This is a genomic window from Streptomyces sp. NBC_00442, assembly GCF_036014195.1.
Taxonomy (GTDB): Bacteria; Actinomycetota; Actinomycetes; order Streptomycetales; family Streptomycetaceae; genus Streptomyces.
Window position 1 is genome coordinate 2,284,283 of sequence record NZ_CP107918.1, and the last position, 55,087, is coordinate 2,339,369.

Consider the following 55,087-nt stretch of genomic DNA (forward strand, 5'->3'; position numbering starts at 1 on the left):
CTTGGCCCGGTCGGCTCCGCAGCGCTCCTGCCAGCGCCGGGCATGGGTGTTGCCGGGGGTGATCAGCTCGGCCCGCGCGTACACCTCGGCGGCGAGGCGACGCTGGAATCCTGCCTCCAACGCCCGTACGGAGGCGGAGAGTTGTGCGTTGGCGAGGTACTGGGCGCGCAGCTGGACCCCGTACTCGGTGACCAGGAGCGGGACTCCGCAGAAGCGTTTGGCCAGGAGGCCGGGAAGCGCCGCCCGGCCGCCGGACACGGCATGGCTGAGGTCGACCGAGGCGAGGGCGTCGTCGCCGTACCAGTCGAGCGAGAGGGGGCGCAGGGTGCGGTCCAGGAGGGCCGCGAAGGCGAGGTGGTCGGGCACCCGGGCGGCCCGTACGGCCCGGTTCGCGCCGGGCGCGCGGCAGGCGGCCTCCAGGATGCGGACGGCCGTCTCGGAGCGCAGTTCACCGCCGAGCCCGCCGTGCTCGCGGGCGAGGGCGGCGAGCCCGTAGAGCCCCTCGGCGAAGCCGTCGGCGCCTTCGGCGGACCCCGTGCCGCCCGCGCCGTCGGCCCCGTCGGTACACAGGGCGGTGGCGAGGCGCCCGAACTGGGCCGCGAATTCACGGCGTTCGCGCCGCCCGTAGCCGCGCTCGGCGCGCCTGCGGCCGGCGCGGGTCTCGGGCGCGGCCCACAGTGGGGCGGTCCGCACCCGGCGCACGTGGGGCGGCAGCGCGACCAGGCCGCGCGCCTCCTGTTCACGGCTCCGACTCAGCGCGAATATGTCGAACTCGTGCCGCGCGAGCCCGCGCACGAGCCGGTCGCACCACAGTCCGGACTCGCCGGCCGTGTACGGATATCCGCCGTCCGTGAGCAGTCCGATCCGCATGTGCGCACCCCCGATCTCCTTTGTGGGCGGCCACCGTTGACCACGGCGACTCGCAGCGGGAAGAACGTATGCGGATATGCCGATGGCGCGACGGACGGTTGTCCATCGCGCCACCAGAAGGGGTGAATGCACGTAACTTTCCCGACCCGGTGGCGTTCGGTGGCGCTACGGGTCGTGCCGGTCACTCTGGGCTACGCCACGGGCGCACCCTCGCGCAGCGGGGCGCGGCGCGCGGCGCGCCGGGCCGCGGCCTCTGCGGGGTCCAGCGAGGGCACGGCCGCGAGCAGCTGCCGGGTGTAGGGGTCCCGCGGCGCCCCGTACACCACGTCGGCCTCGCCCTCCTCCACGATCCGGCCCCGGTGCATGACCGCCACCCGGTCGCTGACCTGCCGCACCACGGCGAGGTCGTGCGCGACGAAGACCAGCGCGAGGCCCAGCTCGCGCTGCAACTCCGCCAGCAGCGCGGTGACTTGGGCCTGGGTGGTGACGTCGAGGGCCGATACGGGTTCGTCGCACACGATCAGCTGCGGCCGGGCGGCCAGGGCCCGTGCGATGCCGATGCGTTGGCGCTGTCCGCCGCTGAACTCGTGCGGGTATCCGTCGTACCGGTCCGGGTCGAGTCCGACGCGGGTCAGGAGCTCGGCGACGCGGGTGCGGATCCGGGAGCCGTCACGTTCGCCCGCGGCGCGCAGCGGGTCGGCCACGGATTCGCCGATGGAGCGCCGGGGGTTGAGGGAGGAGACGGGGTCCTGGAAGACCATCTGCACGGAGCCGGTGCGGGTGATGTGCCCGGCGGTCGGCTCCAGGAGGCCCACCAGCATGCGGCCCAGGGTGGTCTTGCCGCTTCCGCTCTCCCCGACGATCCCCAGGGTTTCGCCCCGCCGGACCTGGAGCGAGACCCCGTCCACGGCGGTGAACGCGGCGCGCCCCCGCCCGAAGGCCTTGCGCAGCCCGACGGCCTCGACGACGAGGTCTCTTCCTCCGGCGGAGGTGCCCCCCGCACCGCCCCTTCCCGAAGCCCTCAAGGGGGACGGAACGGCTGCGGACCGGGCCCGCTCCGCGCGCGGTTCCCCGCGCCCCTTACGGGGCTCGGCCCCAGGAGGGGCGAGTCTCGGGACCGCGGACAGGAGGGTCTTCGTGTAGGGCTCTCCCGGGGAGGTCAGGACCGTGCCCACCGGGCCCCGCTCCACCTCCCTGCCCCGCCGCATCACCAGCACCTCGTCCACGCTCTCCGCCGCGACCCCCACGTCATGGGTGACCAGGAGCAGGCCGAGGCCCGTCTCGCGGCGCAGGTCGTGCAGGAGGTCCAGGATCTGCGCCTGGACGGTCACGTCGAGCGCCGTCGTCGGCTCGTCCGCGATCAGCAGGCGCGGCTCGCACGCCAGCGCCATCGCGATCAGGGCCCGCTGCCGCATTCCGCCGCTGAACTCGTGCGGACGGGACCGGGACTTGCGGGCCGCGTCCGGGATGCCGACCCGGTCGAGGACGGAGACCGCCCGCGCCCGCGCGGCCCGCCGCGAGCCGCCCTTGTGCACCCGGTACACCTCGGCGATCTGGTCCCCGATCGTGTAGTACGGGTCGAGGGAGGACAGCGGGTCCTGGAAGACCATCGCCGCCGAACCGCCCCGAAGGGCGCGGAGTTCGGCGTCGGAGGCCGCCAGTACGTCCACTCCGGCGACCCGGACCGAGCCGGTGACCCGCGCCCCCGTGCCCCGGTGGAGACCGAGCAGCGCGTACGCCGACGCGCTCTTGCCCGAGCCGGATTCGCCGACGACGCCGAGCGCCGCGCCCGGCCGGAGTGTGAAGGAGAGCCCGTCCACGGCCCGTACGTCGCCGAAGGAGATGCCGAGGTCGGCCACTTCCACCAGGGGCTCGGTCATGACAGCACCACCCGTCGGTCCGCCATCGCGTACAGGACGTCCGCGACCGCATTGGCAAGCACCACGAAGAATCCGGTGGTCAGGACCACGCCGACCACCACGGGCAGGTCGACCGTGCGCACCGACTCCACCAGCTGGCGCCCGATGCCGGGGATGCCGAACAGCGTTTCGGTGAGCACCGCGCTGCCGAACATCGTGCCCACGTCGAGCGCGCTGAGCGCGATGACCGGGGCGACGGCGCCGCGCAGCGCGTGGCGTCCGACGATCGCCCGCTCGGTCAGCCCGTACGCCCGGAACGTCCGTACATGGTCCTCGGCGAGCGTCTCCAGCATGGAACTACGCGTCAGGCGGGCGTACTTGGCCGATTCGATGAGGGCGAGCGAGAACCAGGGAAGGAGCAGGCCCCAGAACCACTGCTCGGGGTTGTCGGTGAACGGCACGTACTGCGGGAACGGCAGCCACTGCAAGGTGGAGCAGAGGACGATGATCAGCAGCAGGCCGATGACGAAGACAGGAGTGGAGGTGCCGGCCAGGGTGAGCCAGGTGAGGATCCGCTCGACGGCTCCCCCGCGCTTCCACGCGGAGAGGACACCCGTGCCGACCCCGATGAGCAGCCACAGCGCGAACGCGCCGACCACGAGCGAGCCGGTGACCGGCAGCTTGGCGAGGAGGAGGTGGGTGACCTGATCGTCGGTCCGGTAGGACTGGCCGAGGCAGGGCGCGGAGCAGTGCACCACTCCCGTGCCGGAGGAGAAGTCGCGGCCGGCGACGATGCCCCGGACGAAGTGGGCGTACTGGAGGTACAGCGGATCGTCGAGCCCCAGCTTGTCGTGGACCAAGGCCACTTGCTGCGGTGAGCAGCGTTCGCCGCAGACGATCTGGGCGACGTTGCCGGGAGCCACGTAGAAGACCGCGTACACGATGACCGAGAGGGCCAGGAGCACGAAGACGGCCCCCGCGATCCGCTTGAGGAGGAAGACGGTGAATCCGGTGGAGTTCCTCAACTCACCTTCTCCTTCCGGGCTTTGGCCGTGCCGACGCGCAGGCGCGACGCCGCTCTGGGGTCCAGGGCCGTGCGCACTCCCTCACCGATCATCGTCAGGGAGAGGACGGTGACGAAGAGGAGCCCGGCCGGCAGGAGCAGATAGGTCGGGGCCGCCTGGTACCAGGTGTTGGCATCGGTGAGCATCTGCCCCCAGGACGGGGTGGGCGGCTTGATGCCGACGCCGAGGAAGGACAGGGCCGCCTCGGTCACCACATTGGTGGGGACGAGGAGGACCGCGTACGTGATCACGGGTGCGGCGAGCGCGGGAAGCAGCTCGCGGCGGGCGATCGCCCAGGTGCCCCAGCCGCTGAGCCGGGCCGCCGAGACGTGGTCCAGGGTCTTGAGCGACAGGGCTCCGGCCCGCACGATCTTCGAGGTGCCGAACCAGCCGAGCCCGGCGATGATCAGCGTGATCAGGACCGGACGCGGGACCGAGGCGGGCGCCACCGCGAGCAGGCCGAGGGTGATGACGAGCATGGGCAGGGCGGCCGCGACATCGGTGACGCGGCTGACGATCTGATCGGCCCAGCGGCCGCCGAGCGCGGCGAACAGGCCGAGCCCGACGCCGAGCGCGACCTGGATGAGGGTCGCGACGAAGGCGACGCCGAGCGAGACGCGGGCGCCGTAGACGATCCGGGCGAACAGGTCGCGGCCGGTCTGCGGTTCGACACCGAGCCAGTGCGATCCGCTGATCCCGCCGAACGAGCCGATGGGCACACCGCCGCTCGCGGAGTCGACGAGGGCGGGGTGGTAGGCGTTGGGGTCCTGGCCTTCGAGCGCGGTGAGCAGCGGGGCCGCGATCGCGACGAGGACGAGCAGGGCGAAGACGGCCACGGCGGCGGTGACCGCGCGCTGGGCGCGCAGCCGCCGCCAGAAGAGACGGCCGCCGGGGGCGGGCGCGACGACGCCCGCCCCGGTGGTCAACAGGGCTTCGGACATGGCTACTTGACCGCGACCTGCGCGATGTCGAGCACGCCGGTCCAGTCGCTGATGACGACGTTCTTGACGTCCTTGCCGACGAGCCGCTTGTAGACGGGGTGGAACAGCGGCACGACCACGGCCTGCTCGCCGATCTTCTTGTCGAGCGCGCCCCAGCGCGGGGCGGCGGCGGTCAGGTCGGTCAGCTTGTTGATCTCGTCGATCTCGCTGTTGACGGAAGGGTCGTTCAGGAAGCCGGTGTTGAAGTTGGCGCCGTCCTGGACGATCTGGCGGCCGTCGAAGATCGGCGCGAGGAACGGGCCGCCCGAGGGCCAGTCCGCTCCCCAGCCGCGCAGGAAGAACCCGGGCTCCTTCTTGGCGCTGGCGACGGTGTCGTTGTAGTCGTTGCCTTCGAGACCCTGGAGCTTGACGGTGATGCCCGCCTTCTTCAGGGCGTCCTGGAGGGCGGTGGCGACCTCGGGCCCCTTGGGGCCGCCCTTGGCGTTGGAGTGGGTGAGCGTGACGGTCAGACCGTCGGCGTAGCCCGCCTCCTTCAGGAGCTCCCTGGCCTTGTCGGCGTTGCCGGACGCGCCCGCCGGGAACGGGTCGTACGGGGTGTACCCGAAGGCCTTCTGGTTCGGCAGGAAGGTGGTGGCGGGCTCGGCGAGCGAGGAACCGCCCACGGCGTTGACGGCCGAGGTGCGGTCGACGGCGTACGCGATGGCCTGGCGGACCTTGGGGTTGTCGAACGGCTTCACGTTCGGGTTGAACGCGATGTAGTTGGTGTAGCCGAAGTGCCCGGTGCCGACGCGCGCGGCGAGCTGCTTGTCGCTGCTGACCTTGGCCAGCTCGGCCGGGCCCAGGTTGGTGTCGGTGGTGACGGCGGCGGCGTCCGGGCCCTGTGACGCGGAGAGCCGCTGGTTGATGACGGCCTGGTCGAGCCCGGAGCGTACGTCGATGGTGTCCGGATAGGCCTTGCGCTCGCTGTCGGTGGCTTCGGACCAGTGGGGGTTGCGCGCCAGGACGAGGTGCTCGCCGTCGTTCTCGTTCTTGACGACCTTGTACGGGCCCGAGGAGACGGGGTGCTCCTCGTACTTGGTGCCGTTGTCCTTGGCCTTGGGGACGGGCGCGAACTGCGTCTGGGTCGCCAGGAAGGGGAACTCGCCCTCGGGCTTGTTCAGGTGGAACACGATGGTCTTCGCGTCGGGCGTCTCGATCGAGTCGAGCCCCTTGCCGCCGTCCTTGTACGGGCCCGCGTACTTCGCCCCGCCGACCAGCCAGTCCCTCAAGTACGGTGCGCCGCCGGAGAGTTCGGCCGCGAAGGAGCGCTCGATGCCGTACTTGATGTCGGCGGTGGTGATCGGACTGCCGTCCTCGTACGTGAGGCCGTCCTTGAGGGTGTACGTCCACACGGTGGCGTCCGCGTTGGGCCGGCCGGTGTCGGTGGCGAGGTCGGGCACGACCTTGGTGCCCTCGGCGCCGCTCGCGCGCTTGCGGGTGGTCAGGGTGCGGAAGACGAGCGAGGGGACGTTGCCGCCGCCGGAGGTGTAGAGCCGGGCGGGGTCGAAGTCGGTCTGCGCCTCGTTGTTGAGGACGCTGAGCGCGCCGCCCTTGTGGGGCGTGCCGGAGGCGGCGGACCCGGCGCTCTTGGCACCGCCGTCCTCGGGGCCGCAGGCGACGGCGCCCACGGCCAGAACCACGGCTATGGCGGCCGCTCTTGCGACGTTCCTCGACGAAATGGACGTGTGACGCATCGGAAGGAGACCTCTCGGTGACTGCTGGGCAGGCGGCGCACACGGCGCCCGCAGCACCGGCCCCGTACCGGATGAGGAATCCGTACCGGAGGGGGAGGGAGTGGCTGCGCCCGTGTGCGGAGGCCGTGCGGAAGCACGGCGATACCCGGGCGCAAAAGGGAAAAGGGAAGAGTCGAACGCGCTCGGGACTGCGTCAGCTACAGAGAACGTCGGCCACGCTGTGCCCGGTCACGCCGATGAGCGCCAGCTCGATGGCGGCGCGTTCGGTGGTGGCGTGACGGTGCGACATGCCGAGAAATATGAACGAACGGCTGTCCACTGTCAATCGAGAACGAGACGGCCGTCCCACATGGCGGGACGGTCGCATCGCGTCGGCGTCAACTCTGGGGATACACCCAGGGGTTGGGCCGGCACTGGATCCCGTCGATGTCGAGGGACTTGGTCTGCTGCTGCATCACCGGCGCGAGCGCACCGGGAGTGCGGCAGCTCACATGGTTGTGCCCGAGGCGGTGGCCGACCTCGTGATTGATGAGCATCTGCCGGTAGGTGAGCATCGCCTTGCCCCAGCCGAACGTCACCGAGCCCTGCGCCCAGCGGAACGCGTTGATCATCACGCGGTCGGTGGCGGCGGAGTCGCAGGAGACGTTGTCCTCCGTGGTGTCGAGGCCCGACTTGGCGCACCACACGCCGGTGGTCCCGGGGCTGGCCAGAGTGATCACGAAGTCCGGCTTGCCCGACGAGACCCGCTCGAAGGTCATCGCCCCGCCGTGCGCCCAGCTCCGGTCGTCGTTGAGCGTCTTCTGCACGGCCTCGGCGAACAGATCGCCGTCCAGGCCGAGGCCCTTCTCCAGGTCGACCCGGTAGCGGTACTTGTGCCCCTTGCCGGGCGCGGCGGCCGCGCCCGGCACCGTCTCGAAGTCGCCGGAGCCCTTGAGCTTGGCGTCGAGCGGGAACTGCTGGGCCATCTTCTGGTCGTACGTCAGGACCGCGGGGGCGATCTGCGGGGTGGAGCGCCCGCTGCCCCGCGACGCGGAACCGTCCTCGTCCCGCGCCTTGTCGGCCGCCGATTTGCCGGCGGCGTCGTGCTTGGCGCCGTCCGATGTGACCTGTCCGGCGACGACGACCGCGAGCACGGTCGTCACCGCGGCGGCCGCGATCCCGGTGAACGTCCGCCCCTTGGAGGCCTTGGAGGCCTTGGGACTCCGAGAACCCTTGGGGTCCTTGAGGTCCTTGGGGTCCTTGGGGTCCTTGGGGTCCTTCGGGTCCTTGGGGTCCCGGGAACCTTTGGGGCCCTTGGGGTCCTTCGCCTTCTTGTTCTTGTTCGTGCTGTTCGTTGCGTCGGGGCCGGTCGTCCCGTCGCGCAGCGGCACGGGGACCGTGTGCGAGGTCGCCGTGGACCGGGTGTCGGGCCCGTCGAAGGCCTCGGTGTAGGAGCGGCGCGGGCCCGGGATGCGCGGGGCGCCGCCGTCGCGCGGGGCGCGCTCGGCCGGCCGCGGCCTGCCCTGCCGGTCGCCGTAACGGGCCGGGCCGTCCTCGTGGTGCTGGGGATGGCCGCCGCGCACTCGCGGGGTGCCGGAGGCCGGGGTGCCCGCGGACTCGTGGTGTCCTCCGTGGGCGGCGTCCCTGCCCTGCCGTCTGCGCCGGCCGCTGCCGGAGGCGACGGTCGGCTCGGCCTCGGGGGCCGGGGGCGCCTGGGGTATCGGCGCCGCGTCGCCGGATTCCTCGGGTCGGCTGTGTCGTCCCACGCCCCGGATCAGCTCCTGTTTCCTCGGTCGTCGCGGCGTCCGCCGCCGCTGTTGTCGTCGATCAGCTCCCGCACGGCCCGTGCGACCGCCTCGGGGTACTCCATCATCGCCACGTGCCCGGCGTCGGGCAGGGTCAGCAGCCGCGAGTCACGGAAGGCGGCCGCCGCGCGGCGCGCCATCCGGTACGAGACGAGCTGGTCACGCGCCCCGTACACGAGCAGCGTCGGCGCGAGCACCCGCTCCGCCTGCCGCCACAGGCCGTGCTGGCCGCCCAGGGTGTACGCGTCCACGATGCCACGGGCCGAGCGCGCCATCGCGTCCCAGAAGTACGGCAGTTGGAGGCGCCGCTCCATCTCCCTGACGGCCGCGTCGAACCCCTCGGGGCTCACCCTGCCCGGGTCGCCGTAACAGAGGGCCAGCACCCCGCGGGTGCGGTCCTCGGCGGTCCAGTCCCGGCTCAGCTTCGCGAACAGGGAGGCCACTCCGGGCAGCGCCACCAGAACCGTCGGCCAGGCGGTGCGCTGGACGCGGAGCTCCGGCAGCGCGGGCGAGACGAGCGTCAGGGTGCGCACCAGGTCGGGCCGGACGGCCGCGACGCGGGTGGAGACGGCGCCGCCGAGCGAGTTGCCGATCAGATGGACGGGCCCGCGGCCGGAGGATTCGAGCAGACGGATCACGGTGCGGGCATGGGCGGAGAGCGAGTAGTCACCGTTGTCCGGCGGCGGGGAGTCCCCGAAGCCGGGCAGATCCACGGCCTCGCCGTCGAGCCGGTCCGCGAGCAGCGGCATCAGCGCCGACCAGTTCTGCGAGGAGCCGCCGAGCCCGTGGACGTACAGCGCGGGTTCGCGGCCGGCGCCGGTGCCGGGCCGTGAGCGGACGGTCAGCGTGAGGCCGGACAGGCTCACGGAGCGCAGCTCCTCGCCCTCGGCGACCCCGACCGCGCTCACCCGTGGCGCCAGGGCGGCAGCGGCGGGGGTTTCCGGCAGCTCGGTCGAAGACATGCGGGCAATGTTACGAGACGATCACACCGTGGTTCGTGTGTTCGCGGTCACAAGCCGTATAGCGATGCGTCCGGGGAACTCCTAGGCTCGTAAGGAAGCCCCCGAATCACTCGAAGTGGACGAAAAGGGAGCAGTCATGTCCGTCGATCCCAGCGATCCGGAAACCTTCCGGGAAGAAGCCGACGACACCGCGGAGCTCTCCGAGGAGACTCCGGAGGCGGACGCCGCCGAGCAGCACACGGACGTACGGCAGAGCCACGACGACCCGCCGACCCGCCTCGACGCCGATGCCGCCAATGAGGCGGACGCGGTCGAACAGGCGCGCGTGGTCGCCCTCGACGAGGACGACTACCGGTGATATCGCCGGGTTCCTCCCGTTACCTCCGGCTACCCAGTGCGTCCGGTCCGTGAAATTCTGCGTTCGCACCGCGCACAGCCGGGTTACCCAAAAGTACGATGGCGGCGCGCGTGCATCGCGCAGCAGCAACAACTTTGGGAGGCGGCGTGACAGCCATCGAGCAGACCGAGGCGGCGCGCCCGCGAGGCACGCGCCTGCCGCGCCGGGCCCGCCGCAATCAGCTCCTGGGCGCGGCCCAGGAAGTCTTCGTCGCGCAGGGTTACCACGCGGCCGCCATGGATGACATCGCGGAGCGCGCCGGCGTCTCCAAGCCGGTGCTCTACCAGCACTTCCCGGGCAAGCTGGAGCTGTACCTGGCCCTCCTCGACCAGCACTGCGAGTCGCTGCTCCACGCGGTGCGCACCGCCCTCGCGTCGACCTCGGACAACAAGCTCCGTGTCGCCGCGACGATGGACGCCTACTTCGCGTACGTGGAGGACGAGGGCGGCGCCTTCCGGCTGGTCTTCGAGTCGGACCTGACCAACGAACCGGCCGTGCGCGAGCGCGTGGACCGGGTCAGCCTCCAGTGCGCGGAGGCCATCTCCGACGTCATCGCCGAGGACACCGGCCTCTCCAAGGACGAGTCGATGCTGCTCGCCGTGGGCCTGGGCGGCGTCTCCCAGGTGGTGGCGCGCTACTGGCTCTCCAGCGAGTCGACGATCCCCCGCGACAAGGCGGTCACGCTCCTCACCTCGCTCGCCTGGCGCGGTATCGCGGGCTTCCCGCTGCACGGCACCGAGGGCCACTGAACCGGCCGCGGCGCGATCATTCCTGAAGTGTGTTCGCTCCTGGCGTTCAGGGGCGGGCCATTTCAGGACCCGTCGCCGGGCTAATGTGTGCAGCGTACGGCGCGGCTGACCGCGCACCGCACGAGGTCGGAGGGACATAGCCGTGGAGGTCAAGATCGGCGTGCAGCACGCACCCCGGGAGATCGTTCTGGAGAGCGGGCAGTCCGCCGAAGAGGTCGAGAGCGCGGTTGCCGACGCCCTCGCCGGCAAGGCGCAGCTGCTCAGCCTCGCGGACGACAAGGGCCGCAGGGTCCTGGTGCCTGCCGACAAGATCGCTTACGTGGAGATCGGCGAGCCGGCGGTCCGCCGGGTGGGCTTCGGCGCGCTGTAGTACACACCGGACACCACGGAAGGGGTGCCGTCGGTCGAGGAGACCAGCGGCACCCCTTTCGCATGCGCGCGCGAGGCCACCGGCGCCGCTTCCTCCCGTGGCCTCCTCCGTCGCTCCCCCGTCGCTCCCCGTTGCTCCCCGTTGCTTCCTCCCGGTGAGGGGAGGGTTGCGTTCCGCGAGCGTCGGGTAGGACGGGTGTGACCGGTTCCGCCCTGGCCACCCCTGGGAGGCGACGCACATGCTTCTGGAAGCTCTCGGCTCCGCACTGCTGGGATTCGCACTCGCGTGGGCCGCCGCGGCCCGCCTCGCCCACCGGCTGCCCGACCGCCGCACGGTCCTGGGCGTCGGCCCGCTCGCCGGTCTCTTCGGCGCCTTCCTGACCCACTCCGCGATCGGACCCGGCCACGCGGTGACCACCGTGCTCGGTGCCGTCTTCGTCGCGGCCGTCCTGCTGTCGCTCCTGCTGCGCCCCACGCGCCGCCTGCGCCGCTCGGCGGCGTAGGCGGCCCCGCGGCCCCGCCGGACGAACCGACGGGGCGTCAACGCCCCCTAGGCGGCGAGCCCCAGGGCCGCCATCCGCTTGGTGTGGGCCTTGGTGATCCGCGTGAACATCTCGCCCACCGCCGCGAGGTCGAAGCCCGCGGCCACCCCGTCCACGCCGCCGACCAGCATCGTGGAGAGCGCGTCACGTTCGGCCACCACCCGCTGGGCCTGCGAAAGCGCCTCGCCCATCAGGCGGCGCGCCCACAGCGCGAGCCGGCCGCCGACCCTCGGGTCCGCCTCGATCGCGGCCCGCACCTTCTCCACGGCGAAGTTGCCGTGCCCGGTGTCGTCGAGCACCGCGAGCACCAGGGAGCGGGTGTCGGAGTCCAGGTGGTTGGCGACCTCGCGGTAGAAGTCGCTCGCGATCGAGTCGCCCACGTACGCCTTGACCAGACCCTCCAGCCAGTCCGACGGGGCGGTCTGCTGGTGGAAGTCGTCGAGCGCCTTGGCGAAGGGCTCCATCGCCGCCGTCGGCTCCGCGTCGATCTGCGCGAGACGGTTCCGCAGCCGCTCGAAGTGGAGGAATTCGGCGGAGGCCATCTTCGCCAGCTCCGCCTTGTCCGCGAGGGAGGGGGCCAGCTTCGCGTCGTCGGCGAGCCGCTCGAAGGCGGCGAGCTCGCCGTACGCGAGGGCGCCCAGGAGGTCCACGACCGCCGCCCGGTACTGGGGAAGCGCGGAGGCCGTCGTCCAGTCCTGGGCGGCGATCCCGGTGCGCTCGGGTTCCGGGGTGGTTTCTTCGGCTGCAGTGGCGTTGTCAGACGTCTCCATGAACCGCACAATAGCCCGCCCGGGGCACCCCGTAGGGGCCTACTCGATCACACCCGTCGCACCCGCCTCGCGAATTCTCCCAACACACATGCGCGAATCCGGGGTACAGTGGTAATGCGCCTGCCGAGTATGTCGACGGGCTGCATGAATGAGGATGCCCGGTCGGTTGCTCCGGTCGGCTCCGACCCGACAGCCCTCCACGGGGCACGTTTCCCCACGTGCGACCGAAGAGGGATCCCTCAGCGGCACGAGCGCTTGAGCGACGGCAGTGGTCCCACGCCCCCCGGCATTTCGATCGAATCTGATCCTGTCGGACGACATGGGCACGGTACGACCCGCCGCGTTCGCCTCCGTACCGCGTCTCACAGAAGAGGCAGCACCCTGACTACGTTCCGAGAGCTCGGGATCCTCCCCGAGACCGCCGAAGCCCTTGAAGCCGTCGGCATCGTGTCCCCGTTCCCCATTCAGGAGCTGACGCTCCCCGTCGCGCTCTCCGGGGCCGACATCATCGGCCAGGCCAAGACCGGCACCGGCAAGACGCTCGGCTTCGGCCTCCCGCTCCTGGAGCGCGTGACCGTCCCCGCCGACGTCGAGGCCGGCCGCGCCACCTCCGACCAGCTCACCAACACCCCGCAGGCCCTCGTCGTCGTCCCGACGCGCGAGCTGTGCCAGCAGGTGACCAACGACCTCCTGACCGCCGGCAAGGTGCGCAACGTCCGCGTGCTGGCGATCTACGGCGGCCGGGCGTACGAGCCGCAGGTCGAGGCGCTCAAGAAGGGCGTCGACGTGATCGTCGGCACCCCGGGCCGCCTGCTCGACCTCGCCGGCCAGCGCAAGCTGGACCTCTCCCACGTCAAGGCGCTCGTCCTGGACGAGGCCGACGAGATGCTCGACCTCGGCTTCCTGCCGGACGTCGAGAAGATCATCCAGCACCTGCCGCCGAAGCGTCAGACGATGCTGTTCTCCGCGACCATGCCGGGCGCCGTCATCGGCCTCGCCCGCCGCTACATGTCGCAGCCCACGCACATCCGCGCCACGTCGCCGGACGACGAGGGCACGACCGTCGCCAACACCGAGCAGTTCGTCTACCGCGCCCACTCCATGGACAAGCCGGAGATGGTCGCGCGCATCCTGCAGGCCGAGGGCCGCGGGCTCGCGATGATCTTCTGCCGTACGAAGCGCACCGCCGCCGACATCGCCGAGCAGCTCGCCAAGCGCGGCTTCGCCTCCGGCGCGGTCCACGGCGACCTCGGCCAGGGCGCCCGCGAGCAGGCGCTGCGGGCGTTCCGCAACGGCAAGGTCGACGTGCTGGTCTGCACCGACGTCGCCGCTCGCGGCATCGACGTCGAGGGCGTCACCCACGTCATCAACTACCAGTCGCCCGAGGAGGAGAAGACCTACCTCCACCGCATCGGCCGCACCGGCCGCGCGGGCAAGAAGGGCATCGCGATCACGCTGGTCGACTGGGACGACATCCCCCGCTGGCAGCTGATCAACAAGGCGCTCGACCTGAAGTTCCCGGACCCGCCCGAGACGTACTCGACGTCTCCGCACCTGTTCGAGGAGCTGAAGATCCCGGCGGGCACGAAGGGCGTACTGCCCCGTGGTGCCCGCACTCGCGCCGGGCTCGCCGCCGAAGAGGTCGAGGACCTCGGCGAGACCGGTGGGCGCGGCCGCAAGTCCGCCGCCGCGGCTCCCGTCGTCACCGAGGAGCGCCCGGAGCGTACGCGCACGCCGCGCCAGCGCCGCCGCACCCGGGGAGGCTCGCAGGGCGAGGCCGTCGACACCGCTCCCGCACCCGTCGCGGCTCCGGCCGCCGACGCGGTCGAGACCGTGACCGAGCCGCGCACTCCGCGCCGCCGTCGCCGCACCCGCGTGGGTGCGCCGTCGTCCGCGCCGCAGGCCGCCGCGGCGCCGGTGGCCCAGGCCGCTCCGGTCGCCGTCGCCGAGCCGGTCGTCGCTCAGGCTCAGGCTCAGGTCAAGGCCGAGCCCGCCGCCGTGGCCCCGGTCAAGGCGCAGTCGCGGCGTCGTCCCGCCCCGGTCGCCGAGCCCGCCCCCGCCGCGGCCGAGGCCAAGGCACGCCGTCGCCGGGTACGCAAGGCCGACCCGGCCTCCGAGGTCGGTTTCGTGACGCCGGAGTCCGCGGCGCTCGAACTGGCGAGGGCCGCGAAGGCAGCGACCACCGCCGCGATCACCGTCGTCGCGGAGGCTCCGGCCGCCGTGGCCCCGGCCGTCGAGGCCCAGGCGCCGGTCAAGGCGCGGCGTACGCGGACGAAGAAGGCCGCGGAAGCGGTCGAGGTCGTCGAGGCCGCACCCGAGGCGGTCGCCGTGACCGCGGTCCTGGAGGTCGAGGCGCCGGTCAAGCCGCGGCGCACGCGGACGAAGAAGGCCGCGGAAGCGGTCGAGGTCGTCGAGGCCGCACCCGAGGTGGCCGAGGCGCCGGTCAAGGCGCGCCGCACCCGCGCGAAGAAGACCGCGGAACCCGTTGAGGCCGTCGAGGCCGCACCCGAGGTGGCCGAGGCGCCGGTCAAGGCGCGCCGCACCCGCGCGAAGAAGACCGCGGAACCCGTTGAGGCCGTCGAGGCCGCACCCGAGGCGGCCGAGGCGCCGGCCAAGCCGCGGCGCACTCGTGCCAAGAAGGCCGTGGCGGTGGCCGAGGTCGCACCCGAGGCGGCCGAGGCGCCGGTCAAGGCGCGGCGTACGCGGGCGAAGAAGACCGCGGAGGCCGTCGAGGCGGCGCCGGAGGTTGCCGAGGCGCCGGTCAAGGCGCGGCGCAGTCGGGCGAAGAAGGCCGTCGAGGCCGCCCCCGAGGCGTAACCAGCACTACGCGAAAGGCCCGGCTCCCCTCCAGGGAGCCGGGCCTTTCCCATACCCGCCCCCAGCCTCGGGGGCTGCGCCCCGGACCCCGGGGGGTTTTCCCACCCTCCCGCCCGTGCGGCAACTCCGAAGGTGCGGCTCCCCGGGGCTGCGCCCCGGACCCCCCGAGGGGCTCCGCCCCTCCAACCCCGGCGGGGGCTCCGCCCCCTGCACCCCCGTTCGCGCCTAAAGGGCGCTCGTCCTCAAACGCCGGACAGGCTGAGGACGCCTCCACCGAGCCCCGCAAGGGGCGCGGGGAACCGCGCGAGAAGCAAGCACGGTCCGCACAGGAAAGCGGGGTTAAGGGGCGCGAGGAACTGCGCGACCAGCCGTCCAGAGCCCGCACCCGAAAGCGGGTTCCAAGGGGCGCGGGGAACTGCGCGGGACGCGGGCACGGCTCGCACACGCAGGCGGTTTTTGGGGTGGGGCGCGGGGAGGTCCAGAGCCCGGGACCCCGGGTCACGCGGCGGGGTCGGCGGGACCCCGGGTCACGTGGCGGGGGCCGTGCGTCGGCCGGTCCGCTCGGGGACGCGCAGGTGCCACACCCGGGCCGGGGGAAGGTTGCGCCACACCACGCTCTGCCGCCCCCCGTGCCGTCGGGCGAACTCGTCGATGACCGAGGACACTTCACGATGCCTGGCGGCCTCCGCGCGACCGCTGAGAGCGGTACGCACGACACGCGTACCGAGGTAGGCGAAGAACGTCAGATGCCCGCCCGGGGCCAGCACCGACAGATAGCGGGCCAGGATCGAACGGACCTGCTCCGGCTGGAAGTTGGTGAACGGCAGGCACGAGACGATGACGTCGTACTCCCGGTCGAGCCGCAGCTCGGTGATCGAACCCGGCAGGATCCTGATCCGGTCGGCCGCCGCCGCCATGACCGGGTCGGTTCGCAGTGCGTCGCGCAGGACCCGTACGAAACGCGGATTGATCTCGACGGCGTCCAGCCGGTCCGCGGGCCCGGTGAGCGCGGCCAGCGCCCGGGTCACCGGGCCGGTCCCCGCCCCCACCTCCAGGACCGCCGCCGGGCGCCGCACCATGGCCGAGGGCCACATCGGGGCGGCCAGCCGGTCGGCGAGGCGCCGGCTGCTCGGCGCGACGGCACCGGTGGTACCGAAGGTGCGGGCAGCCTCGCGCAGGAACGCGGGCCGGGTGGCAGGGCAGCGGACGGCCGTCTCGGGGGCGGACGCGGGCTGCGGATTCACGTGCGTCGGATCCATGGCCACGACGCTAGGAAGCGGCGCGAACCGTGCCATCGGCTGTTGTGCGACGGGCGCACCCTACGAAAGTAGGGGGTCACGATCGCCCGAGTGCGGAGGAGGGGGGACACTGTGGATACCTACGCTTCACCCGTGCTGAATGCGGATGCCCGGAGATGGCCGTGGTGGGCGGAGGCCCTGCTGGTCGTGCTGGTCGGCGAGTTGTCGGTGCGGACCGGCGTCGTCGGGGCCGACGGCGACGCCCTCGATCCGCGGGTCGCGGGCGCGGCCTTCGCGAGCCTGTCGCTGCTCCTGCGATACCGGCTCCCCGCCGTCACCGCGGGTGTCACCACCGCCGCGGCCGCCTGGCTCGGGGACCCGCTGCCGCTCCTGATCGCCGTCTTCCACCTCGCCTCGCGGGGACGGACCGCGGTCGCCGCGGTCGCCGCGGTGGCGGCGCTGATCGGCAACCACGTCCTGCAGCCCGGCCACCTCCTGTGGAGCGTGCGCTCCTACGGCCCGGTCATGCCGTTCGGTCTGGCTCTGGCCCTCGGTCTGTGGGCGAACAGCAGACGCCGGCTCGTTGCCGGCCTCACCGTCCGGCTCGATCAGCTACGGGTGGAGCGTGAACTACGCGTGAAACAAGCCAGGTTGCACGAGCGAGCCAGGATCGCGGCCGAGATGCACGACGTCCTCGCCCACCGCCTCAGCCTGCTGGCCCTCTATGCGGGTGCGCTGCGCCGACGCGCCGACGAGCTCCCGGAACCGGTCGCCGAACGCATCGCCCAGCTGCGCACCACCTCCAAGGACGCGCTCGACGACCTGCGCGACGTCCTCGGGGCACTCCGGGACCACACCGACGGCGGCGCCGCCCGGACCCCGGGGCTTCAGGATCTGTCCGAGCTGCTCGACGAGGCCCGCTCGGCGGGGCAGCGGATCGAGGCCGATGTCCGGGGCAGCGCCGAGGGCCTGCCGGCCAGTCACCGGCTCGCCGTGCACCGCCTGGTGCAGGAGTCCCTCACCAACGCCCGCAAGCACGCCCCCGGCGCCCCGGTGCGGGTCACCGTGCGGTACGGGCCGCCGCTGTCCACCGTCGAGGTCGGCAATGGCCCGGGGACGGCGCCCCGGGACGCCGCCGCGCCCGGCGGCTACGGTCTTATCGGGCTGGCCGAGCGGGTCGCCGCCCTCAACGGCAGCCTGCACTACGGGCCGTCCGGCTCCGGTGGCTGGCTGATCGCCGCCGGACTCCCCCTCGGCCAGGGCGCCAACGGCCGTCCGGAGCAGGGAACTTCATGATCCGTACGCTGATCGTCGACGACGACCGCCTGGTCCGCATCGCGCTCGCCGACATCCTCGCCGACGATCCGGGCATCACGGTCGTCGCACAGGCCGGCGACGGACAAGAAGCCCTCGACCTGGCCGCCGCGCAGACCATCGACGTGGCGTTGATGGACATACGCATGCCCCGCATGGACGGAATCACCGCCACCCAACGGCTGCGGGCCCTGCCCCGGCCACCCCAGGTCGTCATGCTCACCACCTTCGATCTGGACCAGTACGTGTACGACGGGCTCGCCGCGGGCGCCTCCGGTTTCCTCCTCAAGGACACCGACCCCGCCGAGATCGTCCGGGCCGTCCACGTCGTCGCCGAGGGGCAGGCCATGCTGCATCCGACGGCGGCCCGCCGCCTCGTCGACCGCTTCCACCGCACGGCCGGCGGCGGTGTACGGGCAGCTCGGGCCAGGGTCGAGCGGCTCACTCCCCGCGAGACCGATGTGTTCGGGCTGCTGGCCGACGGCGCGTCCAACGCGGAGATCGCCGCGGTCCTGGGCATGCGGGAAAGCACGGTCAAAGCCCATGTGAGCCGGATCCTGAGCGCCTTGGAAGTGGCCAACCGGGTACAGGCCGCGCTCCTCGCACGGGACGCCGCGCTGCACGGGGGCGAACGCGACCGGTCGGCACCGGGTGCCCCACGGGCGCGCGAGGAACCGCGCGACCAGCCGTCCACGGCCCGCGGACAACGGCGGGGCTTCAGGGGCGCGGGGAACGGCGCGAGGAGCGGGCACGGTCCTCACCCGTAAGCGGGTTGAGGGGCGCGGGGAACCGCGCGATCAGCCACGCACGGTCCCACAGGCGCACCCGTTCGCGCGGCGACGACCCCCCTGCGCAGGGCGGATACGCTCTACTCATGAGTAAGCCCCGCTCCCTCGCCCTCCCGCCCCGCACCCGTGCGTACCGGCTCCGCACCCCGCGTCAGGAGTTCGCCGTACTCGATTCGCGGCCCGCAGGGCAGCCGCGCGGGACCGTGCTCCTCGTGCCCGGGTACACCGGCAGCAAGGAGGACTTCCTCGCGCTGCTCGATCCGCTGGCGGACGCCGGGTACCGGGCCGTGGCGGTCGACGGGCGCGGGCAGTTCGAGAGCCCGGGGCCGCGGTGGCCGGCCGGGTACACCCCGCGCGCCCTCGGCGGCGACGTCCTCGCGCAGGTGGCCGCGCTGGGCGACGGGCCCGTCCATCTCGTCGGGCACTCCTTCGGTGGGTTCGTCGCCCGCTCGGCGGCCCGGCTCGACCCCACCGCGTTCCGTTCGCTGACGCTGCTCGCGTCGGGGCCGGGCCGGGTCGGGCCCGAACAGCGCACCAAGATCCGGCTGTTGCAGGCGGCGCTGCCCGTGCTGCCTGCGTCATGGGTGTGGTCGGCGACACAGTGGCTCGACGGCAGGGACCCGGCGTACCTGCCGGACCCGCCGGAGATCGTGGCGTTCCTCGGCCACCGGTGGTTCAGCACGCGTCCCGCCCAACTCATCGCCACGGGACGGCAGTTGAGGGTCGAACCGGATCGTACCGAGGGACTCGCGAAGCTGCCGCTGCCGCTGCACGTCGCGTACGGGGACGGGGAAACGGTGTGGGCCGTCAGCGAGTTGGCCCACATGGCACGCAGCACCGGCGCCCGGCACACCGTGATTCGCGGCGCCGACCACTCCCCCAACGTCTCCCATCCGCACGAACTGACCGTCGCACTCACGGAGTTCTGGGCCGGCGTCACGGCCGGATCCGGCGCGGCCTGAGCCGGCACGGCACAGCAGTACGCCGGGTCCGGTGCGGGTCAGAACCTGGCTCGCGCCTGCCGCAGCAGCGCGAGGGCGCTTTCGGAGGGTGAGCCCGCGGCGGTGGTGCACACGGTGAGCACCTGCCCCGGTGAACGGGCGACCGACAGGGCCTGCTGCGTCACCGTCACCGCACCGACGACCGGATGGCGCAGCTCATAGGTGGCGGCGTCGCACGGCGCCACGCGGTGGTCGCGCCACAACGCCACGAACTCCTCGCTCTTCATGGTCAGTTCACCGATCAGCTCCGCGAGGAGCGCGTCTTCGGGGTGCCGGCCGACGGCGACGCGCAGGTTGCCGACCACCGCGCGGGCCTTGCGCTTCCAGTCGGCGTACAGCTCACGGCCGTGGGGGTCGAGGAACAGCATCCGGCTCATGTTGGGGCGCCGTGCCGGCTCGTCCGGGTCGCGGGGGTCGAGATGTCCTGCGAGCAGGGCGTGTCCGAGAGCGTTCCAGGCCAGGACGTCCATACGGCGGCCGAGCACGATCGCGGGCACGCCGTCGACGGCTCGGAGCAGGTCGCGCGTCTCGTCGGCGAGCTTTTCCGGGCGCGGGCGGCGCATTCGGGGCGCGTGGCGGGCGGCGTCGGCGAGGCGATCGAGGTGTGCGCGTTCGTGGGCGTCGAGCAGGAGGGCGCGTCCGATCGCGTCGAGCACCTCGGCCGACGCGCCGCGCGACAAGCCCTGTTCGAGCCGTGCGTAGTACGAGACGCTGACGCCCGCCAGTTGGGCCAGTTCCTCCCGGCGCAGTCCTGCCACGCGCCTGCGGGGCCCGAGGTCGCGCAGGCCGACATCCTCGGGTCGCAGCCGCGCCCGTCGGGCCAGAAGGAAGGTGCCGAGGGGTCCGGGTGCGTTCATCGCCCCAGTATTCGACGCGCGGCCCGCTGCCTGCCACACCCTGCGAGGAGTAGGACAGAGCGGGAGTGGCGCGTGTCCGCCCCGGTGTCCAGGCTCGGTCCCGTTCGACCACCGTACGGACCCTGGGACGGATTCATGATTCACCCTCCACCCGAGCAGCTCACCCTTGGCGACGTCACCGTCACCCGTGTCAAGGAGTTCTACGGCTCGGCCCGGATGTCGCCCGGCCAGTTCTTTCCCGACAGCCCCGACGGCTCGTGGGGCGAGCAACGGGCTTGGCTGGCGCCCGACTTCTGGGACCCGGCAACGGACGAGTGCCACACCGCGATCCAGTCCTGGCTGCTGCGCAGCGAGGGACGCACCATCCTCGTCGACACGGGGGTGGGCAACCACAAGGACCGGCCCTATGCGCCCGTGTGGAGCCGTCTGGACACCGGCTACCTCGCCAATCTCGCCGCGGCGGGGGTGCGGCCCGAGGACGTCGACCTCGTGATCAACACCCATCTGCACATCGACCACGTCGGCTGGAACACCCGTCTCGACGGCCGGAGTTGGGTGCCGACCTTCCCCAACGCCACCTATCTGATGAACCGGCGCGACTTCGACTTCTGGGATCCGGCCAACGGCAACGAGAGCGTGCTGGGGCGCGGGAATCAGAACGTGTTCGAGGACAGCGTCACGCCGGTCCACCGGGCCGGGCTCACCCGTCTGTGGGAGGGGTCGTACCGGATCGACAAGAACCTGCGTCTCGACCTCGCCGCGGGACACACGCCCGGCTCTTCGGTGCTCACTCTGGAATCCGGCGGCGACCGGGCCCTGTTCGTCGGGGATCTGGTGCACACCGCGCTGCAGATCGCGGAGCCCACGACCAACTCCTGCTTCTGCGAGGACCCGGTGGAGTCCCGCGCGACCCGGCACAGACTGCTCGGCCGCGCCGCCGACACCACCATGCTCGTCTTCCCCGCGCACTTCGGCGGCCATGGTGCGGCCGAAGTCGCGCGCGACGGTGCGAAGTTCGCGATCAAGCAGTGGGCGCCCTTCTCGCGCCTGCCCCCTTGCTGAGCAACTCCTCGCCGACCGATTCCTTGTCGACCGACTCCTTGCTGACCGACTCCTTCAGAGAGGCAGGGCCTCCCGTGCCCCATCAGGCAGATCCTGTGGTCGTCACCCCGGCGGGCGCCGTACGCGGGATCCGCGACGGCTCCGGCGAGCGCTTCCGCGCCATCCCCTACGCCGCCGCCCCCACCGGTGCCGGCCGTTTCGCCGCGCCCGCGCCGCACCCGGGCTGGTCCGGTACCCGCGACGCCACGCGCCCCGCGCCCACGGCGCCCCAGCCGGCCCGTGACTTCGGTTCGCTGGACATGAACCCGTACTTCGGGCCCGGCTGGGTGCCCGCCGACGAGTACCTGACCGTCGACGTCCACACACCGGCCGCCGACGACGGGCGGCGCCCCGTCATGGTCTTCGTGCACGGCGGCGGGTTCGTCGCCGGTTCGAGCCGCGCCGCGCTGTACGACGGCGGCGCGTTCGCCCGCGACGGTGTCGTTCTCGTCACGCTCACCTACCGCCTGGGCATTCCCGGGTTCCTCGATCTCGCGGGTGCGGTGGCCAACCGCGGGCTGCTCGACGTGCTCGCCGCGCTCGGCTGGGTGCGGGACAGCGTGGGGGCGTTCGGCGGGGACCCCGGGAACGTCACGCTGTTCGGACAGTCGGCGGGGGCCACGCTCGTCGGCGCGCTGCTCGCGACGCCGGAGGCCGACGGCCTGTTCCGGCGGGCGATCGTCCAGAGCGGCAACGGCGTCGGCGCGTTCACTCCGGAGCAGGCGGGCCGGGTCACCGCGGCCGCGGCCGCCGCGCTGGGCGTCGAGCCGACCGCCGAGGCGTTCGCTGCGGTCCCGGACGCGGACTTCCTGACGGTCCTGCCCACGCTGGCCGGCCTCGACCTGCGGACCGCCACCGCCACGGATCCGCTGGCCGGGCTCAGCCCATTCGCCCCCGTCCTCGCGGTCCAGCCCGCCGATGCCCTCGCCGCCGGCCCGGCCGCCGACGTCGATCTGCTCATCGGCGCCACCACCGAGGAGGGCAGGCTCTATGTCGTGCCGCAGGGGAAGCTGGAGTCGACCACGGAGGCGGAGCTCCTCGCCGTCGTCGCCCGGGTCCACGCCGAGCCCGGGGCCGCGCTCGCCGCACACCGTGCGGCACGGCCGGACGCGACGCCGGGTGAGCTGCGCGCCGCCGTGCTCGGGGAGGCCCTGTTCACGGCCGGTACGACGCGCTTGGCGCGGGCTCACGCGCGGATCTCGGGCGGCCGCACACATCTGTATGCGTTCGGATACCGCTCGACGGCCCTGGGCGGGCGGCTCGGTGCCGCCCACGCCGTCGAGCTGCCCTTCGTCTTCGATGTCGCCGACAAGCCGTGGCTGCACGGGGAGTCCGGCCTGCTCGGGCCGTCCCCTGTTCCGGCGGGCCCTGCGGCACGGATGCACGGCGCCTGGGTGGAGTTCGCGCGCACGGGCGACCCCGGCTGGGCTCCCTACGACCCGCGATGCCCCTCGGCGCACCGCCTCGGCGGCTGATCCCGTCGGTACTGAGCCGTCAGTACTGCGCCTGGAGGTGCTGCCAGAAGCCGTCGCGCAGGGCACGGCGCAGCTCGGCGTGGCCGCGCAGGGAGTACTGGAGCAGTCGCTCCGCCTCGATGAGGAGGTCCTGGTCGACCGGGCCCGGCAGGTAGGGGTGGCCGGGCAGGAGGTCGGCGAGGGCGGCGCGCCCGCGCTCGGAGAGCCAGGTCGCGGCGATCCGGGCGCCGACGAAACGCACGTCCTCGCGGCTGGGGGCGGGGCCCTCCTGCTCGTACAGGGTGACGGGGCGCCGGGTGACGTACGGCTTGCAGAAGTCGAGGTCGAAGGTGCGCTGGCTGTCGACCTCCCAGAGCAGGGGCTCCGCCTGGTTGCGGCCTTCGGCGGCCTCGATGCCCCAGAGGTGGACGCGCGCGCCGTAGCCCTGGGCGGCCTCGACGGCGGAGACGAGGTCCTCGTCGCCGCCGATCAGCGCGGCGTCGCTGATCGCGCGGTGCCTGGCCAGGGACTCCAGGTCGGAGCGGATCAGGGAGTCGACGCCCTTCTGCTGGTTGTTGGCGTTGAGGTTGCCGAGCCTGACCTTGACGTCGGGGAGCTCGGCGATCGACTGCTGTTCGGTGGTGTGGATGCGGCGGCGGGCGCCGTCGTACCAGTAGACGCGGAGCAGCCGGCTGTCGGCGAAGATCGTGCGCGCCTTGTCGATGAGGGCCTCGATCAGGCCTTCGGCGTCGAGGTCGAAGGAGCGGCGGTCCTCGGTGCCGGTGACGAGCAGCCCGGCGGCCGCGTAGACGTAGCCGGCGTCGACGAAGATCGCATGTGTGGAGGGTGTCTTCGCGACTTCGGCGAGCATGCGCTGAAGCAGCTCGTTGGTGCGGTCCAGCTTCCGGTCGAGCCGGGCCGCGATACCGTCGGGCGCCTGGGGTACCTGGGAATCATCCATACGCTGTCCATTGTCGGCGCCGTGACGGACCGGGCACAACCGGGCACACGCGGTCCCGCCCCGACCCCGATCCTTAGCCACGCGAAAAATTTCCTTAGCGTAGGGAATGTTTGCTGGAGGCAACTCGTTGTCCCTTACGGAACGCGTTGCACAGCAGCCACGCAATCCACTCTTAACGGGCGGGCAACCGCCCCGACGCCTCGCGGGAGCAGGCTGAGCCATCAGCCCCCCGCACCAGTAGTTCTCCTAGCAGGAGGATCAGACGAAGGGAGAAGCCATGCGCTTCGAAATCATGCGCCTGGACGACGTCGACGGTATCGCCGTTGACAGCACCGTCGTGGACGCCGCCTCCGTCAACCGGATCGTGCAGCAGGCCGCGGCAATGGGCCAGCGCATCTACATCCGCCCGGCCGAATCCGCGGCCTCGTAACGCGTAAGAGGTAGTGCTCCCGCACGTCGGTGATGACCGACGGCGGGTGCCGTATGTGAAGGGCGCCCCCGTACATGGATGTACGGGGGCGCTTCTGCGTGTCCGCGGGGCCTTGCCGGCCGCCGGGGGTGGCTCGGGCTCGGTGCTCCGGGGAGTCAGTTGGCGTGGATGACCTGGGTGATGCCGTTGATGATCTGCTGCACCGCGAGGGCGGAGAGCATCATGCCGGCGAGCCGGGTCACCAGGACGACGCCGCCGTCCTTGATCACGCGGATGATCAGCAGCGAGTACCGCATGGTCACGTACAGCACGACGTGGATGGCGATGATCGCGGCCCAGACCGACACCTGGCCCGCGAGCGAGTCGTGGTTCTGGACGGCCAGGATCACCTGGACGATCGCGCCGGGGCCGGCGAGCAGCGGCATGCCGAGGGGGACGAGCGCGACGTTGACGTCCTTGGTCTGCTGGGGCTCGTCGGTCTTGCCGGTGAGCAGGTCGAGCGCGATCAGGAGCAGCAGCAGCCCGCCCGCGATCATCAGCGCGGGGACGTCGATGTGCAGATACGCCAGGATCTGGTGCCCGACGAGACCGAAGAGCGTGATCACTCCGAGCGCGACGGCCGCGGCCTGCCAGGCCATTCTGCGCTGGACCTTGGCGGCCCGCCCGGCGGTGAGCGCGAGGAAGATCGGCGTGATCCCGGGGGGATCCATGATGACGAACAGGGTGAGGAAGAGGGAGCCGAAGACGGCAGCGTCGAACACGGTGAGCCTTGCAGGATGAGGGGGGTGTACGGAGAGATGTGGGGGCCGCGCGGCGCACGGGCCGGCCGGGCCCGGACCCCGGGGGCCGCGCGGGGGCGGCCGGACGGGGCTCGTGAAAAAGGGCGGTGCGGGGGCGGGGCCCCGCGGGGCGGGGGGCGACTCCCGCTACGGGCGGTCGCTTCCGCCCGCGCCCGGCACGGGGAAGGCTCCCGTGGCGCGGCGAGTGATCTCGCCGTAGATCTCGGGGTCGGTGGTGCACTGGCCGAGCCGTACGGTCTTGCGGCTGCCGTGGTAGTCGCTGGAACCGGTGGTCAGCAGCCCGAGCTCGTCCGCGAGGGCGCGCAGCCGGGCCCGCGTGGGCTCGTCGTGGTCGGTGTGGTCGACCTCGATGCCGTCGAGTCCGGCGGCCGCGAGCTCCGCGATCACCGATTCGGGCACGACCCGGCCGCGCTTGAGGGCGAGCGGGTGGGCGAAGACGGTGACGCCGCCGGCCGCCTTGACCAGCCGGACCGCCTCGAACGGGTCGAGCTCGTGCTTGCCGACGTAGGCGCGGCCGCCGTCGCCGAGCCAGTCCGGCACGAAGGCGTCGGAGACGGAGGCGACGACGCCGAGTTCGACGAGTGCCTCGGCGACGTGCGGGCGGCCTATCGAGCCGTCGCCCGCGATCCGGGCGACCCGCTCCCAGGTGATGGGCACGCCGAGGTCCTGGAGCTTGGCGACCATGCCCTGGGCGCGCGGCACCCGGTCGTCGCGCACGAGCTCGCGCTCGCGGGAGAGCTCGGGCTCCTCCGGGTCGAAGAGGTAGGCCAGCATGTGCAGGCCTACGCCGTCGACGCGGCAGGAGAGTTCGGCGCCGGTGACGAGGGTGAGGTCGAGGTCCGGGAGCGCGGCGACGGCCTCGGCGTATCCGCGGGTGGTGTCGTGATCGGTCAGCGCGACGACGTCGAGCCCGGCGGCCGCAGCGTTGCGGACCAGCTCGGCGGGGGTGTCCGTACCGTCCGACGCGGTGGAGTGGGTGTGCAGATCGATGCGCACGACGCGTACTCCAGGGCATAAGGGACGGATCAGGGGACGGTCAAGGATAACCGCCCGCCCACGTGCCGCCGTCCGCACCGCACGCACCCCTCCGGCCGTCGGCCCGCGGTCCGTCGTCCGCCCGCCCGCGCCTCACCGCCCGCGCCGGCCGTCCGCGCCGTCAGGACAGGATGCGCGGGGTGAGGGCCCCGCACGGCAGCAGTTCGACCTCGGCGCCCGCGTCGCGCAGGTCGGTCAGGACGAGTTCGTCGTACATGAGGAGCCCGGACTGTTCGGGCCACACGATGGCCCACAGCCACAGGCCGCGCGCCTCGCCCGCGAAGACCGCGCGGTCGTCCGGGGTGCGGGTGACGTGCCACAGCGGGGTGGGCCGGCCGGCCGCGAGGACCTTGCTGTGCGGGGGCTTGTCGACGCTCATGTACGGGCCGGGGTCGGGTCCTTCGATCCCCGCGTACCGGGCGCCGAGCCCGACGCCCAGCTCCTCCGCCACCAGGATCAGCTCCCCCAGACCGCCGAGGGGCCCGGGGCCCGAGCAGGCCACGGCGGTCGCGCGGCCGCCGCTGCGGTCGTCGCCCGCGTAGCCGACGCCGGTGAACAGCCAGCCGACCGGGAGCGGCCAGGGCATCCATACCGGCACCTGCGAGCGGCGCACCACGACTTCGAGGCCCTCGACGCTGGGCGGGAGGATCGGCTGGAGCGGATGGACCGGGCCGTGGGCGTCGCACTGCCAGGTGTCGGCGAAGAGACCGGGCGCCCTGACCCGGCCTCCGCACTTCGGGCAACTGGGTTCGCCCCTCATAAAGCCCCACGCTCCTCCCCGGCCGTCGCCCCGTCAAGGACGATCACCCGTCCGGAGGCCGGAAGAAAAGTAGTTTCATGTTGCACTCATTAGCCTTGCTAAGTTATTGTGTGCATTGCACAACGATCTTGTGATCACCCATCCAAGGGAAGCGGGAGCTGCCATGCGGCAAGGAAAGGACCCTCTCGACGAAGGCGCGGGAGCCGGCAGTCTGTTGCGCCAGCCCAAAGCGGTCTGGGCGACCGCGGGCGCCTCCGTCGTCGCCTTCATGGGCATCGGCCTGGTCGACCCGATCCTGCCCTCCATCGCCAAGGGCCTGGACGCCACACCCAGCCAGGTGTCCCTGCTCTTCACCTCGTACTTCCTGATCACCGCCGTCGCGATGCTGGTCACGGGGTTCATGTCCAGCCGGATCGGCGGCAAGAAGACGCTGCTCGTGGGCCTGGCCCTCGTCGTGGTGTTCGCCGCGCTGGCCGGCACCTCGAACTCCGTCGGCGAACTCGTCGGCTTCCGGGCCGGCTGGGGCCTCGGCAACGCGCTGTTCGTCTCCACCGCGCTCGCCGTCATCGTGGGCGCCGCGGCGGGCGGAAGCGCGGCGGCGATCCTGCTGTACGAATCCGCGCTCGGGCTCGGCATGGCCTGCGGGCCGCTTCTCGGCGCGATCCTCGGCGACATGAAGTGGCGCTATCCGTTCTTCGGCACCGCGGCGCTCATGGCGATCGGCTTCATCGCGATCACGGCGTTCCTGAAGGAACAGCCGAAGCCCGCGCGCAGGACCTCGCTGCTCGATCCGATCAAGGCGCTCGGCCACGGCGGGCTCGCCTCCGCGGCCGCGTCCGCGTTCTTCTACAACTACGCGTTCTTCACGGTCCTCGCCTTCACCCCGTTCGTCCTGAACATGTCGCCGTACAAGTCGGGCGGCGTCTTCTTCGCCTGGGGTGTGCTGCTCGCGGTGTTCTCGGTGCTGGTCGCGCCACGGCTCCAGCAGCGGTTCGGCTCCCTGAAGGTGCTGGGCGGGTCACTCGTCCTGCTCGCCGCCGACCTGGTCGTGCTCGGCTACGGCAACCACACCACCGCGGTCGCCGCGACCGTGGCATCGGGCGCGTTCATCGGGCTCAACAACACCGTCTACACCGAGTTGGCGCTCGGCGTCTCGGACGCACCGCGGCCGGTGGCGAGCGCGGGCTACAACTTCGTCCGCTGGTTCGCCGCCGCCGCCGCCCCTTACTTCGCGCCGAAGATCGAGGAGTGGAGCGACATCCACATCCCGTTCGTGGTGGCGGCCGTCGCGGCGGTGCTCGGAGCGGTGATCGTGTGGGTGCGGCGCGCGTCGCTCACGCACGAGGCCGAGGAGCTCCGTCCGGAGCACGCGGCCGAGGACGGGGTATCGGTGTTCGCGAACTGAGCCCGGCCTCGACAGCCCGTCCGGCATGTGAGGAGGAGCGCCGCTGAGCCGCGATACGGGGCCCGGGGCCGAGCCCCCAGGAATCCCGGCCTTCGGGTGCGGGCCGGTGGGTGGCTGGTCGCGCAGTTCCCCGCGCCCCTTGGCTACTTGGTGCGGGGCGGCATGGACATCCTCAGCCCGTCCGGCGATTGAGGACGAACGCCCTTCAGGCGCGATACGGGGTCCGGGGCGGAGCCCCGGGAATTCCGGCGCCTTCGGGTGCGGCGTGCTCGCTTCTCGCGCAGTTTCCCGCGCTCCCGCAGGGCACCGCACCCGGCACCGAACAGTCGCGCCGCCTGGCAGGGCAGCCCGTGCCGAACGGCGCGCCCGCTGGGGTGGCTCTAGTCCAGCGGTACGGACTTGCGCAGCGGGTCGCGCAGGTCCGTGCCCTGGTTCAGCCACCGCTCCTGGAGCTCCTGCGCCCCCCGCACCCGCTTCCACGCCGCCTCGTTCGTGGTCATCGGCAGCAATGGCAGGAAGCGGACCGGGTCCATCGGGGCGTCGAGCTCCAGGTCCTCGACGAGCCCGCCGGGCTCGGCCACCAGGACCGAGGTGAAGGGGGCGCCGGGCCACAGCGCGTCACCGGTGTCGAGCGAGGCACCCGGGGCCACCACCACGCCCTCCACCTGCGGCGAGGCGGCGAGCACGGCGAGCGCGCGGAGCACCTTGTCGGTGTCGGCGAGCCCGGCGCGCACGGACAGGATCAGCTCGGCCCGCGGGCCCTTCACCGGGTCGGCGAGCGCCGAGGTCGGATCGGCCATCGGCTGGGCGGACATGCCGAGCGTGGCGTACCGGACGATGTCGCCCTCGACGAACCGCAGCACCTCGATCCGGTCCGTGCCGAGAAAGGTGACCGCGGCACGCGCGTCCGGCTCGCCCAGCGTGGTGCGCAGCCGGGCCTCGACCAGAGCAAGAACATCATCCATGGGCCGAGCATAGAAGGCGTATGCAACCGGCAAAGAGGGGGCTTGCGCAGTGGTGGGCTGATAGTCTTGGCCGCTGTTCGGGACAGCAGGAAGTTCCCCACGGGGGACCGGCTGGAGGAGGTGGGGCTGCGATGGATCGAAGTCGGCCTGGCAGTACCAACCGCTCTTCCGCACGGCTGCGTTGTTCCCGGTGATCTGTTTCTCTCGGTGATCCGAGAGCCTGTTTACCCGGCCTCCGCGCCCGGAAACACCTGAGTCTCATGGCGTTTCGCCCAACGGAAGAGCACATCGCCTCGCCTTGTCCGTTTCAGTAGCGAACGCCGTCCGCGCGTGCCCCTGTGGTGCCGCCCGCTTTGCGAACGTGCGCGATCGACGCCTCACGGGGTGATCCACCCCCTTCGGTCTCCTTCGCCGCAGCACGTCCTCATTCCGGGCAGTTCCAGAGCGTCACGCCCTACGACGGCCCTCCGTGAAGGAGTCCTGCCATGTCGATGATTCGTGACCTGCGCGCCGTGGTCCGCCCCGCGCTGCGCAAGACCAGCACCCCGTACAACGGCTACGACACCACCCGCGACCCGTCGGCGAGCAGCGCCGTCGTCGATTGCGCGGTCTACCGCGACGGGCGCCGCGTGCAGTCCCCGCAGTGCGTCCCGTCCCCGCCCGGCGCGTCGGGACCGCCGGGCGCGTCCGGTGCCTCCGGCGCTTCCGGTCGGGAAGCGGAGTGCCTGACGCCCCGTGAGGCGATGCGCCGGGTGCGCGAGGACGGGGGCTTCGCGTGGATCGGCCTGCACGAGCCGACCGAGGCCGAATTCGCGGGTATCGCGGCCGAGTTCGGGCTCCACCCGCTCGCCGTGGAGGACGCGGTCCACGCCCACCAGCGGCCGAAGCTGGAGCGCTACGACGACACCCTGTTCACCGTCTTCAAGACGATCCACTACGTGGAGCACGCCGAACTCACCGCGACCAGCGAGGTCGTCGAGACCGGCGAGGTGATGTGCTTCACCGGCCGGGACTTCGTCATCACCGTCCGGCACGGCGGCCAGGGCTCGCTGCGCGCGCTGCGCAACCGCCTCCAGGGCGACCCCGAACTCCTCGCCAAAGGCCCCTCCGCCGTGCTCCACGCCATCGCCGACCAGGTGGTCGACGGGTATCTCGCGGTCGTGGACGCGGTGCAGGACGACATCGACGAGGTCGAGATCGAGGTGTTCTCCGCCCCGGCGAAGGGCAGCCCGCGCGGCGTGGACGCCGGGCGGATCTACCAACTCAAGCGCGAGGTACTGGAGTTCAAGCGGGCCGTCTCGCCGCTCCTGCGTCCGATGCAGCTCCTGAGCGAGCGCCCGATGCGCCTGGTCGATCCGGACATCCAGAAGTACTTCCGTGACGTGGCCGACCACCTCGCCCGCGTACAGGAACAGGTCATCGGCTTCGACGAACTGCTCAACTCGATCCTCCAGGCCAACCTGGCGCAGGCCTCCGTCGCGCAGAACGAGGACATGCGCAAGATCACCTCCTGGGCGGCGATCATCGCCGTACCGACGATGGTGTGCGGGGTGTACGGCATGAACTTCGAGTACATGCCGGAGCTGCACTGGAGGTACGGCTACCCGGTCTCGATGGGTCTGGTGGCCGTGGCGTGCTTCGTCATCCACCGCACCCTGAAGCGCAACGGCTGGCTCTGACGGCCTGTTCCGGCGCCGCTCGGGACGTCCGGCCCGCCCGTACGACGAGGGCGAGGCCGGCCAGGATCACCAGGAGCGCGGGGTAGGCGAGCGCCGGGGGCCGCTGGCCGAGCCAGAGGGCGGCGATGAGGGCGGCGCCGGGGGTTTCGAGCAGGATCGCCGTGGAGGTGACGGACGCGCCCAGGTTGGCCACCACGCGGTTGAGCAGCGAGTGCCCGATGAGCTGGGCGGTGAGAGTGAGCAGGCCGAGCTTCAGCCAGGTCGCGCCGGAGTACGAGGTGAGCTCGGCCCCGCTGAGGAGCGTGGCGGCCAGCAGGGCCACGGCGGCCGTGCCGTAGCAGAGATAGGTGTACGGCACGGTGTCCACGCTCCTGCGGACCTCGGCGCCGAGGAGCACGTAGCCGGCGGCCGCGATCCCGGCGCCGAGGGCGAGCGCGTCGCCGGCGAGGGCGCGCGGCGACAGGCTGAGGTCGACGCCGGTGAGCAGCAGGACCCCGACACAGGCCGCCAGGGTGCCGCTCCACACCAGGGCCGGGGGGCGGTGGCCGCGCAGGCGCAGCGCGAGGGTCGTCCAGATCGGGGTGGTGGTGCACAGCGCGGTCGAGGAGGCGACGGACGTCATGCTCAGGCTCGGCAGCCACAGCCCGAAGTGCAGCGCGAGCAGGAGGCCCGCGCCGATCGTCAGGCCCACCTCGCGCCGGGTCAGCGCGCGCAGCCGGGCCCGGTACCTGAACCAGGCCACCGGTGTCAGGGCGCCCACCGCGAAGGCGTTGCGCCAGAACGCGACGGCGAGCGCGGGCGCGGCGGTCGCGGCGATCAGCGGCGCGGACAGGGAGACGCCGGCGATGGCGACGCCCAGCAGGACGAAGTCGGTGCGGGGGACGGCCGTCGGCTGCGGCGGCGGGCTCGTGGCAGTGGTCACGGCCGCAGCGTAAGGGCCGTCACGGGATTACGGAACTGACTATGCCCGGGGGCCTCTACTGTGGTGCCATGACGCAGACGTTGCTCGACCAGGCCCTTGTCGAGGAGGCCACCAAGAAGTCCGGGCTCATCTGGGTGCGTGGCGCCGGGGTGGCCGAGCGGGCCCTGTGGCACGCGTGGATCGACGGGTCGGCGTACGTCGTGGGCGGCGGGCCCGGCGAGCAGCCGCTCGACGGCCTCGCGGACGGCGGCACAGCCACGGTGCTGGTGCGCTCCAAGGACAAGGGCGGCCGCCTGGTGACCTGGACGGCGCGCGTCCGCGAGATCCCGCCGGGCTCCGCGGCGTGGGACACGGCGGTGGCCGAGCTGAAGGGCAAGCGCCTCAACGCCCCCGACGGGGAGGCGATGCCGGCGCGCTGGGCGGCCGAGTGCCGTCTCCTGGGTCTGACGCCCGAGGGCCCGCTGGAGCCCGCCCCGGACGGCTCGCTCGCGGTGGCCCCGGTGGCGTCGCCCGCCACGACCCGGCATCCGGTGCCGGCCGCGCTGCCCAAGCTGCTCCTGAAGCGCAAGCGGCGCTGAGACCGGGGCCCGTCCGCGGACCGGGTCCGTCCGCGAACCGCGTCCGGCGCCGTGGGGCGGCACGCCGCGGCGGCTATGTCGCCGGGAGCTGTTTGCCGTAGTCCACCGTGGCGCCCTTGGCCGGCGGCGCCAGCGTGAAGTCCTTGTTCCAGTCGGCCAGTTCGAGGACGCCCGCCCCGCCGGCCCGCTGGAAGCGCAGCGGGTAGGGCGTGCCCTGGAGGGCGACGTCGAGGGTGCCGCCCTCGCCGTCCCGGCCCGCCTCGATCCGTATCGTGCGGACCGCCCCGACCTCGGAGCGGTCGCCCTTGGAGAGCGTGCCCTGAAGGCCGAGCATGCCCTTGAGCAGCACCGACTTCTCGGTGAACCCGCGCAGCTGCTGATAGGCGGGGTCGCCCGACGGCACCTTGACGTACTTGTCGTCGAGCTTGCCCGCGGCCGCGCTCGCGCCGCCGGGATCGCTGTGCGACCAGAACCCCGCGTCCGCCTTCAGGAACAGGTCTTCGCCCACCCGCAGCAGCCCGAACGTGGTCTTCTGCGAGGTGACCGTGCCCGTGCCGCCGCTGTTCTTCAGCTTCATGTCGATCTTGTACGAGCCGCCCTTGCTGACCAGCGTGCCCGACAGGCGCACGGCGTCGGCGCCGTCGGCCGCGGTGCGCGCCTTGCTCTCGATGTCGGGGGCGGACAGCTTGCCGACGCCGTTGGTCCCCTCGTCCGGGTCCGTGCCGCACGCGGTGAGGGCTGCGGCGAGCCCCGCGCACAGCACGACGGGCAGGGCGGCCCTGCGGGCCCGTACCCGCGGGGACCAGGGGGATGAGGTCACCTGCGTACTGCCTCTCGCATGGATGTGGGGGTCGGCAGACCGCACCCTACCCGCACGGTCCGCGCCGCCCGCCGGGGCGCCGTACGGACGACCCGCAAGGGCGTACCGCGCGGCCACCGGCTAGCCTGAAGCCCTTGTCCCGCGGTGCGTCGCGACACGTGGGACACCCGGAACGGAAGGAGGCGCGCACATGGCGGCAGCCGCCCCCAGAGTCTTCGTCTCCCACCTCTCCGGCGTCGCCGTCTTCGACCCCAACGGCGATCAGGTCGGCCGGGTGCGCGATCTGGTGGCGATGCTGCGCGTCGGCCGCCGCCCTCCCCGGCTGCTCGGCATCGTCGTCGAGGTGGTGAGCCGCCGACTGATCTTCCTGCCGATGACGCGGGTCACCGGTGTGGAGTCGGGCCAGGTCATCACCACGGGCGTGGTCAACCTGCGCCGCTTCGAACAGCGCCCGACCGAGCGGCTCGTACTCGGCGAACTCCTGGACCGGCGCGTCACGTTGGTCGAGAGCGGCGAGCAGGTCACGGTCCTCGACGTCGCGATCCAGCAGCTCCCGGCCCGTCGCGACTGGGAGATCGACAAGGTCTTCGTACGCCGCGGCAAGTCGGGCGCGCTGCGCCGCAAGGGCGAGACGCTGACGGTGGAGTGGTCGGCCGTCACGGGGTTCTCCCTGGAGGAGCACGGGCAGGGCGCCGAGAACCTCGTCGCCACCTTCGAGCAGCTGCGCCCCGCCGACCTCGCCAACGTCATGCACCACCTCTCGCCCAAGCGCCGGGCCGAGGTGGCCGCGGCCCTCGACGACGACCGGCTCGCCGACGTCCTGGAAGAGCTGCCCGACGACGACCAGGTGGAGATCCTCGGCAAGCTGAAGGACGAGCGGGCCGCCGACGTCCTGGAGGCGATGGACCCGGACGACGCCGCCGACCTGCTCTCGGAGCTGCCCGAGGAGGACAAGGAGCGCCTGCTGACCCTGATGCAGCCGGACGACGCGGCGGACGTGCGGCGGCTGCTCTCGTACGAGGAGCGCACGGCGGGCGGTCTGATGACGACCGAGCCGATCGTGCTGCGCCCCGATGCCACGGTCGCCGACGCGCTTGCCCGGGTCCGCCAGCAGGACCTCTCGCCCGCGCTCGCCGCGCAGGTCTACGTCTGCCGGCCGCCGGACGAGACGCCGACCGGCAAGTACCTGGGCATGGTGCACTTCCAGCGGCTGCTGCGCGAGCCGCCGTTCACCCTGGTCAGCTCGGTGGTGGACAGTGACCTGAAGCCACTGCCGCCGAACGCCTCGCTGCCGTCGGTGACCAGCTTCCTTGCCGCCTACAACATGGTGGCCGCGCCCGTGGTGGACGAGAGCGGCTCGCTGCTCGGCGCCGTGACCGTCGACGACGTACTCGACCACCTGCTGCCGGACGACTGGCGCGAGACGGAGTTCCACGGGCCGGAGGGGGTGCCGGATGGGCGCCACTGACCGGACGGAGGAGCGCACCCGGGCCGCCGGCGCGAGCGCGGTGACGCGCGGCCGCGCCCGGCTCGACCAGCCGCGCTCGGGAAAGGTGCGGCTGCTCCCGGAGTGGGACCCCGAGGCGTTCGGCCGGTTCAGCGAGCGGATCGCGCGCTTCCTCGGCACCGGGCGGTTCATCGTCTGGATGACCCTGATCATCATCCTCTGGGTCCTCTGGAACATCTTCGCGCCGAGCAGCCTGCGCTTCGACAACTACCCGTTCATCTTCCTCACGCTCGCCCTCTCCCTCCAGGCCTCGTACGCGGCCCCGCTGATCCTGCTCGCGCAGAACCGGCAGGACGACCGCGACCGGGTCACCCACGAGCAGGACCGCAAGCAGAACGAGCGGTCCATCGCCGACACCGAGTACCTCACCCGGGAAATCGCGGCGCTGCGCATGGGCCTCGGCGAGGTGGCCACCCGCGACTGGATCCGCTCCGAACTCCAGGACCTGGTCAAGGAGATGGAGGAGCGCAGGAACGTATTCCCGCCGGAGCGCGCCCACGGACGTGACGAAGGCGACCGCTGACAGGGCTATCCGTACGGTGCGGTAAGCGCCGTACCATCACCGTATGGCTACGGAAGACGCGGTGCTTGAGGCACTGGCGACGGTGAACGACCCCGAGATCCACCGACCGATCACTGAGCTCGGCATGGTCAAATCGGTGGAGATCGGTACGGACGGGACGGTCGCCGTCACGGTGTACCTGACCGTCTCCGGCTGCCCGATGCGCGAGACCATCACGAAGAACGTGACGGAGGCGGTCGAGCGGGTCGAGGGCGTCAGCCGCGTCGACGTGACGCTCGACGTGATGAGCGACGAACAGCGCAAGGACCTGGCGTCCGCGCTGCGCGGCGGCACCGCCGAGCGCGAGGTGCCCTTCGCCCAGCCCGGCTCGCTGACCCGCGTCTACGCGGTCGCCTCCGGCAAGGGCGGCGTCGGCAAGTCCTCGGTGACGGTCAACCTGGCGGCCGCGATGGCGGCGGACGGCCTGAAGGTCGGCGTCGTGGACGCGGACATCTACGGCCACTCCGTGCCCCGCATGCTGGGCGCCGACGGCCGGCCCACCCAGGTCGAGAACATGATCATGCCGCCGTCCGCGCACGGCGTGAAGGTCATCTCCATCGGCATGTTCACGCCGGGCAACGCGCCCGTCGTGTGGCGCGGCCCGATGCTGCACCGCGCGCTCCAGCAGTTCCTCGCGGACGTGTACTGGGGCGACCTGGACGTGCTGCTGCTCGACCTGCCGCCGGGCACCGGTGACATCGCGATCTCGGTGGCGCAGCTGGTGCCGAACGCCGAGATCCTCGTCGTGACCACCCCGCAGCAGGCCGCGGCCGAGGTTGCCGAGCGGGCCGGCTCGATCGCCGTGCAGACCCACCAGAAGATCGTCGGCGTCGTCGAGAACATGGCGGGCCTGCCGTGCCCCCACTGCGACGAGATGGTCGACGTGTTCGGCACCGGAGGCGGCCAGAAGGTCGCCGACGGGCTGACGAAGACGACCGGCGCCACGGTGCCGGTGCTCGGCTCCATCCCGATCGACGTCCGGCTTCGCGAGGGCGGCGACGACGGCCGTCCCGTCGTGCTGTCCCACCCCGACTCCCCCGCCGGCGCCGCGCTGCGCGCCATCGCGGGCAAGCTGGGCGGCCGCGCCCGCGGCCTGTCGGGCATGTCGCTCGGGATCACCCCGCGCAACAAGTTCTAGGCCGCGTACGACAGCGGTAGCCGTACCCGTACCCGTACCGGCAGCGGCAGCGGTAAGGGGCGCTCGCCATTGCGAGCGCCCCTTACGCGTACCCGGGTGCGGTTACCGGCCCCGCCTCACTCGTACGAGGTGAGGTCCTCGATCACCGAGAAGCCGAGCCCGTACGCGCTCAGACCGCGCCCGTAGGCGCCCAGGTGCACACCGCTGCGCGCCGACCCCGCGAGGATCCAGCCGAACTCGGACTCGCGGTAGTGGAACTCGGTGGGCTCGCCGTCCACGGGCAGCGAGAGCGTCGACCAGTCGGCGCCGGCCAGATCGTCGGCGAGTTCCCAGGCCGCCTCGGTCTGCTGGTCGAGCCAGTCGCCGCGCAGCACGTGGTCCATCTGCGCGGGCCAGGTGAAGGCCAGCAGCCCCGACCCCGCGAGCCAGGCCGCCGAGGAGACCGAGGTGGCCTCCAGGACGCCCGTACCGTCCCCACTGCGGCGCACGGGGTTGGCGGGGATGGTCACGACCACCGCGAACCTCTCACGGTCGCTCACGGCCGCCGCCTCGGGCCGTATCGACGGCTCGTCCCCGTGCCCGATCGAGCCGTGCTGGACCGTGCCGTCGGCCGCCACGGTCACCTGCATCAGCCACCGGGGCCCGGTGAACGCCTCGTCGAGGCCGTACCAGGGGAAGGGCGCGCGCAGATAGCCGTCGACCGTACGCCGGGCACCCGGCACTCCCTCCGGTGTGGACTGGGCGCTCTGGGGCGCCCCTTGAGCGGACTGCCCCGCTGCCCGGCTTGTCGTCTCCATCTGCCCGGCCGCCTCCTAGATCAGTAGCGTCCGGAGCGGCCCGCCCCCCTCGGGCGTCCTGGCTTCCGGACAGATGGAGGATAGCCACCTGATCGCGACTCGCCGGAAAAGCCCATGTGGGCTTGGCGTGTATCAGGTGGCGTCGGCGTCGAACGGGGGGCGCTCGCCCGGGTCGAGCTTCTCTCGCTTCTTGACGAGGTCGGGGGCGCCGCCCGACCCGTTCACCGACCCGTTGGCGGCCGTGGTGGCCGGGGCCGGCTCACGCCCGTGCACCGCGTCGGCGACCTCTTCCATGTCCTTGCGGAGGTCGAAGCTGCTGCGGATCTCCTTCAGGCCGAGGTCGTCGTTCTCCATCAGCTGCTTGCGGACGAACGTCTTGGGGTTCAGGTCCTCGAATTCGAAGTCCTTGAACTCCGGGCCGAGCTCGGCCCGGATGTCCTGCTTGGCGCTCTCGGAGAAGGAGCGCACCTTGCGGATCACGTTCGAGACGTCCTGGATCAGCTTGGGCAGCTTGTCCGGGCCGAAGATGAGCACGGCGAGGACCACGAGGGTGCCCAGCTCCATGGGCCCTATGTCAGTGAACACCCGCTGCTCCTCGTGTTCTCATTGCTCGCTGTCCCGGCGCCCGGTCTCGGCTCCGCGTCCCGTCATGGACCGCTCCACGGTACCCGGCCGAGCTGTCGGCGCGGTACCTCCGGGGTGACCATTGGGCGTCGGACCGGGTCCGGCCGGCCGGGGACCGCCCGTACGGCGGTGTCCCCGGCTCAGGAGGCCGAGCCGGGTCTGGTCTCCCCCGGCTCAGGAGGCCGAGCCGAGCGTCAGGGTCAGCTCCCGCTCCTTGCCGTCCCGTCGCACCGTCAGACCCAGCCGGTCCCCCGGGCGGTGGGCGCGGATCTTCACGATCAGCTCCTCGCCGCTGTGCACCCGCTGACCGTCCACCTTGGTGATCACGTCCTGCGACGCGACGCCGGCCTTGGCGCCGGGGCCGCCGGGGACGACGGCCGGCTTGCCGTCGCTCGCCTTGTCGCCGACGCGCGCGCCGTCGCCGGTGTACTTCATGTCGAGCGTGACGCCGATCACCGGGTGCGTCGCCCGGCCCGTGTTGATCAGCTCCTCGGCGACCCGCTTGGCCTGGTTGACCGGTATGGCGAAGCCGAGCCCGATCGAACCGGCCTGGCCTCCGGCCTCGGTGCTGCCGCTCCCGGCGGACCGGATCGCGCTGTTGATGCCGATGACGCGCGCCTTGGAGTCGACGAGGGGGCCGCCGGAGTTGCCCGGGTTTATCGGGGCGTCGGTCTGGAGCGCGTCCACATAGCTGACGTCGCTGCCGTCACCGCTCTCGCCGCCCGCCGTGATCGGTCGCTCCTTGGCGCTGATGATGCCGGACGTCACCGTGTTGGAGAGGTCGAAGGGCGCCCCGATGGCCACCACCGGGTCGCCGACCATCACGTTGTCGGAGTTGCCGAGCGCCAGGGGCTTCATCCCGGATACGCCGTCGACCCTGACGACCGCGAGGTCGTACCCGGCGTCGCGGCCGACCACCTGGGCGGGCGCGCTCTCGCCCCCGCTGAACGTCACGGAGATCTTGCCCGAGGCACCGGCGGGCTGCACCACGTGGTTGTTGGTCAGGATGTGCCCGGCGTCGTCGAGGACGAAGCCGGTGCCGGTGCCGGACTCGGTGGCCCCGGTGACGTGGATGGTGACCACGCTCGGCAGCGCGCTCGCGGCGATCCCGGCGACGCTGTCCGGCGCCCGGCCCTGCGGCTCCGCGCCGGCCTGCGGGAGGTGCACGCTGGTGAGCTTGCCGTTGCGCTCCACGTACGCCCCCACGCCGCCGCCGATGCCTCCGGCGACCAGCGCGAGCAGCACCGCACCGGCGAGCAGCGCACCGCGCCGCCGCCTCCGCGGCTCCGGTGGCCGCCCGGCCCCGCCGAACGGCTCACCGGGCTCACCCCAGGGGTCGTACGCGGCCCACTGCGGGGCCGGGGTCGCCGAAGGCTGCGGGGGTACGGCGTAGCCGGGCTGGGCGGCGGGTGACTGCGGGGTGGGCACGGGGTCCTGGTACGCGGGCGCCGGGGTGGCGGCCGGTGCCTGGGCTGCGGCGTAGGCGGCCTGCGGCGGCAGCGGGGTCCCCCCGGGCGGCGTCGGCACCGGCCGCTGCACGGGCGGCGCGGGCGCCCACGGACCGGGCCCGCCATAGGGCGGGGTGCCATAGGGATCGGGCGCGTGCAACGGGCCGGCCCGCCCGGCGCCGGGCGGGCCGGCGAGGGGGGCGCTCTCGGCAACGGGGTCGGGGACAGGGGCGGGCTCGGGGCGGTCCACGGTCCCGGCATCGGCGGCGCCGGACGCGCGGCTCCCTGCGGGCCGGTCGCCGTCCAGGCCGCTCCCGCGCACACCGTCGGGACGGGCCGAGGCGGAGGCCGGCGGGGCCAAGTCGTAGGTGTCGGCCGGGAGTTCGGCGGGGCTCGCGGGGGCGACCTCGTCGTGGAGGCCCGCGGGGGCGGACGCCGCGGGGCCGGCCCCGTTGTCAGGGCCGGCAGGGTCGGACGCCGCGAGGCTCGCAGGACCAGCCTCGCCGTGGGAGCCCGCGGGGGCGGACGCCGCGGGGCTCGCGGGGCCGGCGGCCTCGAGAGGGCCGGCGGGGTCGGGCGCGGGGGCGCAACCGGGTGCCGGGGCGGGGTCGGTGGTGCGCGGGTGGCCCGTCGGTGGACGGCTCCACCATCTGGGCTTCGGCCCGGTGGGCTTCTGCTCGTTCATGCTCTCCCCGCAACTGACCCGCGTGCTCCGACGAGCACCCCTCCCCGGATTCAACCAGGTCGGCCGGGGCGGCGGCAGGGCGCGGTCAGCGCCGGGCGTAGAGAGGGAGCCCGGAGGCGACGGGAGCCGCCAGGCGCACCGGCGGCGCCGGAGTCACGGTCGGGGCGGCGGTGAGCACTGCGCCGGTGAGGTCCGTCGTGGTGAGCGGGAGCGTCGCCACGGCGGGCCGTATCAACGGCGGCAGGGACGAGCCGTTCAGGCGGCCGACGGGGAAGGCTCCGCCCAACGGCCGCACCGGCCCGTTCTGCGCGGGCATGGCGTTCAGGCCGCGCGGTCCCGGCGAGACGGGCGCGGTGGGCTGGGCCGACATGGCTGACAGCAGCCCGGCGGTGGCACCCCCGCGACGGCGGTCCTCGGCCGAGGCGCCGCTCTGCGCCGCACTGCCGGAACGCAGCGGGACGACACTGCTGCCGCTGCCCGCGGCACGGGCGCCGGAGGACGAGCCGAGCGGAAGGGTCCCGCCGAGCGCGATGGCCGCGAGGGACACGGCGCTCGCGGCGGCGAACGCGAACCTGCGCCCGCGCCAGGGCGAGCCCGGCCTGTCCTGCTCGGAGCGGCCCACCTCGTGGATGCGGAAGCCGCCCGTCAGCGCGTCGGGCAGGGCCGCGGCGTGGGCGCCGGCCGGAACGTAACCGAAGTCACCCGGGCGGGGAACGCGCGGGTCCACCGGCCCGCCCTGCGCGGAGCCGGGCGTCCCGAGCCGTCCGAAGAATCCGTCGGCCCGGTGTTCCCCGTCGAACGGTCCCTGCGAGCCGTCGTCGTCACTCGTTCTTCCCACGGGGCCACCGGGCAGTCCCTGGAGGCGGGCGAGGAAGTTCTCCGACGGGGGCGGCGGGGCCGTGCGCGCGAAGACGTTCTTCAGGTTGCGCTGGGCGTCGGCCTCCGCCTTGCACTTGGCGCAGGTCGCCAGGTGGGACAGGACGCGTTCGCGGGCGTCGTGGTTCAGCTCGCCGTCGACCAGCGCGGCGAGCCGGTCCCCGAGGTGCTGTTCCGCGGGGGTGGGGTTCGTGCCACTCACGCCATCCCCTCTCCGGCCGTCCCGAGCGCTCCGTGCGCCACCCCCGCCAGCGCACGCTGCTGCTCGGCGCGGGCTTCGGGCGAACGGTGCTGGAGGGCCTTGCGCAGATGGGAGCGGCCACGGTGGATCCGGCTGCGGACGGTGCCGAGCTTCACTCCGAGGGTGGCCGCGATCTCCTCGTAGGAGAGCCCTTCGATGTCACAGAGCACGACGGCCGCACGGAACTCGGGCGCCAGCGTGTCCAGCGCCTGCTGCACATCGGCATCGAAGTGGGCGTCGTTGAAAGCCTGTTGGGGGTTGGGCTCGCGGCTGGGCAGCCGCTCCGCCGCGTCGTCGCCGAGCGCGTCGAAGCGGATGCGCTGACGGCGGCGGACCATGTCCAGGAAGAGGTTGGTGGTGATGCGGTGCAGCCAGCCCTCGAACGTGCCCGGCGTGTACGTCGACAGGGAGCGGAAGACACGGACGAAGACCTCCTGCGTGAGGTCCTCGGCGTCGTGCTGATTGCCCGTCAGGCGGTAGGCGAGGCGGTAGACGCGGCCGCTGTGCGTGCTGACGATCTCCTCCCACGTAGGGGGGGTCCACGCCTGGGAATCCGCGTCGGCGAACGTCGCGGTAGTTGCGGAGCTGGTAGCGCGGGAACGGTCAGCAATGTTGGTCACGGATTTCGGCTCACCCGCCGACCTGAGGAAGCGCCGGAGCACTCCTCCCCGATCCACGGGCGCAGCCGCACCTCCCCTGTCGGCTCTGGTGGTGTCCAGCGGAGCCCCTACCATAGCCACCTCGCCCGTTAGCTCCGGATAAGAATCTTTACGTGCATTTGGGGACGGCTTCCGCCCCTCTTCCGTGAACTCGACCATGTGCTCCCCCCGCGGTTCCCCTGTCCTGCATAACGCGCGGTCCCATCTGCGGGTTCCCGACTCCAGCGGATACAGTCACCGTTGCGCCAACCAAGGGGACAGGAGAGGGCCATTACCGCCAACCGGCAGACGAGCTGGGCGTTCGCCGACGCCTTTGTCGCCGAGGACGACGCGCTGCGCTGGGCCCGTGACCGGGCCCGGGAGGCAGGCCTGCGTTCGGTGTCCCCGGGGACGGGCGCCGCGCTGCGGCTTCTCGCTGCCACGGCGGACGCCAAGGCGGTCGCGGAGATCGGCACCGGCACCGGGGTCTCCGGCATCTACCTTCTGCAAGGACTGCGGCCCGACGGCGTGTTGACGACCGTCGATCCGGAGCCGGAGCGCCAGCAGTTCGCCAAGCAGGCGTTCCGTGCCGCGGGCTTCGCGACGAACCGGGCCCGATTCATTCCCGGCCGCGCCCTGGACGTGCTGCCGCGCCTCGCGGACGGCGGCTACGACCTGGTGTTCTGCGACGGCGACCGCATGGAGTCGCTCGACGTGCTCGCTGAATCGTTGCGCCTGCTGCGGCCCGGCGGGATCGTCTGCTTCGAGGGCGTCTTCGCGGACGGCCGCACCGTCGACTCGGCGGCCCAGCCGCCCGAGGTCCTGCGGCTGCGGGAGCTGCTGCGCTCGGTGCGCGAGAGCCCCGAGCTCGTGGCGTCGCTGCTGCCGGTCGGCGACGGCCTGCTCTGCGCGGTACGCCGCGGCTGACCCGGCGCCGCACTGCGGCCCTGTCCCCCACGCACAACACCGCCCCGGCACGGCGTGCACGGTCGTGCACACCGAACCGGGGCGGTGAAGAGTCTGCGTCGGACCCGCTAACTCAGCCGACGACCTTCTTGAGGGCATCGCCGAGGGCATCGGCCTCGTCCGGAGTCAGCTCGACGACAAGCCGACCGCCGCCTTCGAGCGGAACGCGCATGACAATGCCCCGCCCCTCCTTGGTCACCTCGAGCGGGCCGTCGCCCGTCCGCGGCTTCATGGCCGCCATGCTCGTTCCCCTTCCTGAAACCAGCTCATCGTCAGCCGACGGCCCCCGGGATTGGGCACGCGTCACGGCATCGAACACATTGCTTCCAGGTCATTATCCCGCATCCCAGGACCCGATGACCAACATCGCTCCGCATCGCTTGCGCAACGCGCTCTATCAAAAGCACACAATTCGGCGATCCGCCTGCGATACTTCGCCGCCGCCGGATCCCCGCGGCACCCGGATTGTTTGACGCAGGTCACACGCCCGGTGCTCGTGATCTCCGCCATGCTGAGCGGACACGACGACGAAGAAGCATCCGCGACGGAGGGGATCCCACCATGGCCGACACCGTGCTGTACGAGGTGAGCGACGGGCTCGCGACGATCACGATCAACCGGCCCGACGCCATGAACGCGATGAACACCGAGGCGAAGGTCGCCCTGCGCGAGGCGGTACGCTCCGCGGCCGCGGACGACGCCGTGCGCGCCGTGCTGCTCACCGCGGCCGGCCGGGCGTTCTGCGTGGGTCAGGACCTCAAGGAACACGTCGCTTCGCTGACGGCGGACCGCGCGGCGGGCACCGGACAGACCATGAGCACCGTGCGCGAGCACTACAACCCGATCCTGACGGCGCTCACCGAGATGCCGAAGCCCGTGGTGGCCGGCGTCAACGGCGTGGCGGCGGGCGCCGGGCTCGGCTTCGCACTGGCCGCGGACTACCGGGTGGTCGCGGACACGGCGGCGTTCAACACCTCGTTCGCCGGGGTGGCCCTGACCGCCGACTCGGGCGTCTCGTGGACCCTGCCCCGCCTGATCGGCCAGTCCCGCGCCGCCGATCTGCTGCTGTTCCCGCGCTCCATCTCCGCGGCGGAGGCGTACGAGATCGGCCTGGTCAACAAGGTCGTACCGGCCGCCGAGCTGGCCGAAGCCGCCGTCGCGGTGGCCCGCACCCTGGCCGAGGGCCCGACCGTGGCGTACGGCGCCCTGAAGGCGTCCCTGGCCTTCGGTGCGGGGCACACCCTGGCCCAGACGCTGCAGAAGGAGGACGAACTCCAGGCGAAGGCGGGCGCGTCCGAGGACCACGCCATCGCGGTGGCCGCGTTCCTCGCCAAGGAGAAGCCGAAGTACGTCGGGCGCTGAGCCCCGTTCACCGCCGGGGCGGTGTCAGGCGCCGCCCCGCGCCACGCAGTCGGCGAGGTGGTCGTCGACCAGACCGCACGCCTGCATCAGGGCGTACGCCGTGGTCGGGCCGATGAAGCGCAGGCCGCGCTTCTTGAGGGCCTTGGACAGGGCCGTCGACTCGTCGGTGACGGCCGGGACGTCGGCGAGCGTGCGCGGGGCCGGGCGGGTGGCCGGGTCCGGTGCGTAGGACCAGATGAGCGCGTCGAGCTCGCCCGGCGACCAGGTGGCGAGCGCCTGCGCGTTGGCGACGGTCGCCTCGATCTTGAGGCGGTTGCGGATGATGCCCGTGTCGCCCAGCAGCCGTTCCTTGTCGGCGTCGGTGAACTCGGCCACCGCCGCGATCCCGAAGCCGGCGAAGGCGCGCCGGAAGCCCTCGCGGCGGCGCAGGATCGTGATCCAGGAGAGACCCGACTGGAAGGCCTCCAGGCAGAGCCGCTCGTACAGCGCGTCGTCACCGTGCACCGGGCGCCCCCACTCGGTGTCGTGGTACGCCACGTAGTCCTCGGTGGACAGGCCCCAGGGGCAGCGAAGGCGCCCGTCGGGCCCGGGGACGGCCTCGCTCATCGCAGCGGCTCCTCGTCGGCCGGCCCGGCCGCGCCGGGGTTCGTCCCGGGCGCGCCGCGGTGCGGCTCGGAGCCGGGCCCGTGCGGCTCGGGGGCGAAGCCGTGGGGCTCGGGGTCCGGGCTCCCGGCGGCGGGTGCCGGACGGCCGCGGGCGGCCGCCGACTGGAGCTCGGCGATCCGCGCGTCCCGCTCGGCGAGCTCCGCGCCGAGGCGGCTCAGCACGTCGTCGACGTCGGCCATCCGATAGCCCCGCAGCACCACCGGGATGCGCATCGCCTCCACGTCGGCGCGGGCCACGGGGCGGTGTTCGGGCAGCGGGTCCACGAGGTGCTCGGGCTCGGCGTCCGGCAGCACCCCGGCGTCCTCTCCGCCGCCGCCCACCACGGCGAGGGTCACGGCGGTGACCACGACGACCATCGCGATCAGCAAGAACCAGAACACGAGCGAGCCTCTTCCCGACGCCGGAAACTGTCGGGTCCGATCGTGCCATGCGGCACCGGCGGTTAGGGTCGCAGGCGGACAACGGCCCGGACCACAGCAAAGGACAACAGGGGATGCACAGCGCAACGGACCGCGGCACGCTGCGGCTTGGCCGGCGCGAATTCACCGCGTACGAACCGGTGATCATGGCGATCGTGAACCGGACCCCCGACTCCTTCTACGACCAGGGCGCCACCTTCCACGACGAGCCGGCGCTGGCCCGCGTGGAGCAGGCGGTCGCCGAGGGCGCGGCCATCATCGACATCGGCGGGGTGAAGGCGGGCCCAGGCGAGGAGGTCACGGCCGAGGAGGAGGCGCGGCGCACGGTCGGGTTCGTGGCCGAGGTCCGCAAGAGGTTCCCCGAGGTCGTCATCAGCGTGGACACCTGGCGGCACGATGTCGCGGCAGCGGTCTGCGAGGCCGGGGCGGACGTCCTGAACGACGCGTGGGGCGGGTTCGACCCGAAGCTCGCGGAGGTCGCCGCGCGGTACGGAGCCGGTCTCGTCTGCACCCACGCGGGCGAGGTGGAGCCTCGCACCCGGCCGCACCGGATCGCGTACGACGACGTCGTGGCGGACATCCTGCGGGTCACGGTGGGCCTGGCGGCGCGGGCGGTCGAGCTGGGGGTGCGGCCGGACGGGATCATGATCGACCCCGGGCACGACTTCGGGAAGAACACCCGGCACAGCCTGGAGGCGACGCGGCGTCTGGAGGAGATGACCGACACCGGATGGCCGGTCCTGGTCTCGCTCTCCAACAAGGACTTCGTCGGCGAGACCCTCGACCGGCCGGTGAAGGAGCGGGTGATCGGGACCCTCGCGACGACGGCGGTCTCCGCGTGGCTGGGTGCCCGGATCTACCGGGTGCACGAGGTGGCGGAGACCCGTCAGGTCCTGGACATGGTCGCCTCGATCGCGGGGCACCGCGCACCGGCGGTGGCCCGCCGGGGGCTGGCGTAGGACAGGCCCCCGGCGGCTGGTGGCGTACCGGGCCCCAGGTCGTGTCTTCGAAGTCCCGTCCGGCCGGCGGGAGGACGGGCGCTTGAAGACACTCCCTAGTGGCCGGTCTCCTTGGTGACGAGGGCGACGGCCTCGTCCACGTCGTCGGTGACGTGGAAGAGCAGCAGGTCTCCCTCGGACGCCTTGCCCTGGGCGATCACGGTGTTGCGCAGCCAGTCCACGAGTCCGCCCCAGTACTCCGTGCCGAACAGCACGATCGGGAAGCGGGTGACCTTGCGGGTCTGCACCAGGGTCAGCGCCTCGAACAGCTCGTCCAGGGTGCCGAGGCCGCCCGGCAGCACCACGAAGCCCTGTGCGTACTTGACGAACATGGTCTTGCGGACGAAGAAGTAGCGGAAGTTGATCCCGATGTCGACGTGCGGGTTGAGCCCCTGTTCGAAGGGGAGCTCGATGCCGAGGCCCACGGAGACGCCGTTGCCCTCCCTCGCGCCCCTGTTCGCGGCTTCCATCGCGCCGGGGCCGCCGCCGGTGATCACGGCGAAGCCCGCGTCGACCAGGGCCCGTCCGATCCGCACCCCCGCCTCGTAGTCGGGCGAGCCGGCCGGCGTGCGGGCCGAGCCGAACACGCTGATGGCGCTGGGCAGTTCGGCCAGTGCGCCGAAGCCCTCGACGAACTCCGACTGGATGCGCATGACCCGCCAGGGGTCGGTGTGCACCCACTGCGAGTCACCCTCGGTGTCGAGGAGACGCTGGTCGGTGGTGCCGGCCTGCACCTGGTCGCGGCGGCGCAGTACCGGTCCGAGCCGCTGCTCGAGCCGCTGCTCCGCCGGAAACGGTGCTCCCTCGGGGTTGGCCATGCCGTGCTCCCTCCGCTGACGATGTTGCACGTGCTCAGCCAGGGTAGGTCGGCGAACGTTACGAATGGCGGAATTCCGGCAGGCCACGCCCCTTGCGAAGCTCTGAACGCCGGACACCGGCACCGCGGCGCGGCCGGGCGGCGCGTTCAGTCGGTCAGCCAGGCCCGCAGCCGCTGCTCGCACCGGGTGATGCGCTCGACGGCGACGTGCTCGTCGCGCTTGTGGGCCAGCAGCGCGTCGCCGGGCCCGTAGTTGACGGCGGGGATGCCGAGATCGCCGAAGCGCGAGACGTCGGTCCAGCCGAACTTGGGCCGTGCGGTGCCGCCGACCGCCGCCATGAAGGCGGCCGCGGCCGGGTGCGAGAGTCCGGGCAGCGCGGCCCCCGAGTGGTCGTCCACGACGAACTCGGCGATGGCGCAGTCGGCGAAGACCTCGCGGACATGGGCGAGCGCCTCATCGCCGCTGAGGTCGGGCGCGTACCGGTAGTTGACGGTGACCGTGCAGGCGTCCGGGATCACGTTGCCGGCCACGCCGCCCTCGATCCGTACCGCGTTGAGGCCCTCGTGGTACTCCAGGCCGTCGATCACCGGGCGGCGGGGCTCGTAGGCGGCGAGCTTCGCGAGGATGGGGGCGGCCGCGTGGATGGCGTTGGACCCCATCCAGCTGCGGGCGGAGTGGGCCCGCTCGCCGCTGGTCCTCAGCAGGACCCGCAGGGTGCCCTGGCAGCCGCCCTCGACCTCGGTGTCGGAGGGTTCGAGGAGCACGGCGAAGTCGCCGGCCAGCCACTCGGGGTGGGCGTCGGCGATCCGGCCGAGGCCGTTGAGGTGCGCGGCGACCTCCTCGTTGTCGTAGAACACGAAGGTCAGGTCCCGGTTGGGCGCGGTCACCGTCTGCGCGATGCGCAGCTGGACCGCCACGCCCGACTTCATGTCGCTCGTGCCGCAGCCCCACAGGATGCCGTCCTCGTCGAGGCGGGACGGCACGTTGTCGGCGATCGGCACGGTGTCGATGTGGCCTGCCAGGATGATCCGCTCGGCCCGGCCCAGGTGCGTGCGCGCCACGACGTTGTTGCCGTACCGGTCGACGGTGAGGTGCGTCAGCTTGCGCAGCTCGCGCTCGATGGCGTCCGCGAGCGCCCGCTCCTCGCCGCTCACGGAGGCGAAGTCGACGAGGCGTGCGGTGAGCGAGGGCGCGTCGGCGGTGAGATCCAGGGTGGTGGTGGCCATGCGCCCGACCCTAGCTCGCTCGCCGGACCTGCCTTCGCGCTCCAGTACGGTGGGCCCCGTGTCCGAGCCCATCACCCTCCCGCGCCCCTCCCGTCGCGGCCGCCTCTTGCGTGTCGGGGCGGCCTTCGCCGTGCTGCTCGCGATCGCCGGGTATGTGGTGGTGCAGTACGTCAGCGGCGGCCCCGGCGCTCCGGGGTGCGTGGCGGGTACGGGCGACGGGCCGGGTTCGACGTTCGAGCTCAGTCCCGAACAGGCGCGGAACGCCGCGACGATCACGGCGGTCGGCACTTCGCGCGGAATGCCGGAGCGGGCCGTGACGATCGCGCTCGCCACCGCCCTCCAGGAGTCCGGGCTCCGCAATCTCGACCACGGCGACCGCGACTCGCTCGGCCTGTTCCAGCAGCGGCCCTCGATGGGCTGGGGCACCGCGGAGCAGATCATGGATCCGGTGTACGCGGCCGGGAAGTTCTACGAGCACCTCGCCGAAGTGCCGGGCTATTCGCGGCTTCCGCTCACGGTGGCGGCGCAGGAGGTGCAGCGCAGCGGTTTCCCGCAGGCGTACGCCAAGCACGAGCCGGACGCGACGGTGCTGATGGGCGCGCTGACCGGCCGCGAGTCCGCCGCGCTGACCTGCACCGTGGCCAAGAACGCGCAGCCGGGTGACCCCTCGCGGGTGCGCGAGGAGCTGAGGGGCGCCTTCGGCGACGGCGTGGTGGCGGCACGGCAGCCCGCGGACGCGGCCCGTGACGTCGTCGTGCCGGTACGGGTCACCGAGGGCGCGGCGGCCTCGGGCACCGGCAGGGAGCAGCGCGGCTGGGCCCTCGCGCACTGGGCGGTGGCGCAGGCCGAGGCGCTGCACATCGCGCGGGTCTCCTACGCGGGCCGCGTCTGGAGCGCGGACGACTCGGCCGACGGCTGGTCCGCCGCGTCCGCCTCTGCCGCGCGGGCCTCCGCCGCGCCCGTCCCCACCGCCCCGGGTGCCGCGTCGGGCGGTGCCGGTGCCGGTGCCGGTGCACAAGAGGTACGGATCACCCTCGCGCCCTAACCGGGCACCCGTTCGTACGGGCACTCGTCCGGGGGGTGGCGTCACGCCCGTCCCGGCGTTTCGCACCCGCGTCCGGACGCCGACCGGGAAAATCGTCCATTCCCTTGCGGCAAAAGGGATCTGACACTACGTCAGGTAATGCGGCCACGCTTCATTTGCCCGTTTTTATCCAGAGTAGATAATGCGACGCATTGCGAACTCTTTACCCCGGTCCACCGCAACCTCTCCTCCCCTCATGGCGGTTGTCACAGCGTCCGAACGCCGGACAGCGACACATTTCCAACCCGTCTGAAGGAGCATCATGTCCCTCCCCCTGACCCGTCGGATCGCCCGCGCCGCGCTGCTCATCGCGGCAGGTGCAGCGCCCGTGGTCGGTGCGGCCGGCTCCGCAAGCGCCGTGGACGTCCCCCAGGTCGCCCCGAACCTCGGCGGCCTGACCCAGATGGACCCGAGCTCGGTCAGCAACGCCGTCGACGGGGTGACCCAGAAGGCGACCGGCATGGCCGGCAACACCGGTGCCGACGCCGTCAAGAAGGCCGTGCCGGCCGCGGGCAAGACGGTCGGGCAGACGGGCAAGGTGGCGACCCCGGCCGCGCAGAAGGCGGCCGGTGACGCGGCGGGCAGCGCGGGCGACATCCTCGGCTCCGCCGCCAAGACCGCCACCCAGGGAGGCCTGCCCGCCGCGGGCGCCCTGCCCACCCAGGGCCTGCCGAACACCGACCAGCTCCCCCTGAAGGGCCTGCCGCTCGGCTGACCGGGGCGCGGGTGATGCGAAGGGGCCCGGGGAGTGCACACTCCCCGGGCCCCTTCGCGCGCGCCTGGAACCGCCTACCGGGCCAACCGCTTCACGGCCGCCTCGACGCGCTCGTCGGTCGCCGTGAACGCGACCCGCACGAACCGCTCGCCCGCCACGCCGTAGAAGTCGCCCGGCGCCACCAGGATGCCGAGCCCGGCGAGGTGGGCCACCGTCTCCCAGCAGCCCTCGTCGCGGGTCGCCCACAGGTACAGGCTCGCCTCGCTGTGCTCGATGCGGAAGCCGTGCCCCTCCAGGGCCTCGCGCAGCGCCGCGCGCCGCGCCGCGTACCGCGCGCGCTGCTCCTGTACGTGGGCGTCGTCGCCGAGCGCCGCGACGGTGGCCGCCTGCACGGGCGCGGCGGTCATCATGCCGCCGTGCTTGCGGATCCGGAGCAGTTCGCCCAGCACGTCGGCGTCACCGGCGATGAAGGCCGCCCGGTAGCCGGCCAGGTTGGACCGCTTGGAGAGCGAGTGGACGGCCACGATGCCCTCGTAGTCGCCGCCGCACACGTCCGGGTGCAGCACCGAGACGGGCTCGGCCTCCCAGCCAAGCTCCAGGTAGCACTCGTCGGAGAAGACGAGCACGTCGTGCGCGCGGGCCCACGCCACGATGCGGATCAGCTCGTCCTTGGCCAGCACCCGGCCGGTCGGGTTGGACGGCGAGTTGAGCCAGAGCAGCTTCAGACGGGTGGGGTCGAGTTCGGTCGGGTCGTCGTAGACGACCGGCTCCGCGCCGCACAGCCGCGCGCCGACCTCGTACGTCGGGTACGCGAGCCGCGGGTAGGCGACCTGGTCGCCGGAGCCGAGGCCGAGCTGGGTCGGCAGCCAGGCCACCAGCTCCTTGGAGCCGACCACCGGAAGGATGTTGGTGTGCTCGACCGAGCGCGCGCCCAGGCGCTTCTCCAGCCACCCCTTGATCGCGTCCCGCAGCGCGGGCGTGCCCCACACCGTGGGATAGCCCGGCGAGTCGGCGGCCCCGGTCAGGGCCTCCTGGACGAGCGCGGGGACCGGGTCGACGGGCGTGCCGACGGAGAGGTCCACAATGCCGTCCGGGTGGGCCGCGGCCGTCGCCTTGTACGGCTCCAGCTTGTCCCAGGGGAAGACGGGCAGGCGTGAGGAGACTGCGCTCACGGAAGGTGCTCACTTTCTCGTACGTACGGTGTCGCGGCGGCCGCGCCGGGAAACACCACGGCCCCGTACGGCAGCTGAGCCGTACGGGGTCCGGGGAAGCGCGATCAGCCGTTCTGCGGCGGCAGCGCTGCGATGAAGGGGTGGTCCCGCTCGATCAGGCCGAGCTTGGAGGCGCCACCGGGCGAGCCGAGCTCGTCGAAGAACTCCACGTTCGCCTTGTAGTAGTCCTTCCACTCGTCCGGGGTGTCGTCCTCGTAGAAGATCGCCTCGACCGGGCACACCGGCTCGCAGGCGCCACAGTCGACGCATTCATCCGGGTGGATGTACAAGGACCGGGAGCCCTCGTAGATGCAGTCGACCGGGCACTCTTCGATACACGCCTTGTCCTTGACGTCGACACAAGGCTGCGCGATGACGTAGGTCACGCTGTCGTTCCTCCTCGATAGGGCGCGGCGGGCCGATCTGCGGCTCCGTCCACGTGGCGCGCGGGAGCGCGGCGTCGTCGATGCCCGCACCTAGTATCTCCGGTTCGGGGCACGATCCGAACAGGAGGGGCGGAGAGACCTGTGGAATTCACCACCGGCGGACGGCTTGAGGTCCGGATTACGGCGGCCGATACGGGCAAACGCGTATCAGTCCGGCGTCTGAGCTCCAGCGGAACTCCGGGCTCCTTGTTCACGGACACGGTCGGCGTGCTCACCTCGTGGGACGATGGTGTGTTGTCGATCACACGAAAGAGCGGTGAGACGGTGCGCATCGAGGAGTCCGCTCTCGTCGCGGGCAAGGTCGTCCCCGCGGCCCCGGCCCGGCGCCGCGGACCGGCAGCCTCCTTCGAGGAGCTCGCGCCGGTCCTGGCCCGCGCCTGGCAGCCGGTGGAGAGCGAGCGTCTCGGCACGTGGACACTGCGCGCCGCCGGCGGCTTCACCCGCCGGGCCAACTCGGCCCTCCCTCTCGGCGACCCGGGCCTCCCCCTGCCCGACGCCCTCGATCGCGTGCGCGCCTGGTACGCCGCCCGGGACCTGCCCGCCTACGTCCAGACCGCGACGGGCGCCGTGGGCACCCAGGAGCGGCTCTGCGCGGAGCTGGAACGGGCCGGCTGGGAGCGCGAGGTCAGCGCCGAGGTGCGGATCGCGGCGCTCGCCCCCATCGGCGACCTGGACGCCGACGTCTCCCGGGTGCGCCTCGCGCGCACCGTGGACGAGGCGTGGCTCGGCCGCTACCAGCGGTCGTCGGCCCCCGGCGCGCACGTCCTGAAGGTCCTGGGCGCCGGCCCCTCGGTGTGGTTCGCCTCCGTTCCGGGCGAGGGCGCGGCGCCCGCGGCGATCGGGCGGTGCGTGGTGGACGGCCGCTGGACGGGGTTCATGGCGGTCGAGGTCGACCCGGCGCGCCGCCGCCAGGGCCTGGCGAGCGCCGTGATGGCCGCCCTGGCCCGCCGGGCCCTGGACGAGGGCGCGTCGGCGGCCTGGCTCCAGGTGGAGGCGGACAACGAGAGTGCCCGCGCCCTCTACGACGGCCTGGGCTTCGCGACCCACCACAGCTACCACCACTTCCGGTCCCGCTGACCGGGTACGGGGACGAACATGGAACCGGAAGACCCGGAAGTCACCGACTGGCGGCGGGAGTTCGCCGACCAGGCCCGCGCGGAGCGCCCCGACGTGGCGACGCTGTGCCTCCTGCTGGGCGCGGTCGCCGACCCCGCGCTCGGCCAACGCGGCATCGACGCCGCGCACATCGAGCTCGACCGCCTCGCGGGACTGCTCCCCTTCGGCGTCGGCGGCGCCCGCTCCTGGGCGCTCGCGCTGTCCCGACTCCTGGGCGGGGACTGCGGGTTCCGCGGCACGGGACACGACTACGAGCGCCTCGAATCGTCCCTGCTGCACCAGGTGCTGCGACGCAGGCGCGGTCTGCCCATCCTGCTCTCGGTGGTCTGGATCGAGGTGGCGAGGCGGGCCGGGGCGCCGGTGTACGGGGTGGCGCTTCCCGGCCACTTCGTGGTGGGCTTCGGCCCGCCCGAGGACCGGGTCCTGGCCGACCCGTTCGACGGGGGACGCCTCCTCGACCCCGACGACGCGGAACTCCTGGTGGCCGGCGCGACGGGCGCACCCCTGGAGGAGTCGATGCTGAGCCCGGCCGCGCCGCTCGACATCGTCCTGCGCGTCCTGAACAACATCCGCGCCTGGGCCGCGGCCCGCCCGGAGCAGAGCGACGTGGCCCTGTGGGCCGTGGAACTCTCCCTGCTGCTCCCCTCCCACCCCGCCCGGCTGCGCTTCGAACGGGCCGAACTCCTGGTCCAGCGCGGCGACTTCCTGGCCGGCGCCGCCGAACTCGACGAGTACGCCGACGTCGTGGACCCCGTGGAGCCGACGATCGCGCAGACGGCACGGAGCCGGGCGCGCGCCGCGCGCGCCATGCTGAACTGAGAGCCGCCGGCCGGCCGCCGGGGGCCCCGCGGGGCAGCTCGGAGCGCTTCCCGCTTCCCGGTCACGCGGGGGCGCTCCCCGGCCGCCTAGGGTCGTGATCATGACCGAGCCCATGTCGCCCCCGACCGTCCACCCCGTCCCCTACCACGCCCAATGGGCCTCGCCCGAGCTGGTGGAGGCGATCGTCCGCGGCGAGCTCGACGCGGCCGAGGACCCGCTGTGGCGTGCTTACGGCGCGGAGAGCCGCGAGGAGTACGCCTGGTGGTCGTGGCGGCTGTGCGGGGTGGCGTGTCTGAGGATGGCCCTGGAGCACTGGCAGGGCTCGGCCCCCACCGCGATGGAACTCGCGCGGGAGTGCGTGGCGGCGGGGGCGTACGTCCGTCGCGGCGACGGCCTCGACGGCCTGATCTACGCCCCGTTCGCGGCGTACGCCCAGGAGCGCTGGGGCCTGAAGGCGGTGGCGCGCCCGCATCTGCCGCTCGCAGAGCTGCGCCGCCTGATCGAGGCCGGCGGGCTCCTGCTGCTCTCCGTCCACCCCTCGATCCGCGAGCTCGCCCCGTCCCCGGAACGCCGGGGCGGGCACCTGGTGCTGGCCGTGGGGGCGACCGAGGACGCCCTGGTCTTCCACAATCCCTCCGGCTTCAAGGGCCGCTCCCAGAAGTATGTCCGCATCGCGTGGGCGGAGCTGGACCGGTTCTACGCGGGGCGGGGGGTGGCGCTGGGGCCGGGAACCGGCCGCCCCGAGCACTGAACCGCGACATCCGGCCAATCCCCGCGTGCGCACGGAAAACCCTCCCCGAACGGCGGACAGCGGTCACAATCTGTTGACGCTCCCTCAACAGGCCGTGCCGCACGGTCTGTTGAGGTGAGCACCACTGTGTCCCGTTCCAAGCCACCGCTATTTCGGGAGTCCCCTTGTCACGCCTCAGACCCATAGCCGCACGTCTGGCCCCCGCCCTGCTCCTGCCCCTGCTCGCGGGCCTCGGCCTGGCCGCGCCCGCCGCCGCCGACCCCGCGCAGGCCGACCTCTCGGTGGCCCTCGACGTCTCGCCCCACGGGCTCGCCATCAACGCGGCCACGTTCAGCGCCAACGTCACCAACACCGGGCCGTCCGACGTCAGCGCCGCCCACGTGTGGTTCAGCTATCCGGCCGGGTTCACGGCGCCCTCCGCATCGGGCTGCACGATCGACAGGACGAACCGGACCGCGGTGTGCGCGCTGGGCGCGATCCCGTCCGGCGCGACCGTCACCAAGAAGCTGACGCTGCACGCCGGGTTCCTGACGATGAGCGGCAACCTGCCGGTCACGGCCGCGCTGGTCGACCTGACGCCCAGCGACCCCGATCCGGGCAACAATTCGGCGGTCCGCGTCTGTTCGGCCCTCACCCTGCTCCTGGTGAGCTGCTGAGACACGTCACGGCCGGTGGGCACCGCCCCACCGGCCACCACCCGGCGCCCAAGCCCCGGGGCCTGTCCGGCGGATCTCGTCGGCACGCGGGGGCGAGGCCGACCAGATCTGCCGGACAGACCCTAGAGCCAGCCCTTCTCGCGGGCGATGCGGACCGCCTCCGCCCGGTTGCGGGCCGCGAGCTTCTGGATGGCCATGGAGAGGTAGTTGCGGACCGTGCCCTGCGAGAGGCGGAGGACGGTGGCGAGTTCGGCGTTGGTCGCGCCGTCCTGCGCGGCCCGCAGCACGTCGCGTTCGCGGTCGGTCAGGGGGTTGGCCCCCTCGGCCAGGGCGGCCGCGGCCAGCGTCGGATC

At 72.6% G+C, this 55,087-nt stretch carries 56 protein-coding genes and 1 pseudogene (2 of these 57 cut by a window edge); 26 read left to right on the top strand and 31 right to left on the bottom strand.

All coding sequences use genetic code 11. The features are described 5' to 3' along the window. The 8 genes from OG432_RS10055 to OG432_RS10090 all read right to left on the bottom strand — a co-directional run. A protein-coding gene (locus OG432_RS10055; RefSeq protein ID WP_328309906.1) for a DUF3492 domain-containing protein crosses the window boundary here: on the bottom strand, positions 1 to 870 show its 5' portion. Its footprint begins 897 nt before the window's first position; the window shows 870 of its 1,767 coding nt (coding positions 1-870); it begins with the start codon at positions 868 to 870; its stop codon lies off the left edge, out of view. A gap of 191 nt (positions 871 to 1,061) precedes the next feature. Then, positions 1,062 to 2,750 (bottom strand): ABC transporter ATP-binding protein, encoded by a 1,689-nt coding sequence (locus OG432_RS10060; protein ID WP_328309908.1) that lies wholly within the window; start codon positions 2,748 to 2,750, stop codon positions 1,062 to 1,064. Continuing rightward, positions 2,747 to 3,754, bottom strand: coding sequence for an ABC transporter permease (locus OG432_RS10065; RefSeq protein ID WP_328309910.1), 1,008 nt, complete (start codon positions 3,752 to 3,754; stop codon positions 2,747 to 2,749). Before OG432_RS10065 ends, OG432_RS10060 begins: the two co-directional genes overlap by 4 nt. Then, positions 3,751 to 4,734, bottom strand: coding sequence for an ABC transporter permease (locus tag OG432_RS10070; RefSeq protein WP_328309912.1), 984 nt, complete (start codon positions 4,732 to 4,734; stop codon positions 3,751 to 3,753). Before OG432_RS10070 ends, OG432_RS10065 begins: the two co-directional genes overlap by 4 nt. A gap of 2 nt (positions 4,735 to 4,736) precedes the next feature. After that, positions 4,737 to 6,467: an ABC transporter substrate-binding protein gene (locus OG432_RS10075; protein WP_328309914.1), complete on the bottom strand. Its 1,731-nt coding sequence runs from the start codon at positions 6,465 to 6,467 to the stop codon at positions 4,737 to 4,739. A gap of 193 nt (positions 6,468 to 6,660) precedes the next feature. Then, positions 6,661 to 6,756: an Ms4533A family Cys-rich leader peptide gene (locus OG432_RS10080; RefSeq protein WP_323177914.1), complete on the bottom strand. Its 96-nt coding sequence runs from the start codon at positions 6,754 to 6,756 to the stop codon at positions 6,661 to 6,663. An 88-nt stretch (positions 6,757 to 6,844) separates the two neighbouring features. Beyond that, positions 6,845 to 8,212 carry a DUF3152 domain-containing protein gene (locus OG432_RS10085; protein WP_328309917.1) on the bottom strand — a complete coding sequence of 456 codons (1,368 nt, stop codon included), beginning with the start codon at positions 8,210 to 8,212 and terminating at the stop codon, positions 6,845 to 6,847. A gap of 8 nt (positions 8,213 to 8,220) precedes the next feature. Further along, complete coding sequence (locus tag OG432_RS10090) at positions 8,221 to 9,213, bottom strand: alpha/beta fold hydrolase (RefSeq protein ID WP_328309918.1); 993 nt, start codon at positions 9,211 to 9,213, stop codon at positions 8,221 to 8,223. Between the two features lie 136 nt (positions 9,214 to 9,349). Between OG432_RS10090 and OG432_RS10095 the strand changes: the two genes are divergently transcribed. The 4 genes from OG432_RS10095 to OG432_RS10110 all read left to right on the top strand — a co-directional run bounded on the left by OG432_RS10095 (position 9,350) and on the right by OG432_RS10110 (position 11,231). Next, on the top strand, positions 9,350 to 9,571 hold the full coding sequence (locus OG432_RS10095; RefSeq protein WP_328309920.1) for a hypothetical protein: 222 nt from the start codon (positions 9,350 to 9,352) through the stop codon (positions 9,569 to 9,571). 146 nt (positions 9,572 to 9,717) lie between these two features. Beyond that, positions 9,718 to 10,359 carry a TetR/AcrR family transcriptional regulator gene (locus OG432_RS10100; RefSeq protein ID WP_328309922.1) on the top strand — a complete coding sequence of 214 codons (642 nt, stop codon included), beginning with the start codon at positions 9,718 to 9,720 and terminating at the stop codon, positions 10,357 to 10,359. A 142-nt stretch (positions 10,360 to 10,501) separates the two neighbouring features. Then, a complete protein-coding gene (locus tag OG432_RS10105) occupies positions 10,502 to 10,729 on the top strand; it encodes a DUF3107 domain-containing protein (RefSeq protein ID WP_267056232.1) in 228 nt (75 codons plus the stop codon). Positions 10,730 to 10,967: 238 nt separating this feature from the next. After that, positions 10,968 to 11,231 (top strand): hypothetical protein, encoded by a 264-nt coding sequence (locus OG432_RS10110; RefSeq protein WP_328309926.1) that lies wholly within the window; start codon positions 10,968 to 10,970, stop codon positions 11,229 to 11,231. A gap of 47 nt (positions 11,232 to 11,278) precedes the next feature. Here OG432_RS10110 and OG432_RS10115 read toward each other — a convergent pair whose 3' ends face one another. Continuing rightward, on the bottom strand, positions 11,279 to 12,040 hold the full coding sequence (locus tag OG432_RS10115; RefSeq protein WP_328309928.1) for a ferritin-like fold-containing protein: 762 nt from the start codon (positions 12,038 to 12,040) through the stop codon (positions 11,279 to 11,281). 447 nt (positions 12,041 to 12,487) lie between these two features. Here OG432_RS10115 and OG432_RS10120 point away from each other — a divergent pair, with 447 nt between their 5' ends. Beyond that, the gene (locus OG432_RS10120; protein WP_443058361.1) at positions 12,488 to 14,857 is read left to right on the top strand and encodes a DEAD/DEAH box helicase; all 2,370 of its coding nucleotides are present in this window, start codon (positions 12,488 to 12,490) and stop codon (positions 14,855 to 14,857) included. A gap of 527 nt (positions 14,858 to 15,384) precedes the next feature. Here the strand turns inward: OG432_RS10120 and OG432_RS10125 are convergent. Beyond that, positions 15,385 to 16,116, bottom strand: coding sequence for a class I SAM-dependent methyltransferase (locus OG432_RS10125; RefSeq protein ID WP_328309930.1), 732 nt, complete (start codon positions 16,114 to 16,116; stop codon positions 15,385 to 15,387). 132 nt (positions 16,117 to 16,248) lie between these two features. On the opposite strand from OG432_RS10125, the gene OG432_RS10130 reads away from it, so the two are divergent. The 3 genes and pseudogenes from OG432_RS10130 (at position 16,249) to OG432_RS10140 (ending at position 19,159) form a co-directional block, all read left to right on the top strand. Continuing rightward, positions 16,249 to 17,391: a sensor histidine kinase gene (locus tag OG432_RS10130; protein ID WP_328309932.1), complete on the top strand. Its 1,143-nt coding sequence runs from the start codon at positions 16,249 to 16,251 to the stop codon at positions 17,389 to 17,391. Next, positions 17,388 to 18,029: pseudogene (locus OG432_RS10135) on the top strand (response regulator); the annotation flags it as partial. The gene OG432_RS10130 and the pseudogene OG432_RS10135, both read left to right, overlap by 4 nt. Before the next feature lie 254 nt (positions 18,030 to 18,283). Then, positions 18,284 to 19,159, top strand: a complete 876-nt coding sequence (locus OG432_RS10140) for an alpha/beta fold hydrolase (protein WP_328309934.1) — start codon at positions 18,284 to 18,286, stop codon at positions 19,157 to 19,159. A 38-nt stretch (positions 19,160 to 19,197) separates the two neighbouring features. Here OG432_RS10140 and OG432_RS10145 read toward each other — a convergent pair whose 3' ends face one another. Beyond that, complete coding sequence (locus OG432_RS10145) at positions 19,198 to 20,055, bottom strand: helix-turn-helix domain-containing protein (protein WP_328309936.1); 858 nt, start codon at positions 20,053 to 20,055, stop codon at positions 19,198 to 19,200. Between the two features lie 135 nt (positions 20,056 to 20,190). Here OG432_RS10145 and OG432_RS10150 point away from each other — a divergent pair, with 135 nt between their 5' ends. Then, positions 20,191 to 21,117, top strand: coding sequence for an MBL fold metallo-hydrolase (locus tag OG432_RS10150; RefSeq protein WP_328309938.1), 927 nt, complete (start codon positions 20,191 to 20,193; stop codon positions 21,115 to 21,117). 74 nt (positions 21,118 to 21,191) lie between these two features. Next, positions 21,192 to 22,631, top strand: coding sequence for a carboxylesterase/lipase family protein (locus OG432_RS10155; protein ID WP_328309940.1), 1,440 nt, complete (start codon positions 21,192 to 21,194; stop codon positions 22,629 to 22,631). Between the two features lie 19 nt (positions 22,632 to 22,650). On the opposite strand, the gene OG432_RS10160 is transcribed toward OG432_RS10155, so the two are convergent. After that, entirely contained in the window at positions 22,651 to 23,571 is a 921-nt protein-coding gene (locus OG432_RS10160) for an NYN domain-containing protein (RefSeq protein ID WP_328309942.1), read from the bottom strand. A gap of 277 nt (positions 23,572 to 23,848) precedes the next feature. On the opposite strand from OG432_RS10160, the gene OG432_RS10165 reads away from it, so the two are divergent. Then, complete coding sequence (locus OG432_RS10165) at positions 23,849 to 24,001, top strand: hypothetical protein (protein WP_328309943.1); 153 nt, start codon at positions 23,849 to 23,851, stop codon at positions 23,999 to 24,001. Between the two features lie 155 nt (positions 24,002 to 24,156). On the opposite strand, the gene OG432_RS10170 is transcribed toward OG432_RS10165, so the two are convergent. The 3 genes from OG432_RS10170 to OG432_RS10180 all read right to left on the bottom strand — a co-directional run bounded on the left by OG432_RS10170 (position 24,157) and on the right by OG432_RS10180 (position 26,596). After that, positions 24,157 to 24,762: a MarC family protein gene (locus OG432_RS10170; RefSeq protein WP_328309944.1), complete on the bottom strand. Its 606-nt coding sequence runs from the start codon at positions 24,760 to 24,762 to the stop codon at positions 24,157 to 24,159. Between the two features lie 165 nt (positions 24,763 to 24,927). Continuing rightward, positions 24,928 to 25,797 (bottom strand): PHP domain-containing protein, encoded by an 870-nt coding sequence (locus OG432_RS10175; RefSeq protein WP_328309946.1) that lies wholly within the window; start codon positions 25,795 to 25,797, stop codon positions 24,928 to 24,930. Positions 25,798 to 25,957: 160 nt separating this feature from the next. After that, complete coding sequence (locus OG432_RS10180) at positions 25,958 to 26,596, bottom strand: DUF6758 family protein (RefSeq protein ID WP_328309948.1); 639 nt, start codon at positions 26,594 to 26,596, stop codon at positions 25,958 to 25,960. A 163-nt stretch (positions 26,597 to 26,759) separates the two neighbouring features. On the opposite strand from OG432_RS10180, the gene OG432_RS10185 reads away from it, so the two are divergent. Continuing rightward, complete coding sequence (locus OG432_RS10185) at positions 26,760 to 28,001, top strand: MFS transporter (RefSeq protein WP_328309950.1); 1,242 nt, start codon at positions 26,760 to 26,762, stop codon at positions 27,999 to 28,001. Positions 28,002 to 28,381: 380 nt separating this feature from the next. Here OG432_RS10185 and OG432_RS10190 read toward each other — a convergent pair whose 3' ends face one another. After that, on the bottom strand, positions 28,382 to 28,966 hold the full coding sequence (locus tag OG432_RS10190) for a suppressor of fused domain protein (RefSeq protein WP_328309952.1): 585 nt from the start codon (positions 28,964 to 28,966) through the stop codon (positions 28,382 to 28,384). Positions 28,967 to 29,451: 485 nt separating this feature from the next. Between OG432_RS10190 and OG432_RS10195 the strand changes: the two genes are divergently transcribed. Further along, positions 29,452 to 30,645, top strand: coding sequence for a magnesium and cobalt transport protein CorA (locus OG432_RS10195; RefSeq protein ID WP_328309954.1), 1,194 nt, complete (start codon positions 29,452 to 29,454; stop codon positions 30,643 to 30,645). On the opposite strand, the gene OG432_RS10200 is transcribed toward OG432_RS10195, so the two are convergent. Next, positions 30,608 to 31,567 carry a DMT family transporter gene (locus OG432_RS10200; protein ID WP_328309956.1) on the bottom strand — a complete coding sequence of 320 codons (960 nt, stop codon included), beginning with the start codon at positions 31,565 to 31,567 and terminating at the stop codon, positions 30,608 to 30,610. The two genes, OG432_RS10195 and OG432_RS10200, sit on opposite strands and share 38 nt — an antisense overlap. Before the next feature lie 68 nt (positions 31,568 to 31,635). Between OG432_RS10200 and OG432_RS10205 the strand changes: the two genes are divergently transcribed. Then, positions 31,636 to 32,145, top strand: a complete 510-nt coding sequence (locus tag OG432_RS10205) for a hypothetical protein (RefSeq protein ID WP_328309958.1) — start codon at positions 31,636 to 31,638, stop codon at positions 32,143 to 32,145. Between the two features lie 73 nt (positions 32,146 to 32,218). On the opposite strand, the gene OG432_RS10210 is transcribed toward OG432_RS10205, so the two are convergent. Continuing rightward, the gene (locus tag OG432_RS10210; protein WP_328309960.1) at positions 32,219 to 32,965 is read right to left on the bottom strand and encodes a hypothetical protein; all 747 of its coding nucleotides are present in this window, start codon (positions 32,963 to 32,965) and stop codon (positions 32,219 to 32,221) included. A 190-nt stretch (positions 32,966 to 33,155) separates the two neighbouring features. Here OG432_RS10210 and OG432_RS10215 point away from each other — a divergent pair, with 190 nt between their 5' ends. The 3 genes from OG432_RS10215 to OG432_RS10225 are packed head-to-tail and all read left to right on the top strand — an operon-like array spanning position 33,156 to position 36,172. Next, complete coding sequence (locus tag OG432_RS10215; RefSeq protein WP_328309962.1) at positions 33,156 to 34,433, top strand: magnesium transporter MgtE N-terminal domain-containing protein; 1,278 nt, start codon at positions 33,156 to 33,158, stop codon at positions 34,431 to 34,433. After that, the gene (locus OG432_RS10220; RefSeq protein WP_328309964.1) at positions 34,420 to 34,995 is read left to right on the top strand and encodes a DUF1003 domain-containing protein; all 576 of its coding nucleotides are present in this window, start codon (positions 34,420 to 34,422) and stop codon (positions 34,993 to 34,995) included. Before OG432_RS10215 ends, OG432_RS10220 begins: the two co-directional genes overlap by 14 nt. A gap of 43 nt (positions 34,996 to 35,038) precedes the next feature. Further along, the gene (locus OG432_RS10225; RefSeq protein ID WP_328309966.1) at positions 35,039 to 36,172 is read left to right on the top strand and encodes an Mrp/NBP35 family ATP-binding protein; all 1,134 of its coding nucleotides are present in this window, start codon (positions 35,039 to 35,041) and stop codon (positions 36,170 to 36,172) included. Positions 36,173 to 36,288: 116 nt separating this feature from the next. Here OG432_RS10225 and OG432_RS10230 read toward each other — a convergent pair whose 3' ends face one another. The 5 genes from OG432_RS10230 to sigE all read right to left on the bottom strand — a co-directional run bounded on the left by OG432_RS10230 (position 36,289) and on the right by sigE (position 41,577). Then, positions 36,289 to 36,969, bottom strand: coding sequence for a hypothetical protein (locus OG432_RS10230; RefSeq protein ID WP_328309968.1), 681 nt, complete (start codon positions 36,967 to 36,969; stop codon positions 36,289 to 36,291). Positions 36,970 to 37,101: 132 nt separating this feature from the next. Then, entirely contained in the window at positions 37,102 to 37,554 is a 453-nt protein-coding gene (locus OG432_RS10235; protein ID WP_328309970.1) for a sec-independent translocase, read from the bottom strand. Between the two features lie 213 nt (positions 37,555 to 37,767). Further along, positions 37,768 to 39,726, bottom strand: a complete 1,959-nt coding sequence (locus OG432_RS10240; protein ID WP_328309971.1) for a trypsin-like peptidase domain-containing protein — start codon at positions 39,724 to 39,726, stop codon at positions 37,768 to 37,770. Between the two features lie 85 nt (positions 39,727 to 39,811). Further along, positions 39,812 to 40,804, bottom strand: coding sequence for an anti-sigma factor family protein (locus tag OG432_RS10245; protein WP_328309973.1), 993 nt, complete (start codon positions 40,802 to 40,804; stop codon positions 39,812 to 39,814). Then, entirely contained in the window at positions 40,801 to 41,577 is a 777-nt protein-coding gene (gene sigE / locus OG432_RS10250) for an RNA polymerase sigma factor SigE (protein WP_328309975.1), read from the bottom strand. The genes OG432_RS10245 and sigE overlap by 4 nt, the downstream gene beginning before the upstream one ends. Before the next feature lie 165 nt (positions 41,578 to 41,742). On the opposite strand from sigE, the gene OG432_RS10255 reads away from it, so the two are divergent. Continuing rightward, a complete protein-coding gene (locus OG432_RS10255; protein WP_267056206.1) occupies positions 41,743 to 42,408 on the top strand; it encodes an O-methyltransferase in 666 nt (221 codons plus the stop codon). Positions 42,409 to 42,520: 112 nt separating this feature from the next. On the opposite strand, the gene OG432_RS10260 is transcribed toward OG432_RS10255, so the two are convergent. After that, the gene (locus OG432_RS10260; protein ID WP_003966491.1) at positions 42,521 to 42,688 is read right to left on the bottom strand and encodes a DUF3117 domain-containing protein; all 168 of its coding nucleotides are present in this window, start codon (positions 42,686 to 42,688) and stop codon (positions 42,521 to 42,523) included. A 320-nt stretch (positions 42,689 to 43,008) separates the two neighbouring features. On the opposite strand from OG432_RS10260, the gene OG432_RS10265 reads away from it, so the two are divergent. After that, positions 43,009 to 43,809 (top strand): enoyl-CoA hydratase/isomerase family protein, encoded by an 801-nt coding sequence (locus OG432_RS10265; RefSeq protein ID WP_328309978.1) that lies wholly within the window; start codon positions 43,009 to 43,011, stop codon positions 43,807 to 43,809. A gap of 24 nt (positions 43,810 to 43,833) precedes the next feature. On the opposite strand, the gene OG432_RS10270 is transcribed toward OG432_RS10265, so the two are convergent. Continuing rightward, the gene (locus tag OG432_RS10270) at positions 43,834 to 44,415 is read right to left on the bottom strand and encodes a DNA-3-methyladenine glycosylase I (RefSeq protein ID WP_328309980.1); all 582 of its coding nucleotides are present in this window, start codon (positions 44,413 to 44,415) and stop codon (positions 43,834 to 43,836) included. Beyond that, positions 44,412 to 44,855, bottom strand: a complete 444-nt coding sequence (locus tag OG432_RS10275; RefSeq protein ID WP_328309982.1) for a DivIVA domain-containing protein — start codon at positions 44,853 to 44,855, stop codon at positions 44,412 to 44,414. Before OG432_RS10275 ends, OG432_RS10270 begins: the two co-directional genes overlap by 4 nt. Positions 44,856 to 44,968: 113 nt before the next feature. On the opposite strand from OG432_RS10275, the gene folP reads away from it, so the two are divergent. Next, positions 44,969 to 45,853, top strand: coding sequence for a dihydropteroate synthase (gene folP / locus OG432_RS10280; protein ID WP_328309984.1), 885 nt, complete (start codon positions 44,969 to 44,971; stop codon positions 45,851 to 45,853). 95 nt (positions 45,854 to 45,948) lie between these two features. On the opposite strand, the gene OG432_RS10285 is transcribed toward folP, so the two are convergent. Both OG432_RS10285 and dapE read right to left on the bottom strand, forming a co-directional pair. Beyond that, a complete protein-coding gene (locus OG432_RS10285; protein ID WP_328309986.1) occupies positions 45,949 to 46,710 on the bottom strand; it encodes a TIGR00730 family Rossman fold protein in 762 nt (253 codons plus the stop codon). Positions 46,711 to 46,856: 146 nt separating this feature from the next. Further along, on the bottom strand, positions 46,857 to 47,936 hold the full coding sequence (gene dapE / locus OG432_RS10290; RefSeq protein ID WP_328309988.1) for a succinyl-diaminopimelate desuccinylase: 1,080 nt from the start codon (positions 47,934 to 47,936) through the stop codon (positions 46,857 to 46,859). 49 nt (positions 47,937 to 47,985) lie between these two features. Here dapE and OG432_RS10295 point away from each other — a divergent pair, with 49 nt between their 5' ends. Then, the gene (locus tag OG432_RS10295; protein ID WP_328315058.1) at positions 47,986 to 48,981 is read left to right on the top strand and encodes a hypothetical protein; all 996 of its coding nucleotides are present in this window, start codon (positions 47,986 to 47,988) and stop codon (positions 48,979 to 48,981) included. A 301-nt stretch (positions 48,982 to 49,282) separates the two neighbouring features. Continuing rightward, entirely contained in the window at positions 49,283 to 49,735 is a 453-nt protein-coding gene (locus OG432_RS10300; protein WP_328309989.1) for an ATP-binding protein, read from the top strand. Between the two features lie 74 nt (positions 49,736 to 49,809). On the opposite strand, the gene dapC is transcribed toward OG432_RS10300, so the two are convergent. Both dapC and fdxA read right to left on the bottom strand, forming a co-directional pair. After that, positions 49,810 to 50,907: a succinyldiaminopimelate transaminase gene (gene dapC / locus OG432_RS10305; protein WP_328309991.1), complete on the bottom strand. Its 1,098-nt coding sequence runs from the start codon at positions 50,905 to 50,907 to the stop codon at positions 49,810 to 49,812. A gap of 104 nt (positions 50,908 to 51,011) precedes the next feature. Beyond that, positions 51,012 to 51,332 carry a ferredoxin gene (gene fdxA, locus OG432_RS10310; RefSeq protein ID WP_018845645.1) on the bottom strand — a complete coding sequence of 107 codons (321 nt, stop codon included), beginning with the start codon at positions 51,330 to 51,332 and terminating at the stop codon, positions 51,012 to 51,014. 141 nt (positions 51,333 to 51,473) lie between these two features. On the opposite strand from fdxA, the gene OG432_RS10315 reads away from it, so the two are divergent. The 4 genes from OG432_RS10315 (at position 51,474) to OG432_RS10330 (ending at position 54,734) form a co-directional block, all read left to right on the top strand. Continuing rightward, entirely contained in the window at positions 51,474 to 52,469 is a 996-nt protein-coding gene (locus tag OG432_RS10315) for a GNAT family N-acetyltransferase (RefSeq protein WP_328309994.1), read from the top strand. A gap of 18 nt (positions 52,470 to 52,487) precedes the next feature. Next, positions 52,488 to 53,327, top strand: coding sequence for a transglutaminase-like domain-containing protein (locus tag OG432_RS10320; protein WP_328309996.1), 840 nt, complete (start codon positions 52,488 to 52,490; stop codon positions 53,325 to 53,327). Between the two features lie 100 nt (positions 53,328 to 53,427). Further along, positions 53,428 to 54,078, top strand: a complete 651-nt coding sequence (locus OG432_RS10325) for a C39 family peptidase (RefSeq protein ID WP_328309998.1) — start codon at positions 53,428 to 53,430, stop codon at positions 54,076 to 54,078. 164 nt (positions 54,079 to 54,242) lie between these two features. Continuing rightward, positions 54,243 to 54,734 carry a hypothetical protein gene (locus OG432_RS10330; RefSeq protein WP_328310000.1) on the top strand — a complete coding sequence of 164 codons (492 nt, stop codon included), beginning with the start codon at positions 54,243 to 54,245 and terminating at the stop codon, positions 54,732 to 54,734. Positions 54,735 to 54,856: 122 nt separating this feature from the next. Here OG432_RS10330 and OG432_RS10335 read toward each other — a convergent pair whose 3' ends face one another. After that, positions 54,857 to 55,087: the 3' end of a response regulator gene (locus tag OG432_RS10335; protein WP_443058362.1), read on the bottom strand. It continues 375 nt past the right edge of the window; 231 of the gene's 606 nt are visible here — the last part of the coding sequence; its start codon lies off the right edge, out of view; the stop codon is at positions 54,857 to 54,859.

Coding starts and splice junctions, on each gene's coding strand:
- OG432_RS10060 (WP_328309908.1), bottom strand. CDS start 2,750: ATGACCGAGCCCCTGGTGGAAGTGGCCGACCTCGGCATCTCCTTCGGC.
- OG432_RS10070 (WP_328309912.1), bottom strand. CDS start 4,734: ATGTCCGAAGCCCTGTTGACCACCGGGGCGGGCGTCGTCGCGCCCGCC.
- OG432_RS10075 (WP_328309914.1), bottom strand. CDS start 6,467: ATGCGTCACACGTCCATTTCGTCGAGGAACGTCGCAAGAGCGGCCGCC.
- OG432_RS10080 (WP_323177914.1), bottom strand. CDS start 6,756: ATGTCGCACCGTCACGCCACCACCGAACGCGCCGCCATCGAGCTGGCG.
- OG432_RS10090 (WP_328309918.1), bottom strand. CDS start 9,213: ATGTCTTCGACCGAGCTGCCGGAAACCCCCGCCGCTGCCGCCCTGGCG.
- OG432_RS10095 (WP_328309920.1), top strand. CDS start 9,350: ATGTCCGTCGATCCCAGCGATCCGGAAACCTTCCGGGAAGAAGCCGAC.
- OG432_RS10110 (WP_328309926.1), top strand. CDS start 10,968: ATGCTTCTGGAAGCTCTCGGCTCCGCACTGCTGGGATTCGCACTCGCG.
- OG432_RS10115 (WP_328309928.1), bottom strand. CDS start 12,040: ATGGAGACGTCTGACAACGCCACTGCAGCCGAAGAAACCACCCCGGAA.
- OG432_RS10125 (WP_328309930.1), bottom strand. CDS start 16,116: ATGGATCCGACGCACGTGAATCCGCAGCCCGCGTCCGCCCCCGAGACG.
- OG432_RS10140 (WP_328309934.1), top strand. CDS start 18,284: ATGAGTAAGCCCCGCTCCCTCGCCCTCCCGCCCCGCACCCGTGCGTAC.
- OG432_RS10145 (WP_328309936.1), bottom strand. CDS start 20,055: ATGAACGCACCCGGACCCCTCGGCACCTTCCTTCTGGCCCGACGGGCG.
- OG432_RS10150 (WP_328309938.1), top strand. CDS start 20,191: ATGATTCACCCTCCACCCGAGCAGCTCACCCTTGGCGACGTCACCGTC.
- OG432_RS10160 (WP_328309942.1), bottom strand. CDS start 23,571: ATGGATGATTCCCAGGTACCCCAGGCGCCCGACGGTATCGCGGCCCGG.
- OG432_RS10165 (WP_328309943.1), top strand. CDS start 23,849: ATGCGCTTCGAAATCATGCGCCTGGACGACGTCGACGGTATCGCCGTT.
- OG432_RS10180 (WP_328309948.1), bottom strand. CDS start 26,596: ATGAGGGGCGAACCCAGTTGCCCGAAGTGCGGAGGCCGGGTCAGGGCG.
- OG432_RS10185 (WP_328309950.1), top strand. CDS start 26,760: ATGCGGCAAGGAAAGGACCCTCTCGACGAAGGCGCGGGAGCCGGCAGT.
- OG432_RS10190 (WP_328309952.1), bottom strand. CDS start 28,966: ATGGATGATGTTCTTGCTCTGGTCGAGGCCCGGCTGCGCACCACGCTG.
- OG432_RS10195 (WP_328309954.1), top strand. CDS start 29,452: ATGTCGATGATTCGTGACCTGCGCGCCGTGGTCCGCCCCGCGCTGCGC.
- OG432_RS10205 (WP_328309958.1), top strand. CDS start 31,636: ATGACGCAGACGTTGCTCGACCAGGCCCTTGTCGAGGAGGCCACCAAG.
- OG432_RS10215 (WP_328309962.1), top strand. CDS start 33,156: ATGGCGGCAGCCGCCCCCAGAGTCTTCGTCTCCCACCTCTCCGGCGTC.
- OG432_RS10220 (WP_328309964.1), top strand. CDS start 34,420: ATGGGCGCCACTGACCGGACGGAGGAGCGCACCCGGGCCGCCGGCGCG.
- OG432_RS10225 (WP_328309966.1), top strand. CDS start 35,039: ATGGCTACGGAAGACGCGGTGCTTGAGGCACTGGCGACGGTGAACGAC.
- OG432_RS10230 (WP_328309968.1), bottom strand. CDS start 36,969: ATGGAGACGACAAGCCGGGCAGCGGGGCAGTCCGCTCAAGGGGCGCCC.
- OG432_RS10240 (WP_328309971.1), bottom strand. CDS start 39,726: ATGAACGAGCAGAAGCCCACCGGGCCGAAGCCCAGATGGTGGAGCCGT.
- sigE (WP_328309975.1), bottom strand. CDS start 41,577: ATGGTAGGGGCTCCGCTGGACACCACCAGAGCCGACAGGGGAGGTGCG.
- OG432_RS10260 (WP_003966491.1), bottom strand. CDS start 42,688: ATGGCGGCCATGAAGCCGCGGACGGGCGACGGCCCGCTCGAGGTGACC.
- OG432_RS10265 (WP_328309978.1), top strand. CDS start 43,009: ATGGCCGACACCGTGCTGTACGAGGTGAGCGACGGGCTCGCGACGATC.
- OG432_RS10270 (WP_328309980.1), bottom strand. CDS start 44,415: ATGAGCGAGGCCGTCCCCGGGCCCGACGGGCGCCTTCGCTGCCCCTGG.
- folP (WP_328309984.1), top strand. CDS start 44,969: ATGCACAGCGCAACGGACCGCGGCACGCTGCGGCTTGGCCGGCGCGAA.
- OG432_RS10285 (WP_328309986.1), bottom strand. CDS start 46,710: ATGGCCAACCCCGAGGGAGCACCGTTTCCGGCGGAGCAGCGGCTCGAG.
- dapE (WP_328309988.1), bottom strand. CDS start 47,936: ATGGCCACCACCACCCTGGATCTCACCGCCGACGCGCCCTCGCTCACC.
- OG432_RS10300 (WP_328309989.1), top strand. CDS start 49,283: ATGTCCCTCCCCCTGACCCGTCGGATCGCCCGCGCCGCGCTGCTCATC.
- OG432_RS10320 (WP_328309996.1), top strand. CDS start 52,488: ATGGAACCGGAAGACCCGGAAGTCACCGACTGGCGGCGGGAGTTCGCC.
- OG432_RS10325 (WP_328309998.1), top strand. CDS start 53,428: ATGACCGAGCCCATGTCGCCCCCGACCGTCCACCCCGTCCCCTACCAC.